Annotated in this window: 53 protein-coding genes and 2 tRNA genes (2 of these 55 only partly in view); 32 read left to right on the forward strand and 23 right to left on the reverse strand. The window is 65.3% G+C overall.

Going from position 1 to position 56,054, the window contains the following annotated elements; translation table 11 throughout:
• The 4 genes from E4K64_RS15710 to radA form a co-directional block, all read right to left on the reverse strand.
• A protein-coding gene (locus tag E4K64_RS15710; protein WP_135164334.1) for an SDR family NAD(P)-dependent oxidoreductase crosses the window boundary here: on the reverse strand, nt 1-460 show its 5' portion. The gene continues 281 nt to the left of window position 1, outside the view; the window shows 460 of its 741 coding nt (coding positions 1-460); its start codon is at nt 458-460; its stop codon lies off the left edge, out of view.
• A gap of 141 nt (nt 461-601) precedes the next feature.
• Nucleotides 602-2,125 (reverse strand): amidophosphoribosyltransferase, encoded by a 1,524-nt coding sequence (purF, locus tag E4K64_RS15715; protein ID WP_135164335.1) that lies wholly within the window; start codon nt 2,123-2,125, stop codon nt 602-604.
• A 27-nt stretch (nt 2,126-2,152) separates the two neighbouring features.
• Complete coding sequence (locus tag E4K64_RS15720) at nt 2,153-2,782, reverse strand: CvpA family protein (protein WP_135164336.1); 630 nt, start codon at nt 2,780-2,782, stop codon at nt 2,153-2,155.
• A 167-nt stretch (nt 2,783-2,949) separates the two neighbouring features.
• Nucleotides 2,950-4,395 carry a DNA repair protein RadA gene (gene radA / locus E4K64_RS15725; protein WP_135164337.1) on the reverse strand — a complete coding sequence of 482 codons (1,446 nt, stop codon included), beginning with the start codon at nt 4,393-4,395 and terminating at the stop codon, nt 2,950-2,952.
• Nucleotides 4,396-4,583: 188 nt separating this feature from the next.
• Between radA and E4K64_RS15730 the strand changes: the two genes are divergently transcribed.
• Entirely contained in the window at nt 4,584-5,732 is a 1,149-nt protein-coding gene (locus tag E4K64_RS15730) for an ABC transporter substrate-binding protein (RefSeq protein ID WP_135164338.1), read from the forward strand.
• Complete coding sequence (locus tag E4K64_RS15735) at nt 5,732-7,798, forward strand: putative bifunctional diguanylate cyclase/phosphodiesterase (protein WP_135164339.1); 2,067 nt, start codon at nt 5,732-5,734, stop codon at nt 7,796-7,798. Before E4K64_RS15730 ends, E4K64_RS15735 begins: the two co-directional genes overlap by 1 nt.
• 10 nt (nt 7,799-7,808) lie before the next feature.
• Here E4K64_RS15735 and E4K64_RS15740 read toward each other — a convergent pair whose 3' ends face one another.
• On the reverse strand, nt 7,809-8,534 hold the full coding sequence (locus E4K64_RS15740) for a sulfite exporter TauE/SafE family protein (RefSeq protein WP_135164340.1): 726 nt from the start codon (nt 8,532-8,534) through the stop codon (nt 7,809-7,811).
• 424 nt (nt 8,535-8,958) lie between these two features.
• Here E4K64_RS15740 and E4K64_RS15750 point away from each other — a divergent pair, with 424 nt between their 5' ends.
• Nucleotides 8,959-9,327: a GFA family protein gene (locus E4K64_RS15750; protein WP_135164342.1), complete on the forward strand. Its 369-nt coding sequence runs from the start codon at nt 8,959-8,961 to the stop codon at nt 9,325-9,327.
• 3 nt (nt 9,328-9,330) lie between these two features.
• Here E4K64_RS15750 and E4K64_RS15755 read toward each other — a convergent pair whose 3' ends face one another.
• Complete coding sequence (locus E4K64_RS15755) at nt 9,331-10,101, reverse strand: exodeoxyribonuclease III (protein WP_135164343.1); 771 nt, start codon at nt 10,099-10,101, stop codon at nt 9,331-9,333.
• Nucleotides 10,102-10,141: 40 nt separating this feature from the next.
• On the opposite strand from E4K64_RS15755, the gene E4K64_RS15760 reads away from it, so the two are divergent.
• A complete protein-coding gene (locus E4K64_RS15760; RefSeq protein ID WP_135164344.1) occupies nt 10,142-10,357 on the forward strand; it encodes a hypothetical protein in 216 nt (71 codons plus the stop codon).
• Nucleotides 10,358-10,492: 135 nt separating this feature from the next.
• On the opposite strand, the gene alr is transcribed toward E4K64_RS15760, so the two are convergent.
• On the reverse strand, nt 10,493-11,776 hold the full coding sequence (alr, locus tag E4K64_RS15770) for an alanine racemase (RefSeq protein WP_135164345.1): 1,284 nt from the start codon (nt 11,774-11,776) through the stop codon (nt 10,493-10,495).
• A 45-nt stretch (nt 11,777-11,821) separates the two neighbouring features.
• Nucleotides 11,822-13,327, reverse strand: a complete 1,506-nt coding sequence (locus E4K64_RS15775) for a replicative DNA helicase (protein WP_135164346.1) — start codon at nt 13,325-13,327, stop codon at nt 11,822-11,824.
• Nucleotides 13,328-14,003: 676 nt separating this feature from the next.
• On the opposite strand from E4K64_RS15775, the gene E4K64_RS41625 reads away from it, so the two are divergent.
• A complete protein-coding gene (locus tag E4K64_RS41625; protein ID WP_283812328.1) occupies nt 14,004-14,132 on the forward strand; it encodes a hypothetical protein in 129 nt (42 codons plus the stop codon).
• 111 nt (nt 14,133-14,243) lie between these two features.
• Here the strand turns inward: E4K64_RS41625 and E4K64_RS15785 are convergent, their stop codons facing one another.
• Entirely contained in the window at nt 14,244-15,494 is a 1,251-nt protein-coding gene (locus E4K64_RS15785; protein ID WP_167772030.1) for a cyclopropane fatty acid synthase, read from the reverse strand.
• A 282-nt stretch (nt 15,495-15,776) separates the two neighbouring features.
• Between E4K64_RS15785 and E4K64_RS15790 the strand changes: the two genes are divergently transcribed.
• The 3 genes from E4K64_RS15790 (at nt 15,777) to E4K64_RS15800 (ending at nt 17,871) form a co-directional block, all read left to right on the forward strand.
• Nucleotides 15,777-16,688 (forward strand): hypothetical protein, encoded by a 912-nt coding sequence (locus E4K64_RS15790; RefSeq protein ID WP_167772031.1) that lies wholly within the window; start codon nt 15,777-15,779, stop codon nt 16,686-16,688.
• Nucleotides 16,689-16,795: 107 nt separating this feature from the next.
• Nucleotides 16,796-17,392 (forward strand): TetR/AcrR family transcriptional regulator, encoded by a 597-nt coding sequence (locus E4K64_RS15795; protein WP_135164348.1) that lies wholly within the window; start codon nt 16,796-16,798, stop codon nt 17,390-17,392.
• A gap of 11 nt (nt 17,393-17,403) precedes the next feature.
• The gene (locus E4K64_RS15800) at nt 17,404-17,871 is read left to right on the forward strand and encodes a PaaI family thioesterase (RefSeq protein WP_126258268.1); all 468 of its coding nucleotides are present in this window, start codon (nt 17,404-17,406) and stop codon (nt 17,869-17,871) included.
• Between the two features lie 37 nt (nt 17,872-17,908).
• On the opposite strand, the gene rplI is transcribed toward E4K64_RS15800, so the two are convergent.
• The 4 genes from rplI to rpsF all read right to left on the reverse strand — a co-directional run bounded on the left by rplI (nt 17,909) and on the right by rpsF (nt 20,415).
• Nucleotides 17,909-18,508 (reverse strand): 50S ribosomal protein L9, encoded by a 600-nt coding sequence (gene rplI / locus E4K64_RS15805; protein WP_135164349.1) that lies wholly within the window; start codon nt 18,506-18,508, stop codon nt 17,909-17,911.
• A gap of 52 nt (nt 18,509-18,560) precedes the next feature.
• Nucleotides 18,561-19,538: a YybS family protein gene (locus E4K64_RS15810; RefSeq protein ID WP_135164350.1), complete on the reverse strand. Its 978-nt coding sequence runs from the start codon at nt 19,536-19,538 to the stop codon at nt 18,561-18,563.
• 131 nt (nt 19,539-19,669) lie between these two features.
• The gene (gene rpsR, locus E4K64_RS15815; protein WP_007592020.1) at nt 19,670-19,909 is read right to left on the reverse strand and encodes a 30S ribosomal protein S18; all 240 of its coding nucleotides are present in this window, start codon (nt 19,907-19,909) and stop codon (nt 19,670-19,672) included.
• A gap of 5 nt (nt 19,910-19,914) precedes the next feature.
• Nucleotides 19,915-20,415 (reverse strand): 30S ribosomal protein S6, encoded by a 501-nt coding sequence (gene rpsF, locus E4K64_RS15820; protein WP_126258271.1) that lies wholly within the window; start codon nt 20,413-20,415, stop codon nt 19,915-19,917.
• Nucleotides 20,416-20,752: 337 nt separating this feature from the next.
• On the opposite strand from rpsF, the gene E4K64_RS15825 reads away from it, so the two are divergent.
• From E4K64_RS15825 to gmk, 9 genes are all read left to right on the forward strand, one after another.
• Nucleotides 20,753-21,457, forward strand: a complete 705-nt coding sequence (locus E4K64_RS15825) for a TetR/AcrR family transcriptional regulator C-terminal domain-containing protein (protein WP_135164351.1) — start codon at nt 20,753-20,755, stop codon at nt 21,455-21,457.
• Nucleotides 21,458-21,460: 3 nt separating this feature from the next.
• Nucleotides 21,461-22,486, forward strand: coding sequence for a fatty acid desaturase family protein (locus E4K64_RS15830; RefSeq protein ID WP_135164352.1), 1,026 nt, complete (start codon nt 21,461-21,463; stop codon nt 22,484-22,486).
• 189 nt (nt 22,487-22,675) lie between these two features.
• A complete protein-coding gene (gene fabD / locus E4K64_RS15835) occupies nt 22,676-23,647 on the forward strand; it encodes an ACP S-malonyltransferase (protein ID WP_135164353.1) in 972 nt (323 codons plus the stop codon).
• A 10-nt stretch (nt 23,648-23,657) separates the two neighbouring features.
• Nucleotides 23,658-24,395, forward strand: a complete 738-nt coding sequence (gene fabG, locus E4K64_RS15840; protein WP_126258275.1) for a 3-oxoacyl-[acyl-carrier-protein] reductase — start codon at nt 23,658-23,660, stop codon at nt 24,393-24,395.
• 314 nt (nt 24,396-24,709) lie between these two features.
• A complete protein-coding gene (locus tag E4K64_RS15845; RefSeq protein ID WP_008551805.1) occupies nt 24,710-24,949 on the forward strand; it encodes an acyl carrier protein in 240 nt (79 codons plus the stop codon).
• A 108-nt stretch (nt 24,950-25,057) separates the two neighbouring features.
• Complete coding sequence (fabF, locus tag E4K64_RS15850; protein WP_135164354.1) at nt 25,058-26,323, forward strand: beta-ketoacyl-ACP synthase II; 1,266 nt, start codon at nt 25,058-25,060, stop codon at nt 26,321-26,323.
• A 123-nt stretch (nt 26,324-26,446) separates the two neighbouring features.
• Complete coding sequence (mltG, locus tag E4K64_RS15855) at nt 26,447-27,721, forward strand: endolytic transglycosylase MltG (RefSeq protein WP_135164355.1); 1,275 nt, start codon at nt 26,447-26,449, stop codon at nt 27,719-27,721.
• A 113-nt stretch (nt 27,722-27,834) separates the two neighbouring features.
• Complete coding sequence (locus E4K64_RS15860) at nt 27,835-28,722, forward strand: YicC/YloC family endoribonuclease (RefSeq protein ID WP_135164356.1); 888 nt, start codon at nt 27,835-27,837, stop codon at nt 28,720-28,722.
• A 3-nt stretch (nt 28,723-28,725) separates the two neighbouring features.
• Nucleotides 28,726-29,385 (forward strand): guanylate kinase, encoded by a 660-nt coding sequence (gmk, locus tag E4K64_RS15865; protein ID WP_028136839.1) that lies wholly within the window; start codon nt 28,726-28,728, stop codon nt 29,383-29,385.
• Here gmk and E4K64_RS15870 read toward each other — a convergent pair.
• The 3 genes from E4K64_RS15870 to E4K64_RS15880 all read right to left on the reverse strand — a co-directional run bounded on the left by E4K64_RS15870 (nt 29,318) and on the right by E4K64_RS15880 (nt 32,516).
• On the reverse strand, nt 29,318-30,532 hold the full coding sequence (locus E4K64_RS15870) for a hypothetical protein (RefSeq protein WP_135164357.1): 1,215 nt from the start codon (nt 30,530-30,532) through the stop codon (nt 29,318-29,320). The genes gmk and E4K64_RS15870 overlap by 68 nt on opposite strands.
• 120 nt (nt 30,533-30,652) lie before the next feature.
• Complete coding sequence (locus E4K64_RS15875; protein WP_135164358.1) at nt 30,653-31,147, reverse strand: hypothetical protein; 495 nt, start codon at nt 31,145-31,147, stop codon at nt 30,653-30,655.
• 28 nt (nt 31,148-31,175) lie between these two features.
• A complete protein-coding gene (locus E4K64_RS15880) occupies nt 31,176-32,516 on the reverse strand; it encodes a caspase family protein (protein ID WP_135164493.1) in 1,341 nt (446 codons plus the stop codon).
• A gap of 1,096 nt (nt 32,517-33,612) precedes the next feature.
• Between E4K64_RS15880 and E4K64_RS15890 the strand changes: the two genes are divergently transcribed.
• A complete protein-coding gene (locus tag E4K64_RS15890; protein ID WP_026202304.1) occupies nt 33,613-33,849 on the forward strand; it encodes a hypothetical protein in 237 nt (78 codons plus the stop codon).
• Between the two features lie 23 nt (nt 33,850-33,872).
• Here the strand turns inward: E4K64_RS15890 and E4K64_RS40340 are convergent, their stop codons facing one another.
• A complete protein-coding gene (locus tag E4K64_RS40340) occupies nt 33,873-34,046 on the reverse strand; it encodes a hypothetical protein (RefSeq protein ID WP_167772032.1) in 174 nt (57 codons plus the stop codon).
• A 345-nt stretch (nt 34,047-34,391) separates the two neighbouring features.
• Here E4K64_RS40340 and E4K64_RS15895 point away from each other — a divergent pair, with 345 nt between their 5' ends.
• Nucleotides 34,392-34,931 (forward strand): TRAP transporter small permease subunit, encoded by a 540-nt coding sequence (locus E4K64_RS15895; RefSeq protein ID WP_135164359.1) that lies wholly within the window; start codon nt 34,392-34,394, stop codon nt 34,929-34,931.
• Entirely contained in the window at nt 34,928-36,532 is a 1,605-nt protein-coding gene (locus tag E4K64_RS15900; RefSeq protein WP_135164360.1) for a TRAP transporter large permease, read from the forward strand. The genes E4K64_RS15895 and E4K64_RS15900 overlap by 4 nt, the downstream gene beginning before the upstream one ends.
• A gap of 345 nt (nt 36,533-36,877) precedes the next feature.
• On the opposite strand, the gene E4K64_RS15905 is transcribed toward E4K64_RS15900, so the two are convergent.
• Nucleotides 36,878-37,855: a GlxA family transcriptional regulator gene (locus E4K64_RS15905; protein ID WP_135164361.1), complete on the reverse strand. Its 978-nt coding sequence runs from the start codon at nt 37,853-37,855 to the stop codon at nt 36,878-36,880.
• A gap of 152 nt (nt 37,856-38,007) precedes the next feature.
• Here E4K64_RS15905 and E4K64_RS15910 point away from each other — a divergent pair, with 152 nt between their 5' ends.
• Together E4K64_RS15910 and E4K64_RS15915 are read left to right on the forward strand one after the other, a co-directional pair.
• A complete protein-coding gene (locus E4K64_RS15910; RefSeq protein WP_135164362.1) occupies nt 38,008-38,271 on the forward strand; it encodes a tautomerase family protein in 264 nt (87 codons plus the stop codon).
• 229 nt (nt 38,272-38,500) lie between these two features.
• Nucleotides 38,501-39,562: an asparaginase gene (locus E4K64_RS15915; protein ID WP_235884682.1), complete on the forward strand. Its 1,062-nt coding sequence runs from the start codon at nt 38,501-38,503 to the stop codon at nt 39,560-39,562.
• A 78-nt stretch (nt 39,563-39,640) separates the two neighbouring features.
• Here E4K64_RS15915 and glnA read toward each other — a convergent pair whose 3' ends face one another.
• Entirely contained in the window at nt 39,641-41,050 is a 1,410-nt protein-coding gene (glnA, locus tag E4K64_RS15920; RefSeq protein ID WP_100179304.1) for a type I glutamate--ammonia ligase, read from the reverse strand.
• 151 nt (nt 41,051-41,201) lie between these two features.
• Nucleotides 41,202-41,540 carry a P-II family nitrogen regulator gene (locus tag E4K64_RS15925; RefSeq protein WP_007603495.1) on the reverse strand — a complete coding sequence of 113 codons (339 nt, stop codon included), beginning with the start codon at nt 41,538-41,540 and terminating at the stop codon, nt 41,202-41,204.
• 381 nt (nt 41,541-41,921) lie between these two features.
• Between E4K64_RS15925 and E4K64_RS15930 the strand changes: the two genes are divergently transcribed.
• Nucleotides 41,922-43,421, forward strand: coding sequence for an NAD(P)H-hydrate dehydratase (locus tag E4K64_RS15930; protein WP_135164364.1), 1,500 nt, complete (start codon nt 41,922-41,924; stop codon nt 43,419-43,421).
• 49 nt (nt 43,422-43,470) lie between these two features.
• The gene (locus tag E4K64_RS15935) at nt 43,471-43,758 is read left to right on the forward strand and encodes an addiction module antidote protein (RefSeq protein WP_135164365.1); all 288 of its coding nucleotides are present in this window, start codon (nt 43,471-43,473) and stop codon (nt 43,756-43,758) included.
• An 8-nt stretch (nt 43,759-43,766) separates the two neighbouring features.
• Here E4K64_RS15935 and E4K64_RS15940 read toward each other — a convergent pair whose 3' ends face one another.
• On the reverse strand, nt 43,767-45,071 hold the full coding sequence (locus E4K64_RS15940) for a multicopper oxidase family protein (protein ID WP_135164366.1): 1,305 nt from the start codon (nt 45,069-45,071) through the stop codon (nt 43,767-43,769).
• Between the two features lie 154 nt (nt 45,072-45,225).
• Here E4K64_RS15940 and E4K64_RS15945 point away from each other — a divergent pair.
• The 7 genes from E4K64_RS15945 (at nt 45,226) to E4K64_RS15975 (ending at nt 52,855) form a co-directional block, all read left to right on the forward strand.
• Nucleotides 45,226-45,310, forward strand: a tRNA-Leu gene (locus E4K64_RS15945).
• Nucleotides 45,311-45,484: 174 nt separating this feature from the next.
• Nucleotides 45,485-46,846, forward strand: a complete 1,362-nt coding sequence (tig, locus tag E4K64_RS15950; RefSeq protein WP_135164367.1) for a trigger factor — start codon at nt 45,485-45,487, stop codon at nt 46,844-46,846.
• Between the two features lie 283 nt (nt 46,847-47,129).
• Nucleotides 47,130-47,765 (forward strand): ATP-dependent Clp protease proteolytic subunit, encoded by a 636-nt coding sequence (locus tag E4K64_RS15955; RefSeq protein WP_126257310.1) that lies wholly within the window; start codon nt 47,130-47,132, stop codon nt 47,763-47,765.
• A gap of 459 nt (nt 47,766-48,224) precedes the next feature.
• Nucleotides 48,225-49,496, forward strand: coding sequence for an ATP-dependent Clp protease ATP-binding subunit ClpX (clpX, locus tag E4K64_RS15960; RefSeq protein WP_018320118.1), 1,272 nt, complete (start codon nt 48,225-48,227; stop codon nt 49,494-49,496).
• Nucleotides 49,497-49,820: 324 nt separating this feature from the next.
• A complete protein-coding gene (gene lon, locus E4K64_RS15965; protein WP_135164368.1) occupies nt 49,821-52,244 on the forward strand; it encodes an endopeptidase La in 2,424 nt (807 codons plus the stop codon).
• Nucleotides 52,245-52,313: 69 nt separating this feature from the next.
• Nucleotides 52,314-52,718 (forward strand): GFA family protein, encoded by a 405-nt coding sequence (locus E4K64_RS15970; protein ID WP_135164369.1) that lies wholly within the window; start codon nt 52,314-52,316, stop codon nt 52,716-52,718.
• A 60-nt stretch (nt 52,719-52,778) separates the two neighbouring features.
• Nucleotides 52,779-52,855: transfer RNA gene (locus E4K64_RS15975), tRNA-Val, on the forward strand.
• Between the two features lie 41 nt (nt 52,856-52,896).
• Here E4K64_RS15975 and E4K64_RS40345 read toward each other — a convergent pair.
• Nucleotides 52,897-54,216: an acyltransferase family protein gene (locus E4K64_RS40345; protein ID WP_167772033.1), complete on the reverse strand. Its 1,320-nt coding sequence runs from the start codon at nt 54,214-54,216 to the stop codon at nt 52,897-52,899.
• On the opposite strand from E4K64_RS40345, the gene E4K64_RS40350 reads away from it, so the two are divergent.
• Entirely contained in the window at nt 54,199-55,056 is an 858-nt protein-coding gene (locus tag E4K64_RS40350) for a class I SAM-dependent methyltransferase (protein ID WP_167772034.1), read from the forward strand. The two genes, E4K64_RS40345 and E4K64_RS40350, sit on opposite strands and share 18 nt — an antisense overlap.
• Nucleotides 55,057-55,268: 212 nt before the next feature.
• Here E4K64_RS40350 and E4K64_RS15985 read toward each other — a convergent pair whose 3' ends face one another.
• Nucleotides 55,269-56,054 carry the 3' portion of a cation diffusion facilitator family transporter gene (locus E4K64_RS15985; RefSeq protein ID WP_135164371.1) on the reverse strand. The gene runs 192 nt beyond the window's last position, so only the last 786 of its 978 coding nucleotides appear in the window; its start codon lies off the right edge, out of view; its stop codon occupies nt 55,269-55,271.

Raw genomic sequence — 56,054 nt, forward strand, 5'->3', positions numbered from 1 at the left:
CATAGGCGGTTGCCTTGTTGGCGGCGCCCGAGGTGATGAACACGGCGCGGCCGGCATCGGACTGCCTCAGCAGCGGCTCCATGCAGCGGATCAGCTGGAAATTGGCGGAGACGTTGACGGCCATCACGTCGTTGAAGGTCTTCAGCTCGATATGGCCGATCGGCGAGGAGGGGCCGAGCACGCCGGCATTGCCGACGAGGATGTCGAGCTTGCCGTAGCGCTCGTGCAGGCCTGCGCCGAGGCGCGCGATGCCGTCGGAATCGGTGAGGTTGAGCGGCACCAGGGTGGCGCTGCCGCCGAGTTTGCGGATCTCGTCGTCGAGTTCTTCCAGCCCGCCTTGCGTGCGCGCGGTGGCGACAATATGCGCGCCGGCCTTCGCCAGAGCGAGGGCCGTGGCATAGCCGATGCCGCGCGAGGCGCCGGTGACGAGAGCGATGCGGTTGGCGAGGGGCTGTGTCATCGTCGAATACTTCCGTCATGCCCGGGCTTGTCCCGGCCATCCACGTTCTTTGCGGCGGGTATTACAGACGTGGATGGCCGGGACAAGCCCGGCCATGACGAAAAAGGCAGCCTCTGACGAGCTCCCGGGGACGCCCCTTCGTCAGCTCGCCTCGGCCAGCAGCGACAGCTGCCGCGGCTGCTGCTCGGTCTGGGTCTGGTCGGTGAGGTGGGTCGGATAGGCGCCGGTAAAACAATGATCCGAGAATTTCGGATTGGCGGGGTCGCGGCCGGGCTCGCCCATGGCGCGGTACATGCCGTCGATCGAAAGGAAGGCGAGCGAGTCGGCGCCGATGATCTCGCGCATCTCCTCCAGCGAATGCGTCGCCGCCAGAAGACCGCCGCGGTCGGGCAGGTCGATGCCGTAATAATCGGGATACAGGATCGGGGGCGAGGCGAGGCGGAAGTGCACTTCCTTGGCGCCGGCATCGCGCATCATGCGCACGATCTTCTTCGAGGTGGTACCGCGCACCAGCGAGTCGTCGATCAGGATGATGCGCTTGCCCTCGATCGCGGCGCGGTTGGCCGAATGCTTCATGCGCACGCCGGATTCGCGGATCGCCTGGGTCGGCTGGATGAAGGTGCGGCCGACATAATGGTTGCGGATGATGCCGAGCTCGAACGGCACGCCGGAATGCTGGCTGTAGCCGACCGCGGCGGGCACGCCGGAATCCGGCACCGGCACGACGACGTCGATCGGCACGTGGCTCTCGCGCGCGAGCTGGGCACCGAAGGCCTTGCGGACCTCGTAGACCGAGCGGCCGTGCACGATCGAATCCGGACGGGAGAAGTAGATGTATTCGAAGATGCAGGGACGCGGCGCCATCGGCGGGAACGGCTTGTGGATGTCCTGGCCGTTCTCGTCGAACACGATGACCTCACCCGGCTCGATGTCGCGAATGAAGCGCGCGCCGATGATGTCGAGTGCGCAGGTCTCCGAGGTCAGGATCGGGCAGCCGTCGAGCTCGCCGAGCACCAGCGGGCGGATGCCGCGCGGATCGCGCGCGCCGACCAGCTTCTTGTTGGTGAGCGAGACCAGCGCATAGGCGCCCTCGATCTCGCGTAGCGCGTCGATATAGCGCTCGATGAAGCGGCTGCGCCTGGAGCGCGCGACCAGGTGCAGGATCACCTCGGTGTCGGTGGTCGACTGCATCATGGCGCCGCTTCGGACGAGCTCTCGGCGCAGCGTCAGGCCGTTGGTGAGGTTGCCGTTGTGGGCGACCGCAAGGCCGCCGGCATTGAGCTCGGCGAACAGCGGCTGCACGTTGCGCAGGATGGTGGCGCCGGTGGTGGAATAGCGGACATGGCCGACCGCCATGTTGCCGGGTAGGCGGTCGATCACCTCGCGGCGGGAGAAGGTGTCGCCGACGAGGCCGAGCCGGCGTTCACTGTGAAACCGGCTGCCGTCGTAGGAGACGATGCCGGCGGCCTCCTGACCGCGGTGTTGAAGCGCATGCAGGCCGAGCGCGGTGATGGCGGCGGCGTCGGGGTGGCCGTAGATGCCGAAGACGCCGCATTCCTCGCGCAGCGTATCTCCCTCCAGATCGTCCTGAACCTCTAGCGCGGCCGGACCGGGGCCGGCGTGTGGATCGAGATCGAATTGGGCGTCCTGGTCAGGGTGTCGCATCTCGTCCGCGCCTCTCTTTAAGGGCAATCAACGCGCCGCAGGTTTCTCGATCAGTTTCTTCAAACTGTCACGAGCAGGTTTACTGTATCCGTCGCCACTGCCCGAAGGCGGCTGCTCGGCATCAGCTTGATCATCATCTGGTTTGTTTTTCTTGAATCTCTTCAAGATGGTGTTCTCGGGGTCGTCGGGCAAGAGGGCCATCAGCCAATCCCCGGTTCCCTGCAGCACCACGCGGGATTTCGCCCCAGTGACCCAGTCCGGGCGCTGCTTGTCCGGCACCAGCCAGGTGAAGAACAGGAACGCGACCACGACGATCAAAAGTCCGCGAGCCAGGCCGAACAGGAAGCCGAGGGTGCGGTCCAGCGCGCCGATGCGCGAATCCAGGATCATGTCGGAGATCCGGACCGTGATCACGGAGACCACGACCAGGGTGCCGACGAATACGCCCGCGACCACGACGACGCTCGCCACCGTGTCGTTGTTGAAATAGGTCTTGGCGGTCGGCAGCAGCTTCGAGAACGAGTAGAGCGTCACGATCGCCGCCGCGCCCCAGGCCGCGATCGACAGGATTTCGCGCATGAAGCCGCGGACCATGGCGAGCAGGCCCGAGATCAGCATCACACCGAGCAGGATCAGGTCGAGGATGGTAACTGGCATCGGCTGGTCTGGTCCGCTCGTACTTCAAAGGTGCTCTAGCGAATCGGTGTTTGGCCGCTGCCTTAAAAGAGGGGCAGACGGCGTTCCCGGCAAGGCCGCAACCACGCAATCCCATGCTGCTTTTGTGACGGCTGTATAGCGGCGGGCGCCTCCGGCGTCACCTCCACCTAACCCTCTCCACGGCGGAATCTTGCCGGTGTGGCATTTTTCTCGGCCGGCGCGTTCGATTCGCCCCGGCGAGAGCCGCGGGCGGCGATCTCGGCCACCAATGTCGTCAGGCTGTTGACCGCGTTCAGCGACAATCCGGCATCGCCGCCGCTCTCGCCGCGTGCCGATTCGGGCAGCACGGCGCGCTGGAAGCCGAGTTTTGCCGCCTCCTTCAGCCGGGCCGGGGTCTGCGCCACGGGACGCACCACGCCGGACAGCGAGATCTCGCCGAAATAAACGGCATCGGCGGGCAATTGCGCATTAACCAGGGACGACACCAGCGCCGCGGCGGCGGCGAGGTCGGCCGCGGGCTCGTGGATGCGCAGGCCGCCGGCGACGTTCAGATAGACGTCGTGGCCAGACAGCTTGACCCCGCAATGCGCCTCCAGCACCGCCAGCACCATCGAGAGCCGGCTCGGATCCCAGCCGACCACCGCGCGCCGCGGCGTGCCGAGCGAGGTCGGCGCCACCAGCGCTTGTAATTCGACCAGAACGGGCCGCGTGCCCTCAATACCCGCGAAGACTGCGGTGCCGGGCGTGCCGAGATCGCGCTCGGACAGGAACAGCTCCGAGGGGTTGGTGACCTCGCGCAGGCCGAGGCCCGTCATCTCGAACACCCCGATCTCGTCGGTCGGGCCGAAGCGGTTCTTCACGGCGCGCAGGATGCGGAATTGCTGCGAGCCTTCGCCCTCGAATGACATTACGGCATCGACCATGTGCTCGACCACGCGGGGACCGGCGATCTGGCCGTCCTTGGTGACATGGCCGACCAGGATGATGGCGGCGCCCGTTTTCTTGGCAAAACGGATCAGCGCCTGCGCCGAGGCCCGCACCTGGGTCACGGTGCCGGGCGCCGATTCCACCGTGTCGGTCCACATGGTCTGGATCGAGTCGATCACGATCAGCCGGGGCACCGCGCCCTCCGACAGCGTCGAGACGATGTCCTCGACCGAGGTCTCGGCGGCGAGCTGCACCGGAGCGTCCGACAGCCCGAGCCGTTCGGCGCGCAGGCGCACCTGCGCGACCGCCTCTTCGCCGGAGATGTAGACGACGCGATGGCCGGCGCGTGCCAGCAGGCTGGTCGCCTGCGTCAGCAGCGTCGATTTGCCGATGCCGGGATCGCCGCCGACCAGCAGCACCGAGCCGCGGACGAAGCCGCCGCCGGTGACGCGGTCGAGCTCGGTCATCCCTGAGGACAGGCGCGGCGCGTCCGGGCTCTTGCCGGAAAGGCTCTCCAGCGCGAACGTCCGGCCCTTGCGCCTGGAGCGGATCGAGACCGGCACGCTGCCGCTGGTGTCCTCCTCGGCGAGCGTATTCCATTCGCCGCAGGACTCGCACTTGCCCTGCCAGCGGTTATAGGCCGCGCCGCAGTTCTGGCAGACGAAGGAGAGCGTGTTCTTGGCCATGGGACGGGTGAGTCGAGGTTTCGGCTTGCTGATAGCACGGAATGGCGGGGCAATCGCCGCGCTTCGATGAGAGCTCGTACGCCAGATATACCTTTCATTAGCCCTGTACCGCCGTGGCCGGGTGGATTTTGCGAAGTGTTAGCGGACGCGGGTCCACGCTCGGAACCATCGGGGGGCGGCGACGAGACATGATGAGATTCCTGCGAATATTGCTCGCTGTGGGCATGGCCTGCGGCGTTTTCGCGTCCGCCGGCCCCAGCTTTGCCAAACCCCTCGAGATCGTCTTCGTCAATCCCGGCAAGACCGGCGAGGTCTTCTGGGACATGGTGGCGCAGAGCATGCAGGCCGCCGGTCGTAAGCTCGACGCGCAGGTCGAGGTGCTGACCAGCGAACGCAATTATCGCACCATGCAGGAGCTCGGCCTCGGCGTGCTGGCACGTCAGGACAAGCCCGATTTCCTCATCCTGTCGAACGAGGAATCCGCCGCCGTTCCGATCATGGAGGCGGCCGAGGCTGCGGGCGTCAAGACGCTGCTGCTCTCGAACACGCTGATCGGCGAGGATGCGGCGCGCCTTGGACCGCCGCGGCAGAAGCTCAAGACCTGGCTCGGCGACATCACGACCGATCTTCAGACCGCGGGCGCGCGGATGGCCAACGCCCTGATCGCGGCAGCGCGTGCCGAGAAATGGCAGAGCCCGGACGGCAGGATCCATATTCTCGGCATCGGCGGCGACGAGATCACGCCCGCCTCGATCGCGCGCAACGCCGGTCTCAAGCTGGCGGTGGATGCCGCCCCTGACGTCGTGGTGGACCGGCTGCTGTTCGCCAACTGGACGCAGTCGGAGGCCGAGCGCGTCACCACGAACTATCTGGGCTGGGCGTCGCGCAAGGAGATCCGCCCCGCCGGCATCTGGGCCGGAAACGATCCGATGGCGCTCGGCGCGCTGCGCGCGGTGGTCGCCGCCGGCCTCGTGCCCGGCCGCGACATCCAGCTGGTCGGCCTCAACTGGTCGGAGGATGCGCTGCGCGAGATCAGGGCAGGCCGCCTGCTGCTGACCGACGGCGGGCATTTCCTGCTCGGTGGCTGGTCGATCGTCCTGCTGCGCGATTATGCCGATGGCTGCGATTTCGCGGCGGTCTCGCCCCGGGTCGAGGTCAAGACCTCCGCGATCACCCGGCAGAATCTCGGCTCGGTCGGTGACCTCATCAAGACGCGTGCGTTCGACCGGATCGACTTCGCGCGGTTCCGGGCGAAGGCGGGACGCTGCGGTCATTACGACTTCTCCCTCGATGCGCTGATTTCGTCCCTGCCGCTTCCCGAAGGCGCCGCCGACTGATGCGCAACGATGAGGCGATGACCGGTCCCGACCACAACGACCAGGCCGCGCCGCCGCGCTTGCGGTCGGTCGTTCGCGCCATGATCTGGGCCACTGTGCCCGTTCTGCTGCTGGTGCAATTGCTCGCTTCCGCCGGCGTCGAGGCTTCGAGCTTCTGGTCGCAGATCAGGCAGCTCGACGCCCGCATGGCCCGCGTCGCCGAGAGCCGGGCCGAGCTGATCGCCGAGCCGCTCTGGAAGATGCGCTACGATCAGGTCACTGGCGTGCTCAACGAGATCATGCACGACGAGACCATCGCGGCGGCGGCCGTCTATGACGATACGGGCGCGGCGATTGCCCGCGTGGCGGCGCGCCCCGAAGGCCGGGCGGTCGCGGAGGTCTCGCGTCCGATCCACTACAGCAACGGCAACATGGCCGTTGAGGCCGGTCGCATCGCGATCGCCTATTCCAACGCGGCGCTCTACGCGGACGCAGGCAGCCGCTTGGTGCTGCTGCTGGTCGTCGGCTTGCTCGCGACCTTTGCGACGCTGATCGCCATGCGGATCTCCGCCAACATCTTCATCGGCAGGCCGCTGGCCGCCATGATGTCGGCGATCCAGCGCAGCAAGCAGGATGGCCGGGCCTATCCGGCGGACGTGACATGCTCGAACGAATTCGGCCAGCTCGCGCGCGCCTTCAACGCCATGCAGCATACCACGTCAGGCGCGCTCGACCGGCTTGGACACATGGCTGCGCACGATCCGCTCACCGGGCTGCCCAACCGGCGCTCCCTGACCGAGCGCCTGGCTGTCGCGAGCCGCCATTGCGGCAGAGCGGACGCGCTGGTCGCGTTCTGCTTCATCGATCTCGACGACTTCAAGGGCATCAACGACACCTTCGGCCACGAGGCCGGTGACGAGCTCCTGGTTCAGATTTCCCAGCGTCTTCGGAGCGCGGTCGAAGCGGAGGATTGGGTTGCCCGCCTCGGCGGCGACGAATTCGTCGTCATCCGCCCCGAGGTGAGCAACGAGGCATCGGCGCACGCCTTCGCACAGCAGGTGCTGGCCGCCATTTCCGAGCCGATCCGGCTCCACGACAAGCAGGTGGTGCCGCGCGCCAGCATCGGCCTTGCCGTGCGCCGCGCCGACGATCCGGAGCTGTCGCATCTGCCGACGCTGGCCGACATCGCGCTCTATCATGCCAAGAGCAAGGCGCCGGGCACGGTCGCCGTGCTGGATGAAGCGCTTCAGCGCGACTACCGCCGCCGCAGGGATCTCGAGCTCGCCATTCCCGCCGGCTTTGACGAGGGGCAGTTCGAGGTCTGGTACCAGAGCCAGGTCGACCTCGAAAGCCACGAGGTCGTCGGCCTGGAAGCCCTGATCCGCTGGCGTCATCCCGACCATGGCGTGATCGGTCCGGCCGAATTCCTGCCGCTGATCGAGCGCAGCGGCAATAATGGGCGGCTGACCCGCTACGTGTTGACCGACGCCTGCTGGGCGTTGCAACGCCTGGCCGCCGCCGGCCGGCCGCAGATCCGGATCGCGATCAATCTGCCGCCGTCAGAGCTAGCCGACCATTCGCTCGCCGCCGCGCTGCGCGCGACCTGCGCACGCTTCGATGTTGCCGCCTCGCTGCTGGAGCTCGAGATCACCGAGGGCTCGCTGATCAACAACATCGCCAGCGCCGCCGAGACGCTGCATCGGCTGCGCCGCTTGGGTGCCACGATCGCGCTCGACGATTTCGGCACCGGCTACAGCTCGCTTGCGCATCTCAGGCGCTTCCCACTCGACAAGGTCAAGATCGACAAGGCCTTCATCAGCGAGATTCCCGATAGCGCCGAAGACAAGGCCATCGTCGGCGTGATCGCATCGCTCGCCGGCACCCTGGGACTCACGCTGGTCGCCGAGGGCATCGAGCGCGCCGAACAGGCTGAGGCCATGCGCGAGATGGGGGTGAGGTTCGGGCAGGGCTATCTCTATCAGCGGCCGCAACCGCTCGACGCCGTGCTGCGATGGCTAAAGACGCAGCCGGCGGCCGAGAGCCGCGTCCTCGCCGACAGCCCGTCGATCGCGCCCGAATTCGCCTGAGCGCGGGTCGCTACGTCTGCGTCGCGTTCCACAGCATGGAGAGCCCGGCCGCGATCATGATCGCATCCATCAGCAGGCGGAACATGTCCGGCTTCAGGTGCAGCACGAAGCGCTTGGCGATGAAGGCGCCGGACATCAGCGAGGCGCCCGCGATCAGGCCCTTCATGAAGACCTCGCCGGTCAGCGCGCCGAAACGTTCGAAGGTCACCGACTTCGCGAAATAGAGACCGAGCGAGGAGGCGGCTTCGGTGGCGAGGAAGGCGCCTTTGGACAGGCCGTAGAACAGGAACAGCGGCACGCTGAGCGGGCCGGTCGAGACCACGATGCCGGTGAGATAGCCGATGACCGCGCCGCCGATCGCCAGATGCCAGAGATTGGCCTTCAAATCGTGCCGCGCCAGGAAGTGCCGGACCGGCACCATCGCGATCAGGAAGACGCCGATGGCAAGGTCCACGGCATGCGCGGGCAGCGCCAGCAAGGTTCGCGCGCCGAGCACGGCGGCCGGAACGCCCGTGACCGAATAGGCCGCGCAAGCCCGCCAATCGACCTCGCGCCACCAGGCCAGGATGCGCGAGAAGTTTGCCATCACGGACGCCACCGCCATGATCGGCACCGCCTCCTTCGGCCCATAGGCATAGACCAGCACCGGCATCAGCATGATCGACGAGCCGGTGCCGACGATGCCTGAGATGGTGCCAGCGACGAGCCCGACGGTGAGGACGAAGAGAAAGGCCAAGGGAGAGCGCTCCGATTGGTGTCGATCAGCCCCAGCCGGCGGCTTCCGTCGGCGACGGGCGGCAAGGCGAAGTTCACGACGTCGTAATGAGCGTTGTAGACCAGAAGCATCGTCGCGTCCGAGCGGTGGCGCTTGATCCCGGTCTCCTGGCGGATCCGTCGAGCAGCGTGGTTCCCCGGCACAACCGGCTGCCGATGCCGGAATTGGTCGCAGGCGAATGCCTATGGCGGGGCGGGCCGGCGGACGAACAAGCGCTCCCGCCGGGCGATGGTCCGACTCGGGCGGGCATAAGTTATTGAATCAACTGGGGCCGGCTACTGTGCATGGGGTTGTTTTCGTCTTTCTTGTTCAGGCGTCTCGCTGCTGACAGCATGTTGGCAGCAGGAGCCGGCTACGACCACCTCCTGACAAACGGGAGCGGGTCATGCCGATCGAGGCAAGCTGTCATTGCGGTGAGACGGTGTTCGAGGTGACGGAGGCGCCCGCGAACGTCACGCGCTGCACGTGTTCGCTCTGCGCCAAGCGCGGCGCGTTGTGGGCCTATTACACCCCGGCGCAATTTCGCCTGCTGTCACCGCCGGACAATGTCGCGACCTATCTCTGGGGCAGCCGCACGGTCAAACACCATTTCTGCGCGAATTGCGGCTGCGGCACCTATTCGGAGTCGCCGGACTGGTCGAGCGGCAAGCCCGATTTCGACAATCCCAAGGTCGCCGTGAATGCGCGCCTGTTCGACGATTTCGATCTGGAGGCCGTGCCGGTGAACGTGATCGACGGCAAGAAGCTGTGGTGAATGTCACCGCAGCACCACCCATGCCGGCGCGTGGTCGCTGGCACCTTCCTCGCCGCGGATATTCTTGTCGACACCAGCCTTCGCCAACCGCGGGGCGAGGGTAGGGCTGAGCAGGAGATGATCGAGCCGCAGGCCCGCATCGCGCGGCCAGCGGTTCCGCTTGTAGTCCCAGAACGTGTAGATGCGTCGGTCCGGATGTAATTCGCGGATCGCATCGCACCAGCCCTGCGACACCAGCGAGGCATAGGCCGCGCGGCTCTTGGGCTGGACCAGCGCATCCTTGTCCCATGAGCGCGTCGGATAGATGTCGATCTCGGTTGGCGCGACGTTGTAGTCGCCGGCGAGCACGACGGGCAGATCCTGCTTGATGAATGTGTTGGCGTGACGCTTGAGGCGCGCGAACCAGTCGAGCTTATAGTCGAATTTCGGTCCCGGCTGCGGATTGCCGTTGGGCAGATAGATGCTGGTGACGATGATGCCGCGCACGGCGGCCTCGATGTAGCGGGCTTCGTCATCGCCTGGTCTTCCGGGCAGGCGGTCGCGGGTCAGGATGGGCGCGGCCTTGCGGGCGAGGATGGCGACCCCGTTCCAGGTCTTTTGTCCGCGCCACACCGCGCCGTAACCGGCTTTTTCGATCGCGGCCGCCGGAAATTCGCCATCACTTGCCTTCAATTCCTGAAGCGCGACGACATCGGGCTTTGCCGCGCGCAGCCATGCCAACAGGTTGGGCAGGCGGCGGTTGACGTTGTTGATGTTGAATGTCGCGATCTTCATGTAGAGCTACCGGCTCCTGCCTTCCGTACCCGGAGACACAATGTCCAAGTTGAGCTTTGCCGCCATCGCCTTCGTCGTCGCGTTCTCCGGGGCCGCGGCACAGTCAGCCGAAACGCGCGGCGCGTGCAAGGCGGACTACGACAAATTCTGCGCCGGCATCGCGCCGGGCAGCGGCATCGTCGCCTGTCTCAACGCCAAGCGCGATCAGCTCAGCGCGACCTGCAAAGAGGCGCTGGACAGCAGAAAGAAGAAATAATCCTCGTGTCCCGGACGCGCGGAGCGCGAGCCTGGACCCTGAAGGCGATACGGTACACTGTGGAGAGATGGGCCCCGGCTCTGCAGCGCATCGCTGAAGGAGCGCTGCACTGCGTCCGGGGCACGAAAGCGTCGCCTAGCCCGGCAGCGGCGGCGGAGCCGCGGGCTGCTCGATCGGCGGCGGGGTAGGCGGCTGCCCGGCGTTCGACGCGGGCTCCGGCTTGGCCAGCGGCTCCTCGACATTGCCGCCCTTGTAGATGCGGGCATAGCGGTGGCCGAGGCTGGTCAGCGCCTCATAGCCGATGGTGCCGAAATGATGCGCGAGCTCGTCGACGGTGATGCCATCGCCGAGCAGCGTCACCATATGGCCCCGCCGCGCCGCGTTCGGCGGCAGATCGGTGATGTCGATCGCGATGAGGTCCATGGAGATGCGTCCCGCGACCGGGCAGCGCTTGCCGGCGACGATGACCTCGGCGCCGCGGGTGCCGTCATTGGAGCTGGCGGCTCGGAAATAGCCGTCGGCATAGCCGACTGCGATGATCGCGAGCTTGGTCGGCCGCCGGGCGGTCCAGGTGCCGCCATAGCCGACGCTCTCGCCGCGCTCGATGGTGCGGGTCTGCACGATGCGCGCCTTGAGGTCGACCACCTGCTGCATCGGATTGTCGGCCTCCGGGGTCGGGTTGACGCCGTAGAGCGCAGCCCCCGGCCGCACCAGGTCGAACTGGAAGGGCGCGCCCAGGAAGATGCCGGAGGAATTGGCGAGCGCGGCCGGCACGCCGGCGAATTCGCTGGCGATGCTGCGGAAGGCGGCGAGCTGCCGGGCGTTCACCGGGCTGTTGAGCTGCTCGGCCGAGACCAGATGGCTCATCACCAGCGTGATGCCGTGATCGCCGGCGTTGATGCGGGGGATGATGGCCTGCGCTTCGGACAGCGTCAGGCCGAGGCGGTTCATGCCGGTGTCGATGTGGATTGCAGCCCCTCCGTTCCAGCCGGTGCGGCGGCAGAACACGTCCCATTCGGCGAGCTCGTTGAGATCGCCGATCACCGGGCGGCAATTGATCCTGGCGTAGTGCTCGCCGGTGTTCTGGAAATAGCCGCCGAGCACGTAGATGGTGGGCTCGGGAACGGCCGCGCGCACCTTGCGCGCTTCCTCGATGGTGGCGACGAAGAAGGTCTTGCAGCCGGCCTTGTTCAGCGCACGCGCGACCTGCTCGGCGCCGCAGCCATAGGCGTCGGCCTTGATCACCGCCGAGCACTCGGCCGGCACCGCCGTCTTCTCGAGCTTGCGCCAGTTGGCAATGACGGCGTCGAGATCGACGGTCAAGACGCCGCCATAGGCGGCGAGCGCGGCAGCCTGGTTGGCCTCGGCAGAGAGAAGGCCGGATTGCGGATGGGTTTTCGGGTCGGACGCCATTGTCATGGCGCCGTTTTACGCAAGAGACCCGCGCGGTTCAACCCAAGGAACCTAGTAGTCGCTGCTGCGGTCCGGCAATTGACCGTCATGCGCGAGGTCGCCGAAGCGGGTGACCGAGGCGTCGAAGTGCAGCTCGACCGTGCCGGTCGGACCGTGACGCTGCTTGCCGATGATGACTTCAGCGCGGCCGACCGTGCGCTCCATGTCCGCCTGCCATTTGGCGTGTTCCTCGGTGCCGGGGCGGGGCTCCTTCATGGCGAGGTAATATTCCTCGCGGAACACGAACAGCACGACGTCGGCGTCCTGCTCGATCGAGCCGGATTCACGCAGGTCCGACAGCTGCGGCCGCTTGTCGTCGCGCGATTCGACCTGACGCGAGAGCTGCGACAGCGCGATAACGGGGACGTTGAGCTCCTTGGCCAACGCCTTCAGGCTGGTCGTGATCTCCGTGATTTCCTGCACGCGATTATCGCTTCGCTTGCCCGAACCCGAGAGCAGCTGGATGTAGTCGATCACGAGGAGGTCGAGGCCCTTCTGGCGCTTCAGCCGGCGCGCGCGCGCCATCAGCTGTGCGATCGAGAGGCCGCCGGTGGCGTCGACGTAGAAGGGCAGCGATTGCAACTCGATCGAGACCTGGCGGATCTTCTCGAAATCGGCTTCCGTGATGCCGCCGCGGCGGATGTGGGAAGAGGGGATGCCGGTGCGCTCGGCCACGATACGCGTGGCAAGCTGGTCGGCCGACATTTCGCACGAGAAGAAGCCGATCACGCCGCCGTTGGCGGCCTTCATGGTGCCGTCGGCCTGAAGCTCCGGCACATAGGCCTTGGCGACGTTGTAGGCGATGTTGGTGGCCAGCGACGTCTTGCCCATGCCGGGACGCCCCGCCACGATGATGAGGTCGGAGTGCTGCAGGCCGCCCATCTTGGTGTCGAGGTCGCGCAGGCCCGTGGAGATGCCCGACAGCTTGCCGTCGCGCTGGAATGCCTTGGCCGCGAGATCGACCGCGACCGTCAGCGCCTGCGAGAATTTCTGGAAGCCGCCGTCATAGCGGCCGGATTCGGCGAGCTCGTAAAGCTTGCGCTCGGCGTCCTCGATCTGCGCCCGCGGCTGGAAGTCGACCGGCGCGTCATAGGCGACGTTGACCATGTCTTCGCCGATGCCGATCAGGTCGCGCCGGAGCGACAGGTCGTAGACGGTGCGGCCGTAATCCTGGGCGTTGATGATGGTGGTCGCTTCGGCGGCAAGCCGCGCAAGATATTGCCCGATGGTCATGCCGCCGACATCGGTGTCGGCGGGCAGAAACGTCTTCAGCGTGACGGGCGTCGCGATCTTGCCCATCCGGATCAGGCTGCCGGCTGTCTCGAAGATGGTCTGGTGCAGCGGCTCGAAGAAATGCTTCGCCTCCAGGAAGTCGGAGACGCGGTAGAAGGCATCGTTGTTGACCAGGATCGCGCCCAGAAGGCTCTGTTCCGCCTCGATATTATGCGGCGCGCTCCGATACGCGGGAGTTCCGGAATCGGGCGCGAGTTTGAGAACGTTCGAATCAGTCAGGGCCATGGTCGGACGTGCTTAGCAATTTTCTTGGGCGGATGCGGGGCCGGGATAAAGCGCCGCCGCGGTGCAAAGCGGAAGCGAAAGCTGGCCGCTATCAACCGCTCAGTGAAAGTGGTGGATGATTAGCAGCCGCAGCACGCGCCGCGCTTGACGGATTTTTGCGGAACCGGCTCCGCCTGAAGCGGCCGCGACCGCGCCACGGAAAAATCCTGAAACCATGAACTTTATGGATTGGCGCGCAGACGTAACCAAGAGGTGCGCGGAACGGCGCATGCCGACGCGCTGTCGGCTCAGCTTCAGACCAGCAGGAGGTAGACCAGCGCAACCAGAGCCGCCCCGACGCCGGTCGCGATCAGGGCGTAATCGGTGCGGAGGTCGTCCTGCACGTCAAGCGAGGTTTGGGTCTCTTTGCTCATGGCGACGGTCTAGGCCAGGCCCGACCAGACTTATGTGAAGTGGATCACATCTCCCCGGATTCTTTCGGGGGTAGGACCGGAACAGGCGGACGGGACGGGAATTGTCTCCCGCGGTCCGTCAACAGGGAACGAGGCAAGCGATGCGGCCAGAACGGCAGCCCAAGACTCGGCAGCGCAAGACTTGGCAGTCCCGGACTTGGCAGTCCCAGACTTGGCGGAGCGAGGCGGGCAGCCGGCTTTGGCTGTCGGGGCTGATTGCGGCCATGGACCACGCTGAGCGGCCCGACGTGCGTCGCCAGCCGGTCGCCCCCGAAATCCTGCTGGACCTGCGGGCGCAACTGGCGTTAACGGCCCTGGCCCGGTTCGCCCCAATTTCGACCCTGCGTCACTAACCACTAAAACGCGATGCGATTAGGATGAATCGTCATCGCGCTTTAGGTTGTTGTTTAAGCATGATCTTTTCGGAAAACCGCTGCGCACTTTTCCGGATCATGCTTTAGGATCTATTCGCCAGCCAATTTGAGCCTCGGCCCGGCCACGCCTTCGCGCGCCCGCAGCCGGGCTTCTTCGCGCGGCAAGTAGTCGCGGGTCATCGGCACCACGCCCTGGCGGCGCGTGAGCTGGATCTGGAAATTCATCATGGCTTGCTTGCGGAACGTCATCTCGCAGGCCGCCAGATAGAATTCCCACATCAGCGCGAAGCGCTCGTCGTAGAGCTGCACAGCCTCCTCCCGCCGCGCCATGAAACGTTCCCGCCAGGCTTTCAGCGTTTCCGCGTAGTGCAGACGCAGGATCTCGATATCGCAGACCAGGAGGCCGGCGCGCTCGATCGCCGGCAGCACTTCCGACAAGGCCGGGATGTAGCCGCCGGGGAAGATGTACTTGGCGATCCAGGGGTTGGTCGAGTCCGGGCCCTGCGAGCGGCCGATCGAATGCAGCAGCATGATGCCGTTCTCGCTGAGCAGCTCGGCGCAGCGCTGGAAATAGGTGTCGTAGAAGCCGGCGCCGACATGCTCGAACATGCCGACCGAGACGATGCGGTCGAACGGGCCTTCGGCGTCGCGATAGTCCTGGAGCAGAAATCTGGCCGAGCCGGACAGGCCCTTTTCGGCCGCGCGCGCATTGGCGATCTGCAATTGCTCGGTCGACAGCGTCACGCCGGTGACATCGGCGCCGGTGGTCTCGGCGAGATAAAGCCCGAGCCCGCCCCAGCCGGAGCCGATGTCGAGCACACGCTGGCCGGGCCTGACGAGCAGCTTGGCGGCAATGTGCCGCTTCTTGGCGAGCTGCGCGTCGTCGAGCGTCGCCTCCGGCGTCTCGAAGTAGGCACAGCTGTATTGCTTGTCGCCGTCCAGGAAGAGCGAATACAGCCGGGAGTCGAGATCGTAGTGATGCGCGACGTTCCGGCGGGCGCGCGAGGGCGGATTGAACTGCTTCAGGTGCCGCGTCAGGTAGCGTAGATGCCACCAGGGTCTTGCCCAGCGCGGCAATAGGTCGGGTTGATCGAGCAGGATCGCCAGCGCATCAGCTATGGTGCCGCGTTCGACGACGAACTCGCCGTCCATATAGGCCTCGCCAAGCCCGAGCTCGGGATTGATGAGGATCTTCCGCTCCGCCTCGGCAGTGACGAAGCGCACCGCCACCGGCTCGCCGGTGCCGTCGCCGACGGTGAATTTCGATCCACTGGAGCCGGTCACCGTCATCGACCCGCGGCGGATGAATTGAGACAGGAATCTACGCAACAATCGGTCCATCGCCACCTTCCTCTCGAGCGAACCCCAAGAGACGCGACTAACCCGGCCTTCATATCGGACGCTCAGGTCCCGCTCTGGTTCCTATGCGTTTGCATCCAAATCTAGGGAGGGCGGGCCGGCTGCGCTATTGCGCTGTATTCACAGCCGATATTCCAAAAGGGCTTAATCACATCCTTGCGCGCCGAGGCTGCTTCCATTCGCGGCTCAATCGGATAAAAGGTGACCCCGCCGCCGCGCCGGAGGCCGGCTGCACCTCTCGGAAATTCAATGGAGATGATGGGAATGTCGAGCCGAGCGCTCAGCCTCGCGACGGTACTGCTTCTGATCGGCTTCGGCGCGACCGATGCCGTCTTTGCGCAGGCGACGAACCTCGAGGCCGGCAAAACCCCGTCCCAGCTTTTCGCCCAGACCTGCAATGCCTGCCACAAGAGCCCACGCGGGCTTCTGAAGTCCGTCGCGCCGGGTTCGCTGCCGGGCTTCCTGCGCCAGCACTACACCACGAGCTCGGACATGGCGGCCATTCTCGCCTCCTATCTCGTCTCCAACGGCGCCACCGACACCCGCTACCAAGCCAAGGACGGCAAGAAGGACGGCGCCAAGGAGAAGGACGCGAGCACCAATCCGGAGCATCAGGGGCGTCGCCCGCGCGCCCAGGACGCCGCCAGGCCGGACGGCGAGGCTGCCGCGCCCGCGGCCGAGGGCGCCCGCCAGAAGCGTGCGGCGCGGCCGGCCGAGGACGGCTCGAAGCCCGAGGAACAGGCTGCGCCCGAGGGACGCAAGGGCAAGCGCCGCGGCAAGCCCGGTACCGAGGCGACGCCGAAGGTCGATGCCGCCGCGCCAGCCACTGAAGAGAAGAAGAGCGAGCCGGAGACCAAGCCGGAGCCAAAGCCGGAGACCAAGCCCGACGCGGCCAAGCCTGACAGCGCCAAGGTCGAACCCCGCGGTAGCGAGGCCCCGGCGCTGCGGCCCGATCCGGTCCCGCCGGTAACGCCCGCAGCACCGGCGGCCGCGAAGCCCGCCGAGCCGGCTGCGTCCAAGCCGGCGGAAGAGGCAGCTCCCAAGCCTGCCGCGCCGGCTGCGAGCTCTGAACCGGCGGCTAAGCCGCAGGAGCCGGCCCCGCCCGCGACCGCCGCAGCTCCGCCTGCCGCGCCAGCCGAGTCGTCCGGCCCACCAGCGCCACCGATCTCGCGGTAAGCCCAGCCCGCTTTCGCTCCACATGCCGAGGCCGCGTTCGTCGCGGCCTTTGCCTCGTATTGACCCGATTAGAGCGATACTCTAGAGTAGTACTCCAGGAGGCGTCGATGACGGCGAGCGTGCGAGACGACCTGTTGGCAGCCGGGCTGGCCGTGTTCGACCGCGTCGGCTTCGAAGCTGCGACCGTGGCCGCGATCCGCGCCCGGGCGCGCGCCTCCAACGGCAGCTTCTTTCACGCCTTCGGCTCGAAGAAGGAGCTTGCCGGTGCGCTGTTCCTCGAGGTCTTGCGGCACTATCACGCCGCGGTGCTGGCCGCGCTCGATCCTGTGCCCGATGCGGAGCAGGGCATCGATCGGCTGATCCGGGCACATCTTGACTGGGTCGTGACCAGCCGGCGCGAGGCGCGCTACCTGTTTGAGATTTCGCGCAGCGAGTGGGGCGAGGACGTCCGCGACGCCCAGCGCGCGCAGAATGCGCGCCTTGGCGACGGCATCGAGCGCTGGCGCGCGCCGCTGGTTGCCAACGGCGAGCTCTTGCCGATGACGCCGGCGATGTTCGTCAGCCAGCTCATCGGTCCGGCGCAGATTTTCTGCCGCGCCTTCCTGTCGGGACGCGACCGCGCCGATCCGCGCGTCGAGGCCGACACGCTGATCGCCTGCGCCATCCGTGCGCTACGGCCGCTCGATCGCATCACCAAGCAATAAGGAGAGACTGCATGCGCGCCGAAGCAGATCCGGAGTTCGCTCCAATTGCCGAGCACATCCATGCCAATGTCGGCCGGCAGGGCTTCATGAACCTGGTCGGCGCCGAGCTGTCGGAATTGACGCGCGGCACCTGCACGATTGCCGTGGATCGCCGGCCGGAGCTGCTGCAGCAGCACGGCTTCTTCCATGGCGGCGTCACCGCCTTCCTGGTCGACAACGCCACGACGATCGCAGCCGCCACCTCGCGCGGCCAGCCGGCGCTGACCGCGGAATACAAGCTCAACCTGTTGTCGCCCGCGGTCGGCGAGAAGCTGATCTGCCGTGCCCGGGTGATCAAGCCGGGCCGTCAGGTGTCGGTGGTTGCCGCCGACGTGTTCTGCGTCAGCGACGGCGTCGAGAAGCACACGGCAACGGCGCTGGCCTCGATCGCGATGTTGAGCGAGGACGTTGCTGCCAAAACGAAAAGCCCGGCCGCCTGAGGCAGCCGGGCTTCGCGGTCTCGCGCGAATGCGAGGCTTACTTCTCTTCCGCGGCCGTCGCCGGCTCGACCTCGTCGTGCTCGGCTTCCGGATCGAAGAACTCGCCGGCGGCGGCGATCGCCTCGGCGGCCGCGTCGCGGTCCTCGTTGCGGGTCGAGATGTCCTCGCCGCGGTTGATGCGCTCGGCCTCGTCCTGGCTGCGCGCAACCGTGACGGTGATGTCGACCTCGACCTCGGGGTGAACGGCAACGATGACCGTGTGCTTGCCGATGGTCTTGATCGGCGCGTCGAGCTGCACCTGCGGACGGTCGAGGTGGACGCCGTCGGCCTCGAACGCCATGACGATGTCGCGCACCGTGACCGAGCCGAACAGCTGGCCGGCTTCAGAAGCCTGGCGGATCACGATGATGTTCTTGTCCTTGATCTTCTCGGCGACCTTGGAGGCTTCGCCCTTGGCCTGGAGGTTGCGGGCCTCGAGCTCGGCCTTCATGCCGTCATACTTGGCACGGTTGTCGGCGGTGGCACGCAGCGCCTTGCCGCGCTTGAGCAGGAAATTGCGGGCGTAGCCGTCGCGAACCTTCACGACTTCGCCCATCTGGCCGAGCTTGTTGACGCGTTCCAGCAAAATGACTTCCATATTCGTTCTCCTTTTGAAGTGCTCTCTTGGGTTTCGGTTTTCGGGGTTGAACTCAAGGGGTCGGCAGCGGCGGCGGCTGCCGGTTGCGCAGGAAGCGTTCGCGGAAGCCGAACACGGCATCCGCAAGGCCGAGGATCACCATTGCGATCACGGGCCATCCGAACACGACCACGACGGCGTAGGTCGAGCCGAGCCAGAACGTGCGGCTCTTCAGCGCCAGCGTGAGGGTGTGCAGCACGGCGAAGCCGGTCAGCGCATAGCCCATCATCAGCGCCGCCGCGGTGATCTGGGCGACGATCGCGAGCAGTCCGCCGGTGAAGCAGAAGGCGAGCGCGACGCAGAGCGCCACCAGCGTCATCGGCGGCAGCTCCGCCGTCTTGATGTCCGGCCACGGGCGTCGCAGCCGGCCCGACGTCGCGGTGATCTTGGCGCTGAGCCAGAGGTTGAGGGTCAGCGTCATCATCGCGATGATGGTGGCCCCGGCCGGTGCGATGCGCACCAGCGCGTCGACGAACTGACCGGCTTCGCCGGAGCTTTGCGGGTCGGTGGCGCGGAGGAGGCGCATCAGGCCGCGCCGCAGCGTGCCGAGGATGGTGTCGGCATCGGTCCCGAGCGTGAGCAGGGCAGCCATCGTGGTCAGCGTGGCGAAACCGGCGAGCCACAGCAGGATGCGGCCGACCGGATACCATTCGAGCTCAGGCCCGGCGGCTGGTTCGGCGGCAGCGTTCGGCGCGACAGGTCCCACGGGACGGCTGAGCAGGACGAGATGGCCGAGCCACCAGGCCGGCAGCGCGACGGTGACGGCGAATGCGATGCAATAGGGCAGGCCGAACAGGGCACCGAGGCCGATCGCAGCAGCGATACCGCCGAGGCTGGCGCAAAGCGGTCCCCAGCCGATCGCGGCGACCATCAAAGGCAGCGGTGCGAGATAGAACAGGACGAGCGAGATCAGCGCGCCCGAAATGATCGAGGCGAACATCAGGGCCGACGCAGCGCCGGCGATCAGGGCTATCAGCACAAATGCCATCATCAGCTGTCCCGCTCCCTTCGAGCGGTTAGAGGCAGTTCGCCCCAACCATCGGCGACCGGACGACCCGGAAGCCTTATGAGATCGAAAAAGTTGCGACCGGCGGCTCAGGGCCGCCGGCCGAATTGGTCGTCTTAGCGAATGACGTAGGGCAGTAGGCCCAGGAACCGCGCGCGCTTGATGGCGCGGGCGAGCTCACGCTGCTTCTTCGCGGACACCGCCGTGATGCGGCTCGGCACGATCTTGCCGCGCTCGGAGACGTAACGCATCAGGAGCTTGGAGTCCTTGTAGTCGATCTTCGGAGCATTGGCGCCCGTGAACGGGCAGCTCTTGCGACGACGGAAAAACGGACGGCGTGCACCAGCTTCAGCCATTGTTCTTACTCCCCATCCGTCGTGGTTTCAGCTTCTTCGCGCGGCCGGCGCGGGCCGCGGTCGCCGCGGAAGCCACCACCGTCGCGATCGCCACCACGGAAACCGCCCTCGCGGTCGCCACGGAAGCCGCCTTCACGCTCGCCGCGGAAGCCGCCGCCACGGTCGTCACGCTCGCGGTCGCGATCGGCCTTGCGCATCATCGCGGACGGGCCTTCCTCGAGTTCCTCGACGCGGACGCTGAGATAGCGGATCACGTCTTCGCTGATGCGCTCCTGGCGCTCGATCTCGGCGATCGCCGCGGACGGCGCGTCGATGTTGAGCAGCACGAAGTGCGCCTTGCGGTTCTTGTTCATGCGGTAGGTGAGGGAGCGCACGCCCCAATTCTCGGTCTTGGTGACCTTGCCGCCGAGACCCTCGACGATGCCGGTCATCTGCGCAGTCAGCTCTTCGACCTGCTGCGTGCTCGCGTCCTGACGCGCGAGAAAAACATGCTCATAAAGAGCCATGGTGGTCCTTTCCTCATGTTGGCGCATCGCCCGGCGTCAAGCCCTTAAGAGGCCTTCGGAAAGGACTCTGGGATTAAGCTCAGAAGGCGGAAACACGGGACGACGGGCCGACTGGCCCTGCCACACCAAAATCACGAATGATTTGCTGAGACCGTCCGTTCAGCTCCCGGCCGGGGTCTGCGGATGCGCGCCTTATACGGATTTTGGCCGACTTGGCAAGGTTTGAGCGTCTCGCTTTCGGCCGAAGCGACGGTGGGCAGGGCGGCCAACCCACCCTCCCATACCGGCTTGACGTATTTGTTTGTATATCATACAAATAATGGGTCGGGAGGAATTGATGGGGGGTGAATCGATTCAGGCTCCGTTCGAGGCGTCGGCGGGCGATCCGAAGCACACCGCGCGCGCCACACGGTCGGCCGGCCGCAAGATGCGCTCGCTGCTGCTGGACGCGGCCAGTCCGCTGTTCCGGGAGCGCGGGCTGTCGGGCACGGCGATCACCGACATCGCGGCCGCAGCGGACGCATTCCCGAGCCAGATCACCTATTACTTCCGCACCAAGGAGGCGCTGTTCGTCGAATGCGCCTGCCGCGAGCTGCTGTATCTGGCGCGTGCGACCGAGCAAGCGGCGCTGAAGGCGCGGACGCCGCGGGACTACACGCATGCGCTGGCGCAGACCGTGACGGCGAGCGATTCAGTCGCTTTCTTCGCCGAGGCGCTGACATTGACGCGGCGCCGCCAGGATCTTGCGCCGCTCGTGGAGCGCACCATCGAGCGCCTGCACGGCGAAGGCGCGCGCGCCTATGCGAGCCAGGTGGCACGGCACGGCTGGCGCTCGCTGCGGGCGCCCGACGAAAGCTCGCGGCGTTTCTGGGCCGTCGCCATCGGCGTCATTCTCGAAGGCTATGCGATGGGCCGCTCGCCCGAGGAGCTCTGCGCCGAGATGCTGCGGGTGCTCGGCGAGCAGGCGAAATCCACCGACACGGCGCGCCTGCGCCTTGTCGAGGCGCGTGACGCAACGACCACGCCGGACGAGGAGGGTTAGGCCATGACCGCGCTTCGCATGCGTGCCCGCGATTTCCTGACCGACGACCAACTTGCCGACGTGCGCCGGCGTGTGACCTGGAAAGGCGTTGCGCTGATCGCGCACGCCTGGGCGCTGATCGTTGGCGCGATTGCCTTGGTCGCATGGTGGCCCAATCCGGTCACCTATGTCCTCGCCGTCGCGATCATCGGCTCGCGCCAGCTGGGCCTCGCGATTCTGATGCACGACGGCGCGCATGGCTGCCTGTCCGCCGACGAGAAGACCAATCTGACCCTGAGCCAGTGGTTGTGTGCTTATCCGCTGTTTGCGGAGACGCGCAGCTACCGGCGTTACCACCTCCAGCACCATGCGCGCACGCAGCAGGAGGACGATCCCGATCTCGTGCTGTCGGCGCCGTTTCCGATCACGAAGCTGAGCTATCGCCGCAAGTTCATGCGCGACATCACCGGACAGACCGGCTACCAGCAGCGCAAGGCGCAACTGCTCAACGCGCTCGGTGCGAAGGACTGGCCGTGGCGTCAGCGCCTGGCGCATTTCTGGGACAAGCTCGGTCCGCAATGCATCGTCAATGCAGTGATGTTTGCCGCGTGCGCGGCGGCCGGCGTGTGGTGGGCCTATCCACTGTTATGGCTGGTGCCGCTGCTGACCTGGATGATGGTCATCACCCGCATCCGCAACATCGCCGAGCACGCCGTCGTCCCCGACAGCAGCGATCCGTTGCGCAACACCCGCACCACGCATGCCAATTTTCTCGAGCGGCTGTTCATCGCGCCGTACTACGTGAACTATCACCTCGAGCATCATCTGCTGTTCTACGTGCCCTGCTACAATCTGCCGAAGGTGCATCGGCTGCTGAGCGCGAGCCGCTATGCCGGCCGCATGGAGGTGCAGCCGGGCTATGCCGCGGTGCTGCGGCTCGCGACGGCGAAGCCCGATCGGGATGACCGCCGGGGCGAACTGGTGAACAGCGCGCGCCGTGCGCGGGCGGGCGCGAAGGTCGATGCCAACCAGACCGCCGGCGGGTTTTGAGCCTGCGTATCCCCAGTTGAATGCCCGCCCGGGTTCCCATCGCGGCTTGACAGTCCGGCCCCGGACAGTGTCTACGGCCCCCTTTGGAGCGTGATCCGGAACCATGGCCCAAGGAACCACCACCCAAGGCCGCGCGTAATCGGCTGCCGGTTCTCAAGCGGGATCGTGTCCGACAAGCAGGGAGCGCCGATGACGGCAGCATTCACATTTCCGGGGCAGGGGTCCCAGGCGGTCGGCATGGGCAAGGCCCTGGCCGACGCGTTTCCGGCGGCGCGCGCCGTGTTCGACGAGGTCGATGCCGCGCTTTCCGAGAAGCTGACGGCCATCATCTGGGATGGTCCGGCCGAGACCCTCCAGCTCACCGAAAACGCCCAGCCGGCGCTGATGGCGGTGTCCATCGCCACCCTGCGCGTGCTGGAGGCCGAGGCCGGATTTTCCGTGGGACGAGACGCGGCCTTCGTCGCCGGCCATTCGCTCGGTGAATATTCGGCGCTCGCTGCGGCCGGCAGCCTGACGGTGTCGGATACCGCCCGCCTGCTGCGCACCCGCGGTCTCGCAATGCAAAAGGCCGTCCCGGTCGGTGCCGGCGCAATGGCCGCGCTACTCGGGCTCGACTACGAGGCCGCGATGGAGGTGGCCAACGAAGCGGCGCAGGGGCAGGTCTGCCAGGCCGCCAACGACAATGGCGGCGGGCAGGTGGTCGTCTCAGGCGACAAGGCCGCGGTCGATCGCGCCGTCGAGATCGCCAAGACCAAGGGTGCCAAGCGCGCGATGCTGCTGCCGGTGTCCGCCCCGTTCCATTGCAAGCTGATGCAGCCCGCCGCCGATGCCATGGCGGAGGCGCTGTCGAAAGTCACGATCAAGGCGCCGGCCGCGCCGCTGGTGGCGAACGTGCTGGCAAGCGCCATCACCGACCCCGACGAGATCCGCCGCCGCCTGGTCGAGCAGGTCACCGGAACGGTGCGCTGGCGCGAGTCGGTCGCCTATATGGCAGGGCAGGGCGTCACCCGATTCTTCGAGATCGGCGCCGGCAAGGTGCTGACCGGTCTCGTCAAGCGCATCGCGGACGGTGCCGTCGGCGTTGCGGTCGGCGGTCCCAATGACATTGCCGCCGCCAAGGATGCCTTAAAGGATGCCTTGGCCGCCGCCAAGCAGGGTTGAGGAGTTATCGATGTTCGATCTGACTGGCAAAAAGGCGCTCGTCACCGGCGCCACCGGCGGCATCGGCGGCGCGATCGCGCAGGCGCTGCATGCTCAGGGCGCGACCGTCGCGATCTCAGGGACGCGCAAGGAAGTGCTGGATGAGCTTGCCGGCAAGCTCGGCGAGCGCGTCTTTGTATTGCCTTGCAATCTCTCCAAGGCCGACGAGGTCGAGGCGCTGGTGCCCGCTGCGGAAGCCGCGATGGGCCAGGTCGACATCCTCATCGCCAATGCCGGCATCACCCGAGACAATCTCTTCGTGCAACTGCGTGACGAGGATTGGGAGGAGGTCATCAACGTCAATCTGACCGCGACCTTCCGCCTCGCGCGTGCCGCGACCAAGCTGATGATGCGCAAGCGCTTCGGCCGCATCATCGCCATCACCTCGGTGGTCGGCGTCACTGGCAATCCCGGACAGGGCAACTACACCGCCTCGAAGGCGGGCCTGATCGGCATGATCAAGACGCTGGGCGCTGAATACGCCAAGCGCGGCGTGACCGCGAACTGCATCGCGCCGGGCTTCATCAAGACGCCGATGACCGATGCGCTCAACGACAAGCAGCGCGAAACGATTCTGACCAAGGTTCCGGCTGCCCGTCTGGGGACGCCCGAGGACATCGCGGCGGCCGCCGTGTACCTGAGCTCGAACGAAGCAGCCTACGTCACCGGCCAGACCATCCACGTCAACGGCGGCATGGCCATGATCTGAGGCCGTCGTTCCGCACTGCCCATATCGGCGGCGCGGGATGCGGCATACGGCCGTTTCCGGAGCGAAATGAGGCTTGTAGTCAAGGCAATTGAAGTGTGATAACCGGACCTTCAACGGATGGGCAAAGAACGCCATTGCAGGTTTTTGAAACCCTGTATATTGGCGATGCGGAGCCTTGGCCGTCGTTCGCCGGGCCCTGTATCGGTTAGGATGGGGCCAAATCAAAGTTCGTAAGCGAAGGCAAGTAACACGACCACGACGGCTCGTATCGTCCCGGGGGGTCGGGTCTACAGGGAACAACACGAGGTTAAGCAATGAGTGACATTGGCGAGCGGGTTAAGAAGATCGTGGTCGAACACCTTGGTGTTGAACCCGAGAAGGTTGTCGACAACGCGAGCTTCATCGACGACCTCGGCGCCGACAGTCTGGACACCGTCGAGCTGGTGATGGCGTTCGAAGAGGAATTCGGTTGCGAGATTCCGGACGACGCCGCGGAAACGATTCTCACCGTCGGCGATGCCACGAAGTTTCTCGAGAAGAACGCGAAGAGCTAACGCTCTTCATTTTCGCGGGGACAACATTGAAACCGGACGGGCCGCTTCGCAGCGGTCAGCCGGTTTCTTGTTATTGGCCGTGAATCTTTCGATGCGGAGTTTTCGGACATGAGGCGGGTTGTCGTCACTGGTCTCGGCATGGTGTCGCCGCTCGGCTGCGGCGTCGAACCGACCTGGAAACGCATCCTCAACGGCGAAAGCGGCGCGCGCCTGATCGAGAGCTTCGACGTCTCCGATCTCCAGACAAAATACGCCTGCACCGTCGTACGCGGCGACGGCACCAACGGCACCTTCAACCCCGACAAGTGGATGGAGCCGAAGGACCAGCGCAAGGTCGACGACTTCATCATCTTCGGCATGGCCGCAGCCGGCCAGGCGCTCGACGACGCCAACTGGCACCCCGAGTCGGAAGAGGACAAGTGCGCGACCGGAACCATGATCGGATCCGGCATCGGCGGCCTCAACGGCATCGCCGAAACTGCGATTCTCCTGAAGGAGCGCGGACCGCGTCGGGTGTCGCCGTTCTTCATTCCGGGCCGCCTGATCAATCTCGCCTCCGGCTACGTCTCGATCGCACACGGGCTGAAGGGGCCGAACCATTCGGTGGTCACGGCCTGCTCGACCGGCGCGCACGCGGTCGGCGATGCCGCCCGCCTGATCGCGCTGGGCGATGCCGACGTGATGGTCGCAGGCGGCGCCGAGTCGCCGATCAGCCGCATCGGTATCGCCGGCTTCAACGCCGCGCGCGCGCTTTCGACCGGCTTCAATGAGACACCCGAGAAGGCCTCGCGTCCCTACGACAAGGACCGCGACGGCTTCGTGATGGGCGAGGGCGCCGGCGTCCTGGTGCTGGAAGAGCTCGAGCACGCGAGGCGCCGCGGCGCGAAGATCTATGCCGAGGTGATCGGCTACGGTCTGTCGGGGGATGCCTATCACATTACCTCGCCGTCGCCCGACGGCGATGGCGGTTTCCGCAGCATGGCGGCGGCGCTCAAGCGCGCCGGCCTGACCGCATCCGATCTCGACTACATCAACGCGCACGGCACCTCGACGCCGCTCGGCGACGAGATCGAGCTCGGTGCCGTCGAGCGTCTGCTCGGCAATGCCGCCTCCAAGGTCGCGATGTCCTCGACCAAATCGTCGACCGGTCATCTGCTCGGCGCGGCCGGCGCGATCGAAGCGATCTTCGCCATTCTCGCGATTCGCGATAATGTCGTGCCGCCGACGATCAACCTCGACAATCCGTCGGTGGAGACCGCGATCGACCTCGTGCCGCACATTGCGAAGAAGCGGGAGGTCAATGTCGCCTTGTCGAACTCGTTTGGTTTTGGCGGTACCAATGCGTCGGTGATCGTCCGACGTTTGGCCGATTAGTTTGCGTTTGAGACGAATCCACCGTTTTGCCGTAATCGGCGATAGTCATGGAAGTGGGCGTGCATTTGGCCCGGCAAGCGATTGTCGGGCCGCTATTGAACCGGCAGGATTCAGGTTGCTTCTATGAGTGAAAGGCCGCCCATTTCGCCCCGGAGTCCGCGGGCCGCACTCGAGCCCGAGCAGCTCCCGCCGCCGCCGAAGCGATCGGAACGCGCCCGCAATCCCTTCGTGGTGGTCGGCAACGCCATCATCACCCTTCTGCTGATCGCCATGCTCGGCGCCGGCGGCGTCTATTATTACGGCCGGCAGGTGCTCGAGGCGCCCGGGCCGCTGAAGGACGACAAGATCGTCAACATCCCGCAGCGCGCCGGCAAGCGCGACATCGCCGAGACGCTGAACCGCGAAGGCGTGACCGACGTCAATCCCTGGGTGTTCATCGCCAGCGTTGCCGCGTTGAAGGCGAGCTCGGACCTCAAGCCGGGTGAATATTCGTTCCAGAAGAACGCTTCGCTCCGCGATGTCATCGCCACCATCGTCGAGGGTAAGGTGGTGCAGCATGCCGTCACGATTCCGGAGGGGCTGACCTCCGAGCAGATCGTGGCGCGCCTGTCCGACAACGACATCTTTACCGGCAGCGTGCGCGAGCTGCCGCGCGAAGGCACGCTGCTGCCGGAGACCTACAAGTTCCCGCGCGGCACGCCGCGCGAGCAGGTGGTCCAGCGCATGCAGCAGGCGCACAAGCGCGTGCTCGCCGAGATCTGGGAGCGTCGCAATCAGGACATTCCGGTCAAGACGCCGGAGCAGCTGGTGACGCTGGCTTCGATCGTGGAGAAGGAGACCGGCAAGCCCGACGAGCGCAGCCGCGTCGCCGCGGTGTTCGTCAACCGCCTGAAGCAGCGGATCAAGCTGCAGTCCGATCCGACCATCATCTATGGCCTGGTCGGCGGCAAGGGCACGCTGGGCCGCCCGATCAAGCGCAGCGAGATCACGCAGCCCTCGCCCTACAACACCTATGTGATCGAGGGCCTGCCGCCGGGCCCGATCTCCAACCCCGGCCGCGCCTCGCTGGAGGCCGCCGCCAATCCGGCCCGCACCCGCGACCTCTATTTCGTCGCCGACGGCACCGGCGGGCACGCCTTTACCGAGACCTACGACGCGCACCAGAAGAACGTGGCCAAGCTGCGTGCGATGGAAAAGCAGATCCAGAACGACACGGTCGAGCCGGCCGAGGATGCATCGCCGCCCGCCGCCGCTGCGCCCGGGGCCGGCGATACGCCGACGGCGACCACGCCGGCGCGGCCCAATCAGCAGAAGAAGCCGCCGGCGGCACGCCCGGCAGCTCCGGCACCGGCGCGGCAGGGCGCGGTGCAGCCGTCGCCGCCGGTGGTCCAGCGCTAGGTCCGTCGCACAGCTGCTGCGGACTTTGCGGATTCCACATTCCTGCGAAATAGTCTTAAGATTCGCGTGGCCTGATGCCTTGCGAATCCCATGTTTCTGGAGAATTTGACCTGATGGCGCTGTCGTCCATGACCGGCTTTGCGAGATGCCACGGCGCAAGCGGGCCGTACACGTTCGAGTGGGAATTGAGGTCCGTCAACGCCAAGGGCTTTGACCTCAGGGTGCGGCTGCCGCAGGGCTTTGACGAGCTCGAGGCCCACGCCAAGAAGCGCGCCGGCGAGCTTTTGTCGCGCGGCACCGTCTACGCCAATCTCAACGTCAAGCGCGCCAACGCCGCCGCCTCGGTCCGCGTCAACGAGGACGTGCTCAACGCCGTCCTGAAGGCGGCCGCCATGATCGCCGGCAAGGTCGACGCGGTGGCGCCGAGCATCGACGGCCTGCTCGCCATCAAGGGCGTCGTCGAGGTTGCCGAGCCCGAGGGCGACGAGGAGGAGGACAAGGCCGCGCGTGCCGCTGCCGCCGAGGCCTTCGACAAGGCACTCGACGAGCTCGTCGCGATGCGCAAGCGCGAGGGCACGTCGCTCGGGCAGATCCTGGCGCAGCGCGTGGACGAGATCGAGCAATTGTCGAAGAAGGCGGAAGCTTCGCCCGGTCGCAAGCCGGAGGCGATCAAGGCGAGGCTCGCCGAACAGATCGCTGCGCTGCTCGACACCTCCGACCGGTTCGATTCCGACCGCCTGATGCAGGAGGCGATCCTGATCGCCACCAAGGCCGACATTCGCGAGGAGCTCGACCGCATCGCATCCCACATCGCGCAGGCGCGCGAGCTGATCGGCAAGGGTGGCCCGATCGGCCGCAAGCTCGACTTCCTGGCGCAGGAGTTTCACCGCGAGGTCAACACCTGCTGCTCGAAGTCGAACGACATCGAGCTGACCAATACGGGACTGGCCATGAAGAACGTGGTCGAGCAGTTCCGCGAGCAGGTCCAGAATCTGGAGTGATCGATGACGACGGGCGATCACGGAACTGACGGTGTCGAGCGGCGCGGCTTGATGTTCGTGCTGTCCTCGCCCTCGGGCGCGGGCAAGACCACGCTGTCGCGCCTTTTGATCGAGCGCATGCCCGGTCTGAAAATGTCGGTCTCGGCGACCACACGGCCGAAGCGGCCGGGCGAGGTCGACGGCAAGGACTATCTGTTCGTCGACAAGCCCCGCTTCGAAGCCATGGTGAAGGGCGACGAGCTGCTGGAATGGGCCACCGTGTTCGACAACAGCTACGGCACGCCGCGTGCGCCGGTCGAAGCCGCGCTGTCGTCCGGGCAGGACGTGCTGTTCGACATCGACTGGCAGGGCACGCAGCAATTGCGCGAGAAGGCCCGCGCCGACGTCGTCAGCGTCTTCATCCTGCCGCCCTCGGCGGCCGATCTCGAAAAGCGCCTGCATTCGCGCGCGCAGGATTCCGACGAGGTGATCCGCAAGCGCATGAGCCGCGCCAGCCACGAGATGAGCCACTGGGCCGAGTACGACTACATCGTCATCAACCACGATGTCGATGAGGCCTTCGCCGAGGTGCAGTCGATCCTGAAGGCCGAGCGCCTCAAGCGCGAGCGGCGGATTGGCCTCGTTGGTTTCGTGCGAGGTTTGCAAGGGCAGCTTCAGGGCTAGGCTCCCGCAACCGCGGCCCTTGCTTCGCCAGCCGTTCCAGCATCGCGGTGATCACGTCGACGTCGACGGCATCCTCGGTCTGCACGTCTTCTTTGCGATCGATCTCGTCGCGGCCAGCGGGCTTCTTGTCGTCGGTCTCCTTGGCCGCGAGCCGCGGGGGCGATGACTCGATCGCGAACGTTCCGTTGAAGATGTCGGCCTTGTCGAGCTCTGCGGCCTTGCTGCGGACGGAGGCGGATTGGGCGGCGATCACGGAGATCTCCCTGGTGAATGCTGCGAGCTGCGCGGTCTGCGGTCGTGCTTCGTCGAAGTCGACCGGGCTCGGCTGCGTGCGCGGCGCGACGGCCGGCGTCGCACCGAGCCATGGCGCGCGGCTTCCGTCATGGTTCTGCGGCGTCCAATCGTCCCAACGCCCGCGGCGGTCGGCGGCCTGGACGCGTCTGCGTCCGCCGGCGAAGCGGTAAACGAGGCTGGCGAGGATCCCTGCGAGCGTCAGCGCGCCGCCGATCACGAGCAGCAGCGTCTGCACCGAGCCGGCCGGCTTGTCGGTCGTGCCGTCCGTTGCGGCGGTCGGGAGCGGAGCCGGGGATTTTGACGGCTTTGCGCTCGGCTGCGCGGCTGCCGCGACCGCGGTCGGCGCGGGCTGCGGCGCTAGAGCGGTGGACGCCGCTGGGACATCGGGCCACGCCGTGGCGGCGGGAGCTTGCTGTGCGCTGCCATCAACCTGGTCCGCAGGTTGTTGTGCCGCCGTGATTGCGGCCGGTGCCTTGGCGGCCGCACCACTCCGCGGACCTACATACTCGGCACGCGCGTTCTGCATGGTCTGTTGCGGCGCTGTTGAATCCGGTGGCGTGTCCGCGGTGGCCTGCGCGGTCTGCACGGTCTTCGCGCTGTCCTTGTCGCCGGCGGCGCGCAAATACCAGCATTGCCGCTTGGTCGTGCGGTCGAGGCGATAGTACCAGTGCTGTCCCTGCGGCGCGGTGCCCTTCGGCGAGGCGAGGCAGTCGGCGGCCGCATTGGCGGTGCTCGATGCGTTCGGCGCGTTCTGCGACACGGCGGCCAGTGGCAGGCCGGCAATAATGCTGCCGACCAGCGCGGATACGAATTTTGCGGTGCGGTTGCCCATCCTGGTCTCCCGGTTACGCATGACGCAACTCTTAACCAGCCCTTTGTCATCAAAGACTTGGGTGGCAATGAGCCGCAAATCCGGAGAGGATGTGGCTTGAATCGGGCCTGCGGGGCGTTTGTTCCGCCGGAAAATCGAGCGTTACTGCTTCGCCGAACTCCAGGTTCCGCCGCAGCCGTCGGAGCGGCGCCAGCTTCCGGAACCGCTGCGCGCGCCGAGGCGTCCGGAGCTGGTGAAGGTCACGCCGTCGCCTTGACCGACCGTGCTCACCGCGCCGCTCGGGCTGACGGTGCCCGTAACGCCCTGGCCGATGATCTTGCCCGAGGAGACCACGACCGCGCCGGACGTGGTGCCGCCGCAGCCGATGCTGGTCACCACCCAGGCGCCGTCAAAGCCGCCGCCACCTCCGCCGCCGCTGCGCCGCGACGACGAGCGCGGCTCCTCGGCCGCCGGCTTGCTTCGCCGCGCCGAGGGCGCGGGCTCCGCCGAGCGCTCCGAACGCGAGCCGGACAGCGACTTCTCGTCATTGCCGATCGATCCCCCGGCGCTGCCGGATTGCGCGAAGGCGGCAGGCGAGGCGAGGGCCGCGGTGACGAGGACGACAAGGGCGGTCGGATGAGAGATGGCATCGAGCATGAGCAAAAAATCCAAAATGAAAAAGGGATCAGCGGCCGGAGCCGTCCGCACAGACGGATCCGATAATGCGGCAAGCTCTGCCAGCCTTGCCGCATTCGTCAAGCGCGGCGTCCCGAGCTCGCTGCACGCCCTCGCGCTGGACCAGCGACCAGGACTTGTCGGAGATCGCAAACGCGCCGCAGCTTCTGCCGTAGAACGAAAGCTCGATCGGGCATTTGGCACCGGCGCAATTGCCGCGGGCGTCCGCTACCGCCGCGCGCCGCGAGGCGTGGTTCCACGAGATGCCCCATTTGCTGCTGTCGGGCCCGTAGACGATCGAGCCCCAGGGCTTGAGATCCTCGATCTTGCGCAGTCGCAGCAGCAGGCCCTCGGTGGCTTCGCCTGTCGGCGCCATGGCGATGCGCTGTTGCAGCTTCGTGATGGCGCGCGTCAGGCCGTCGGGCGTGTCAGGATCGAAATTGAGCTCGTAGAGCCGCTCGCTGAGCTCACTGAGCAGCGCCGCATCGCGCAAGGGGACGCGGTCGGGATCGGCGCGCAAACGTCCGGCAGGCGAGGGATCGGGTTGTATCGCCGCGACCGGCGGCGGCGCAGCTTGCGTGGGCGGCACGAAGTAGAATGTGCCGTCGATCGGCGAGGACGACACCCAGGGCTGCTGCGCGCCCGCGGTGGCGCGCTTCACTGCGAGGCCGACCTGGTTGAAGGTCTGGAATACGTCGAGGCCCGCGACGCGGATCGTGGTCGCCAGCGCCTTCGTATAGGGGCTGTGACCGTCGCTGCCGTCCTGCGCGACGTTGCCGGGCTGGGTCGCATAGGAGATCAGCGTGCCCTCGGGCGCACGCATCTGCGCAAGTCCGCCATCCGATGATCGCAAGCCGCGTGAGCCGAACGGATTGTTGCGGCAGGCGTCCAGGATCACGAGGTTGAGGCGGGTGCCGGAGCCCTGCATCTGGCGCAGCACGAGATTGACGTCGGTCATCTGGAAATCGACGTCGGCCTCGCGCGTCGGATTGGCGCCGACCGGCACGAGATAGTTGGAGCCGGCCACCTGCACGCCATGGCCGGCATAATAGAACAGCGCGACGTCGGCGCCCTGGACCTGCCGGCCAAAATTCTGCACCGCGATGTCCATCGCGCCCTTGTCGAGATCGAGCTGGGCGCTTCCGCCGACCAGCGTGAAGCCGAGCGCACCAAGCGTCTCCGCCATCAGGCTCGCATCCTTGGACGGGTTGTCGAGCGGCGTGATATTCCTGTAGGCGGAGTTGCCGACCACCAGCGCGATGCGCTTCTCGGCCGATGCCGGCTCCGCCGCGACAGCGAGCAGCGCCAGCGCGGCCAGACCCAGAACGCGATTGAAAATCCTCGCGCGCATCAAAATTCCCCAAAATAATGGTGACAGTCTAGCAGCTGGGTGCACCGGCGAAAAGCGGTGCGAACGGAGGAGGGCGCAGCTCATCCTCGTGTCCCGGACGCGCTGCAGCATTCTGACGCTGCTGCGCAGAGCCGGGACGCAGCGCTCTGGACTCCGGTGCGGCATGGGCCCCGGCTCTGCAGCGCACCGCCAAGAGGCGTTGCGCTGCGTCCGGGGCAAGCGAGGAGGCTTCGGCGGACACGTCGCTGCGCTCGCAATGACGGAGCAAGATGCATCGTCGGCATCCGCCAATTCTCGGCTCGATAGCAGACAGGCCCTCGCATTCCCGCGGCGCGTTTCGCCCGAGGCTTGCTGTCGCTCGGCGCCCCAGGAAGACCAAAGGGCGCAGGGAAGGCCGGGCGCCGACGGCACCCGCAAGTCCGTGCGCTGTGAAAATGCACACGGGGTGGACCACAGGTGATGCCGGTCGCCCGGCCTTCCCTGCGCGGCTGGTTTTAACGGTGTCCTTCGTGCTCTCCCCGGGGAGCGATGCACTATTGCCCCCGTCGCCTTGCGGATGATCGATGCGCGCACCCGGTCGGCCGCCGCATCACCGCATGACTTGACGCACAGACCCCGGGCGTCAGGACCACACGACTTCTCCGTCCGCGGACGGCCCCGCCGAATACCTGAAGGCTCGCGTGTGCTCGCCCGCAGGCATCAACGAGACCGCTGTGACCGCGCCGGGTCGTATCGCGCCGCCTGAGGACTCACGGTTGCCCGCCCTGCCATCAGGCATGTCGCGCCGGCGCTACCGCGTCCACCGCCACCCGGCCCGCATCTCGTGACGATCGCGAAGCGCCCCTTTGGCAAGGGCCGGGATGAGCGGGTGTATGCCATAAATCCGAAATTCGGGATAGTGGAATATTTTTGAACCCGGGGCTTGACCAGGGTGTTTTGCCCGACGCCTCGCCAGGGGAAATCCTGCCTTGGCAATCCGTGCGGATCGGGCCCGATTGCGCTAGCCCAATGCCGGGAACGGCTTTATCGGAGAGACTTGTTTGATGGGCTTGGTCGCTACAACTAAAGTTCTACACCGAGACGGAGGATGACCTTCATGAGCAGACCTGTGAAGACTGAAAGCGAACTCATCGCCATGGCGAAGGCCGAGTTGAAGGTCCACGCCGACTGTCCCGATGGAATGACAATTTCCATCCTCCGCGACGGCAATTCCTGGGAGTTTCGAGCCAGCGCGGATCGGGCTACCTCGGATCGGCCGGGCTACCCCGAGTGCGTTGCCATGCTTGTCCAGATCGGCGATCACCTCTGCAAGCAGTACGACGTCGAGGGATAGGCCTTCGAGCGCGCACGCAGGTCTCAGAACAGGTGCTCGATCACCACGGTCAGACCGGCTGCGAACGACATGATGATCACCAGTGGAATTCCCGTCTCAAAGAACGGCAGCGCCATCCACCGATGCGGTTGCCCGTTGCGAGGCAGGAACAGCCAGAAAAGGGCAATTGACAAAACGACCAGGAGCGCGCCGATCACGAAATCCCCCTCTGCAGCAGCGATATCCCTGTTAACGGCGGCCCGTTCGAGCGCGCTGCCGACAACACCCTTCAGGTCAACGCGTTAAGCACAGCGACCTGGTTTTAGACGTTCGTGCGGCAGATTGTCTATTTTGTTGTTGACCAGGAATTTGCTGGCGGTAAATGTGCCTTGCTTCACGCGGCGGGTGGGACCGGAACAGGTCTTGCCGAAAACCGACAACAAGAACGGGCGGAAGCATCAGGAGGGTGGATTAGCTCCCGCGCAGAAGTGGACGGCTGCCGATGTGCCGCCACGGTCATGCTCGCTTGGAGATAGCACTCAGCGAGCGGGGAAAAGACATCGATGCGCCCATTGTTGGCGGTAAGCACAGCTATCGACTGGCTGAACGAAAAGGTCGGGAACGTCTGCAACGTTCTGGTGCTCGCGGCCTGCCTGGTCAGCGCTGCAAATGCCATGATCCGGTATGCCTTCAGCTACAGCTCCAACAGCTGGCTCGAGACGCAGTGGTATATGTTCGCCGTCATCGTGATGTTCGGCTCGTCCTACACGTTCAAGCGCAACGAGCATGTGCGGGTCGAAATCATGTACCTCATGCTTTCCGAACGCGGCCAGCTATGGCTCGACCTGATCGGCACATTGGTCTTTCTCGTCCCGGCGTGCCTTCTGCTCAGCTACCTGTCCTGGGCGATGTTCTACAACTCGATCATCATCGGCGAGATGTCCAACAATGCCGGCGGTCTGCTCCGGTGGCCGATCAAGTTCGTGCTGACGTCGGGATTTTTCATGGTGGCTCTGCAAGGCGTCTCGGAAGCCATCAAACGCATTGCGGCCTTGCGTGGTGAAGTCACCATCGAGGCGAAATACGAGCGGCCGACCCAATGATTACACTTGAGATGATGCCGCCGCTGATGTTCGGCGGGCTGGTCCTGGCCATGCTGATCGGATATCCGGTCGCCTTCACGCTGGCCGCGCTCGGGCTTTCGTTTGGATTTCTCGCGATCCACGAAGGGTTTTTCGGGTTCAGCTTCCTCCAGGCGATTCCGGAACGCATCTACGGCAGCGTTCTGGCGAACGAGCTGCTGCTCGCAATTCCATTCTTCACGTTCATGGGCTCGATCCTCGAACGATGCGGCCTCGCGGAGGACATGCTGGATTCGATGGGGCAGTTGTTCGGGCCCATTCGCGGCGGTCTCGGCTATTCCGTGATCATCGTCGGCTTCATCCTCGGCGCCATCACGGGCACCGTGGCGGCGCAGGTGATCGCGATGGCGCTGATCTCGATGCCGGTGATGATCCGATACGGCTACAACATGCGCTACATCACCGGCGTGCTTGCGGCCTCCGGCACCATTACCCAGCTGGTGCCGCCCTCGCTGGTCCTGATCGTGCTCGCGGATCAGCTTGGGAAGTCGGTTGGCGATATGTATCTGGGCGCCTGGGGCCCATCGATCCTCCAGATCGCCCTGTTCGCCGGTTACACTTTTGTTCTGAGCCTGGTCAAGCCGGGCCACGTTCCGGCAGTGCCGAAGGAGGCAAGGACGCTCACGGGTTGGGCGCTCTGGCGCAAATGCCTGTTGGGCATCATTCCGTCCGCCGTCCTGATCTTCGTGGTGCTCGGCACGATGATGCTCGGTCTCGCCACCCCGACCGAAGCAGGCGCGATGGGCGCGGTCGGCGCGATCGTTCTCGCCGTCATCCATCACAAGGATTTCAGCTCGGCCGGACACAAGATATTGCTCATCGGCGTTGCGGCGGCGGGCGTCGGCACCATCATCGGCATCTACTTCACGCAGAATCTGGCGTTCAAGATCGCCTTCGCGATCGCCTATCTCGCGGTCGCCTGGGTCTGCATCGAGGCGGTCAGGATTCCGGACCTGCGCAGCCTGGTCAAGCAGGGCTACGAGACCACCATGCGCATCACCTGCATGGTGACGTTCATCCTGATCGGATCGACCTGCTTCTCGATCGTCTTTCTCGGTTGCAACGGTGGTGTCTGGCTGGAGCACATGCTGACGTCGCTGCCGGGAGGCGTGTGGGGCTTCCTGATCTTCATGAACCTGTTCATCTTCTTCATCGCGTTCTTCCTCGACTTCTTCGAGATCGCCTTCATCATCATTCCGATGATCGCGCCGATCGCGCAGAAGCTGCTGACGCCGGTCGTCGGCGCGGATGCCGCCTTGATCTGGTTCGGTGTCATGCTCTGCGTCAACATGCAGACCTCCTTCCTGCATCCTCCCTTCGGCTTTGCCTTGTTCTACCTGCGGGGCGTGGCGCCGAAGGAGGTCAAGAGCTCGGACATCTATTGGGGCGCGATGCCCTGGATCGGCCTGCAGGCGATCATGGTTGCGGTCGTCATTGCATTCCCGATCACGGTCACCGGGCTGCTGGATGCTCCCAGGAAGGTGGACCTGGACAAGATCAAGATCGAAATTCCGGACATCGAGATGCCCCCTGCGCTCGATTTCGGCCAGCCGAAGAATTGAGGAGATAACTCCGCGGGGCGTGACAGGCGCGCCCAGGTCGCTGTCCGGTGACGGCGTGAAGGCGGCATTTGAAGTGCTGGTGAAGTCGGCGCCAGTGGTGACCGAGATCGGCATCCACGTCCGGACAAGCGACGCCACGCTTACGTGATCCTTGCGCCGCACTTGCGTAGGAAGGCCGGCGCCGACCGCGCCATACACCCAATCGGCATTCCAAATCCCGGACGAGGTAAACCATTCGGTAGGGATTGGTCCGGCCTGATTTTTGCGGCTCTGATTTGTTCTTTGAGAACGAAGTGGAGTCAGATGCAGAACGAAAGCTGACGGATCTGACCCGCAAGTTCTATCCTACGCCGTCCGCTCCATCCGTCGCGCGCGATAGGCCTGCGGTGACATCAGGGTCAGCTTGCGGAACGCCTTGCGAAAGCTGCTTTCGTCCTCATAGCCGGCGGTGCGTGCGATGGCCTTGACCGGCTGCGTCGTCGTCTCCAGCAGCGTGCGCGCATGCTCGACGCGACGACGCATGATGAAGGCCTGCGGCGGCTCGTGCGTGAGCTCCTGAAACTTCCGGTTCAGCGTGCGCTCGCTGAGACCGAGCGCGCCAGCAAGGCGCTTGACCGTCATCGGAGCCTTGCCGGTGCGGCGAACCAGAAGGTCGGCCCTGGTCAGCAGCGGATCCTGCGAGAGCAGATAGCCGACCGGCATGAAGATCGATTGGGTGCGCTGCGCCGTGTCGATGACGACGTAGTCCGCGCATAGTTTTGCGATCGCCTTGCCTTCGACCATCTCGATCAGCCTGAGCAGGAGATCCACCCACGACATTGGGCCTGCCGCGCAGACGATACGGTCCGCCACGGTGATGACGGCGTCGGCGGCGAGGTCGATCGTGGGATGACGCTGCCGCAACTCGCCTTGCAGCCACCAGGTGATGGTGGCACGGCGGTTGTCGAGCAGGCCGGCGCCGGCCAGCAGGAACACGCCGCTGCAGAATGCGCCGATCAGCCGGCCATTCGCATGCTGCTGCCGGAGCCAGGCCCCGGCCCGGGCATATTGCGGCCGCAGTCGCTCCGCCGTGACGTGATCGACGAGATTGCCGGGGACGAGGATCGCGTCGAAGCGCGTGCGTTGCCCGATCGCGCCATCGACCGCAATCAACTGGCCGCCGCCGGCACGCACGGGCTTGCCGTCGAGCGAGAGCGTCTGCCAGCTGAAGCGGGGTTTTGCGCCGCTCTGCCGCATGACGTGATCGGCCAGCGACAGGATGTCGGCGACGCCGGCGATGGCCGAGTGCATGCAGCCTTCCACGGCCAGAATTGCAAGCTTCATGACACCTCCAGGCGGGACGCGGCGATCCTATCCGATCGGGTGCGCGTGCGCATGGCGGAAATTGCCCGATCTCTGTCTTATCCGCCACTGCCGCGCCGGTCACGTTCGGGTCAATCTGCCGCCGTCGTCACATGACATGATTGGAGAGAGACATGCCTTACGTCACCATTTCCACCGTCCGCGGCATCCTGGACGCCGCGCAGAAGAAGCTGTTGCTTGAACGCGTCACCGATGTGCTGGTCGAGGTCGAAGGGCAGGGCAATGCGGATTTCCGCCGCAACGTTTGGGTCAGGATCGAGGAGCAGGACCCCTCGCACTGGTCGCTCGGCGGCATGCAGCCGACGGCTGAGATCATCGCCGGCACGTTCGGCGCGATCGGGGCGGACGGGCTGCGGCTCGCGCGGCCGAAGCCGTAACGGTGGGGCGGGTAGGGCGATGCGGGGCGCATCCCGATACGGCCGGCGAGATGATGTCTTGCCAGGACTCTACCCGCCCTGCGTGTGCCGCCCATCTTCGGCCCCATTGCGCGGCTTCGAATTGTCTGCCCGGGACAGCAGGAGACATTCGATGACCAGCGGCGCCCTCACATCAGCACTTCACCGGCCAGGCCGACGATCGGCCCTTGCCATTCCTCTGATGGCTTTCATGCTCTGGTCTGGCTGCATCGGCGCGGCGGCGCAGGCTGCGGAGCCGGGCAAGGATGCCTCGGCTGGCGGCCTGCCGCGCATACTCGTTCTTGCGACGGGCGGCACCATCGCGGGCCAGGCCGACGCGCGTGCGACGGGCGCGTACAAATCGGGCCAGATCACGGGCGAGCAGCTGATGCAGTCCGTCCCGGGCCTGGACAAGCTGGCCAAGCTGAATGCCGAGCAGATCTCGTCGATCGGGTCCCAGGACATGAACGACAAGGTCTGGTTTGCGCTGGCCCGTCGCATCCAGGACGTTTTCGACAAGAACGAAGCGGACGGCGTCGTCATCACCCATGGCACCGACACGCTGGAGGAGACCGCGTTCTTTCTCGACAATGTGGTGCGCGGCGACAAGCCGGTGGTGATCGTCGGCTCGATGCGGCCGGCCACGGCGGTGAGCGCCGACGGCCCCGGCAATCTCTATGAAGCCGTGCAGGTCGCCGCCGATCCGCGCTCGCGCGGGCGCGGCGTTTTGGCCGTGTTGAACGACAAGATTCAGGGCGCGCGCTCGGTCACCAAGACCAACACCACCAGCGTCGAGACGTTCGGCTCGCCCAATGACGGACCGGTCGGCTATGTCGACACCGCCGGCGGCATTCGGTTCATGACCCAGACCGCGAGCTTCAGGCGCGCGACCTATCCGCTGCCGACGGGCGAGCAATTGCCGCGCGTCGAGATCGTCTACTCGCACGCCAACATGGACGCCCTCCCGATCGAGGACGCCATCAAGCGTGGCGCCAAGGGCATCGTGCTGGCCGGGGTGGGCGACGGCAACACCTCGAAGCCGGCGCTCGATGCGCTCGAAGCCGCGGCCAGGAAGGGCATCATGGTCGTGCGCTCCACGCGCGTCCGCTCCGGCTTCGTCACGAGGAACGTCGAGGTCGACGACGACAAGAACGGCTTTGTCGTTTCCGAGGACCTCAATCCGCAGAAGGCGCGCGTTCTCGCCCAGCTGCTGATCGCGAGCGCCGTGACGGTGCCGGCCGAACTGCAGAAGGCGTTCACGGCGACGTGGTGATGTCCATCCTACGAGTCCCCAAACGAAAAGGCGCCCCTTTCGGGGCGCCTTTTGCCGGTCGCAGACAGTTCAGGCCGCTTAGCCCGAATAGTACATCTCGAACTCGACCGGGTGCGGGGTCATCTCGAAGCGGGCGACCTCGGTCATCTTCAGCTCGATGTAGGCGTCGATGAAGTCGTCGTCGAACACGCCGCCGGCCTTGAGGAAGCCGCGGTCCTTGTCGAGGTTCTCGAGCGCCTCGCGCAGGCTGCCGCACACCGTCGGGATCTGCTTCAGCTCTTCCTTCGGCAGGTCGTAGAGGTCCTTGTCCATCGCCGGACCCGGATCGATCTTGTTCTTGATGCCGTCGAGGCCGGCCATCAGCATCGCGGCGAAGCCGAGATAGGGATTGGCCATCGGATCGGGGAAGCGCACCTCGACGCGCTTGGCCTTGGGCGAAGCGGTGTAGGGGATGCGGCAGGAGGCCGAGCGGTTGCGCGCGGAATAGGCGAGCAGCACGGGAGCCTCATAGCCCGGGACCAGACGCTTGTAGGAGTTGGTCGAGGGGTTAGTGAAGGCGTTGATCGCCTTGGCGTGCTTGATGATGCCGCCGATGTAGTGCAGGCAGGTCTCCGACAGGTCGGCGTACTTGTTGCCGGCGAACACCGGCTTGCCGTCCTTCCAGATCGACTGGTGCACGTGCATGCCCGAGCCGTTGTCGCCGAAGATCGGCTTCGGCATGAAGGTGGCGGTCTTGCCGTAGATGTGCGCGACCTGATGGATGCAGTACTTGTAGATCTGCATGTGGTCGGCCATCAGCGTCAGCGTGTCGAACTTCATGCCGAGCTCGTGCTGGGCGGAGGCGACCTCGTGGTGATGCTTCTCGACCTTGACGCCCATCTTGGCCATGGCCCCGAGCATCTCGGAGCGCATGTCCTGCACCGAATCCTGCGGGGGAACGGGGAAGTAGCCGCCCTTGGTGCGGATGCGGTGGCCGAGATTGCCGCCTTCATATTCGGTGTCGGAATTGGTCGGAAGCTCCGAGGAGTCGAGCCGGAAACCGGTCTTGTAGGGCTCGGCCGAATAGCGCACGTCGTCGAACACGAAGAACTCGGCTTCGGGACCGACGAACACGCTGTCGCCGACGCCCATCGACTTCACCATGGCCTCGGCCTTCTTGGCGATGCCGCGGGGGTCGCGGTTGTAGGGCTCGCCGGTGGTCGGCTCGAGCACGTCGCAGGTGATGACCATGGTGGTCTCGGCGAAGAACGGGTCGATCGTCGCGGTGACCGGATCGGGCATCAGGCACATGTCGGACTCGTTGATCGCCTTCCAGCCTGCGATCGAGGAGCCGTCGAACATCGTCCCTTCGGCGAAGATGTCTTCATCGATCATGCTGACGTCGAACGTCACATGCTGCCACTTGCCGCGCGGATCGGTGAAGCGCAGGTCGACGTACTTGACGTCGTTGTCCTTGATCGATTTCAGGACGTCTTTGGCGGTCTTCATGCATACCCCTTTTGGCTCTGCGGGTCGGTTTCCAGATGAGCAAAATTATTCTCGCTCAGGCGAGTTTTGCGCGACCGCACAAACGAAATCAGGCCGCCGAGGCAGCCTTCATTCTAGTCGGAGTGTCGCAAAATGCGGGATAGCACCCGGCTCAGATAGCGTCCAGCCCGGATTCGCCGGTTCGGATGCGGATCGCCTCTTCGATGTTGGAGACGAAGATCTTACCGTCGCCGATGCGCCCGGTTTGCGCGGCGCGGCGGATCGCGTCGATGGCGCGCTCGACCAGATCGTCGCCGATCACGATCTCGATCTTCACCTTGGGCAGGAAGTCGACGATGTATTCTGCGCCGCGGTAGAGCTCGGCGTGCCCCTTCTGCCGGCCAAAGCCCTTGGCCTCGGTCACGGTGATGCCCTGAAGGCCGACTTCCTGAAGCGCTTCCTTCACCTCGTCGAGCTTGAATGGCTTGATGATGGCTTCGATTTTCTTCACTGCGCGCCTCCCGGCCTTTCGATCAAATAGCAACGTCTTCGTCAGGATGCGCTTCTCTAACGCACGATCTTGTCTTCGCTATGCCGGAAGCCCTGACCTGTCCGGCACCAACGGCCGGCGACACCCTGAGAAATGCCAGTGAGCACGACGAACCGAAGCGGCTTCCTCGAAAGCAGGGTCTATGCCAAGTTGCAAATGCCCTGATTATTGGAGCGTTATCAGCCTTTTAACGAGCATCTCTGAGTGGTGGCGCCAACCTGCACAAAATACCGAAGACTACGGAATAGGCAAACGGTTCAATATGTGTGCAGTTCGTTGTTCCCCGCGTCGGATCGGCGCCGAAGATGCCTGTTGAAAAGGCGATTGTACTAGGGAAGTGGCATGGAAGTTCTGACCAACGCCGAAATGCAGCGCGCCGACCAGCTCACCATCGCGGCCGGCACGCCCGGCTTCAAGCTGATGCTGAGCGCGGGCCAGGCGGTCGCCGAGGCCGCCCAGGCGCTGGTCGAGGAGGGGCCGATCCTGATCGTGGCCGGGCCCGGCAACAATGGCGGTGACGGCTTTGTCGCAGCCGCCGAGCTCGCCGCCCAGGGGCGGGAGGTCTCGGTGATCCCGATGTGCGAGCGCGACCAGCTCCAGGGCGATGCGGCCTCCGCCGCGCGCGGCTGGAAGCACCCGGTGCTCCCGTTCAATCCGCAGGCGATCGGAAGACCTGCGCTGATCATCGATGCGCTGTTCGGTGCGGGTCTCAGCCGCCCCGTCGATGGCGAGGCGCGTGCGATGATCGAGGCGATCAACGCCAACGGTGCCCCGGTGCTCGCGGTCGATCTGCCGAGCGGCATCAACGGCACCAGCGCGGCATTGATGGGCGCTGCGGTGAACGCCACCGAGACCGTCACCTTCTTCCGCAAGAAGCCGGCGCATTTGCTGCTGCCGGGCCGGATGCATTGCGGCCGGGTGCGCGTCGCCGACATCGGCATCGATGCGCAGGTGCTGGACGAGATCGCGCCGCAGACCTTCGAGAACGATCCGGATCTTTGGGGCGCCGCCTTTCCGGTGCCGCGCATCGACGGCCACAAATACGCGCGCGGGCATGTGCTGGCGGTCTCCGGCGATGCGGCAGCGACCGGGGCCGCGCGGCTCGCCGCGCGCGGCGCGCTGCGGGCAGGGGCGGGCCTGGTGACGCTGGCGAGCCCGCGCGATGCGCTCGCGATCAACGCGGCTGCGCTGACGGCGGTGATGGTGCGCCCCGTCGACACCGTCGTCGAGTTCGGCGAGCTGCTCGGCGACAAGCGCTACACGACCTGCATCATCGGTCCCGGCGCGGGCATCGGTGAGCGCACCTGCGATCTCGTCCACACCGCGCTGAGCGCGCAGCGTCGTCTGGTGCTCGATGCCGATGCGCTGACCAGCTTTGCCGCAACCCCCGAGCGCCTGTTCGAATCGATCAAGTCCTCACAGGACAATGCGGTGGTGCTGACGCCGCACGAAGGCGAGTTTCCGCGCCTGTTCTCGGATCTCAGCAACAAGTTCCCGGGCCGTTCCAAGCTGGAGCGCGTGCGCGCCGCCGCCGAGCGCTCCGGCGCCGTCGTGCTGCTGAAGGGGCCGGACACCACGATCGCCGCCCCCGACGGCCGCGCCACCATTGCCGCCAACGCGCCGCCCTGGCTCGCCACCGCCGGCGCCGGTGACGTGCTGTCCGGCATCATCGCAGGCCTCCTGGCGCAGGGCGTGCCGGCGTTCGAAGCCGCCAGCATCGGCGTCTGGATGCATGGCGAGGCGGCAAGCGAAGCCGGGCCGGGACTGATCGCGGAGGATCTCACCGAGACGCTGCCGGCGGTGCACCGGCGGATCTATTCCGCGCTGGGGGTGGAGTACTAGTGCTCAGACAAGGCGGCGAAGCGCCTTGCCGAGATGTGGAGCGATTGAGATGGGCGAGAAGCTGACGACTTACGATCCGGCCGAGGACCTTCAATCCGACGAGGCTATTGCCGCCTTTATGGAAGAGGCGTTTAAGACGGAGGACGTCGCCTATATCGCCCACGCGCTCGGGGTCGTCGCCCGAGCCAAAGGCATGACGCAGATTGCCAAGGAGACGGGTCTTTCTCGCGAGCAGCTCTATCGCTCGTTTAGCGCTAACGGCAATCCGACGTTGAAAACCACTATCGCGGTGATGAAGGCGCTTGGAATCGAACTCGCCGCCAAGCCGCACGCCTAGTCGCACCCTCACTCCACCGCGTACCAGCGCACCAGCCGCGGCGCGGCCCAGTCGGTGGCGACGGATTCGAGCAGCCAGCGGCCGGGCGCGGTCGCCGCGAAGGCGACGCGCTGGGTCTGGCCCGGCTCGATTGCGAGCGTGTCGAGCCAGTAGGGCTTCCAGCCGTCGTCGAGCTTGTCGAGCAGGCGGAAGGGGTGGCCGTGCAGGTGGAGTACGGTGGTGACCGAGCCAGGGTTCGTCAGGGCTAGCACGACGGTGCGGCCGGTCCTGGCCCGGAAGGCGGGTGCGGAGGCCGTGGAGAAGTTCACCGGCCGGGCCCAGCCGGCGTCGGGAGCGCCGAGCGCGACATCGAACCGCAGGGCGCCTCTCAGATCGAGCTTCTCGGGAAGGTCGTTCGGAGGGAGCGGCTGCGGCGGCGCCAGCGCAACGCGCCGCGCCAGCTGGTCTGAGACCTTGAGGCTGCCGACCTGGTGCGCCGCCGTGCCGTCATGCAGCAGGAACTGGGCGGATACGGCCGCATCCACGAAGGCGTCGGCCCGTGCGCCGGGCGCCAGCACCAGGGCGCCGTTGCGCGCCGAGAACGGCTCCGAGGGCTGTCCGTCCAAGGCCAGCACGCGGACGTCGTGGCTTTCCAGTTTGATAGCCAGCACAGTACGTTGCGAGCCGTTGATAAAGCGCAGCCGCAGCCGTTGATGGCCCAGGGCTGAGAGTTCGAATGAAGTCTGACCGTTGATCGTATAGACCGCCGTCGCGTCCTTTGGATCCTGGCCCGGCGGGACAGCGGTGCCATCGGGGCGCAGGCGCCATTCCTCAATCAACAGCACCTCGTCACGGTCAACGACGGGCGGGCTGGTCTCGGCCGCCAGGATCGGAAGCGGGCGCGCGGGCTGCTTCAGGCTGCCCTCGAACAGGCGGAAGTCGGCCAGCAAGGTTCCGGCATGAGGTATTGAAATAATTGATGTTTCGACCGCATTCGATGGCGCGGGCGCGCGCCCCCGCAGCGGGTCGGCCGTAGCGGGGCCATTGAGGCCGTACCAGACTGGGGCAAGCGGCACAGGCAGGTCGTTTCGAAACACCACCTCGCAACGGTCGCCGCGCTTGAGCCGGACGTCCTGGAGATGGCTGACGGCGGCCAGCTCCCAGATTGGTGTCGCCGGCTGCCCCGGTCTGAAAGCCAGGGTCGACGCCCTTGCCTGAAGGGCAAGCTGGGCGGTCACAGGCGGGGTTGCTCCGCCCGCCATGACCCCGGCCGCGGCAGCGCCAAGCCCGGCCAGAACCTCGCGCCGATTGGGGTCAAAGATCCGCGGTTTCATGGGGCAATCCGGACCACGCCGCGCTGGATAAGTCCAGCCATCGTGCCTACTTGAAGCCTGCCGCCATCAGACCATTTTTTTGCTGCGAACAGTCAGGCACATGCTATAAGCCCGGCCGCCCGCGGCATCGCGGCCGGTCTTGATGCAACTTCACGCGGGCGTGGCGGAACTGGTAGACGCGCTGGATTTAGGTTCCAGTGACGAAAGTTGTGGGGGTTCGAGTCCCTCCGCCCGCACCAAGCGCTTATCGCGTTTGCACGGATTACGAGGACCTGCTTTCGCGCGGATGTCTGTCCGCTGGGAGCCGGTCCGATGCAGCACCGGCGTTGAGGCGTTTGCCTTGCGCCGGATCGATTAATGACAGCGTCCCGACGCATGCGCGCCGGGACCGAACGAGAAGAAGATTGGACGCCATGCAGGTCACAGAGACCCTCTCGGAAGGTTTGAAGCACGAGTTCAAGATCAGCGTTCCCGCGTCTGATCTCGACGCCAAGGCCGGCGCCAAGCTCGTTGACCTCAAGGACAAGGTCCGCATCAACGGCTTCCGTCCCGGCAAGGTGCCGGTCTCGCACCTGAAGAAGGTCTACGGCCGCTCGGTGATGGCCGAGACCATCGACCAGACCATCCGCGACACCAACACACAGCTGTTCTCCGAGCGCGGCTTCCGCCTTGCGACCGAGCCGAAGATCACCATGCCGAGCGAGCAGGCCGAGGTCGAGGAGCTCCTGAGCGGCAAGACCGACCTGACCTACACGGTCGCGATCGAGGTGGTGCCGGCGATCGCGCTCGCCGACTTCAAGACCTTCCAGGTCGAGAAGCCCGTCGCCGAAGTCACCGACGCCGACGTCGACGAAGCGATCAAGCGCATCGCCGACAGCAACCGAACCTATGCCGCGAAGGCCGAGGGCGCCAAGGCCGAATCCGGCGACCGCGTCACCATCAACTTCAAGGGCTCCATCAACGGCGAAGTCTTCGAGGGCGGCACCGGCGAGGGCATCCAGGTCGCGATCGGCTCCAACACCTTCATTCCGGGCTTCGAGGAGCAGCTGATCGGCATCGGCGCCGGCGAGACCCGCACGCTGAAGGTGTCGTTCCCGAAGAACTACATGAACGACAAGCTCGCCGGCCAGCCGGCCGAGTTCGAGACCACCGCGATCTCGATCGAGGCGCCGCAGGACGTTGCGATCGACGACGAGTTCGCCAAGACGCTTGGCCTGGAATCGCTGGACAAGCTGAAGGAAGCCGCGCGCGAGCGTCTGGTTGCCGAGTTCGCGACCGCGACGCGCCAGCGCGTCAAGCGCGCCTTGCTCGACCGCCTCGACGAAGCGCATCGCTTCGAGGCGCCGCCCTCGCTGGTCGATGAAGAGTTCAATCTGATGTGGAACTCGGTCAAGGCCGAGATGACTTCCGCCGGCAAGACCTTTGCCGACGAGGACACCACCGAGGACAAGGCTAAGGAAGAGTACCGCAAGATCGCCGACCGCCGCGTGCGGCTTGGCCTCGTGCTCTCCGAGATCGGCGAGAAGAACAAGATCACCGTGACGGACGACGAGGTCGGCCGCGCCGTGATCGAGCGTGCGCGCTCGATGCCGGGCCGCGAGAAAGAGGTCTGGGACTATTACCGCAGCAACGCCCAGGCGTTGGCCCAGCTTCGTGCACCGATCTATGAGGACAAGGTCGTCGACTTCATCCTCGAGCTCGCCAACGTGACCGAGAAGAAGGTCTCGCGCGAGGACCTCTACAAGGACGACGAGGCGGAAAAGACCGCCGCCTGAGGGCTTTCAGAGAGCCATCTGTTAAGGATGATCAGCGAAGAGGCCCAGCTAGCCAGATGGCCGGCTGGGCCTCTTTGTGCGAATCAGCTTCAACTGCCCGACGGATTAAGCCTTAATGCGCGCCGCACTTGTCAGGAGCGAATTGGGCTATATCTGTCGATACGCCTTCTACCTCTTACCCAAGTTCCTGCATCACAGGACGTCCATTCGCCCGTCCGGCAGTTCCAGCCAAGCTGGCAAGCCTCGCCCGGCGATGGCCGTCTCCGAAAACCCTAGGTGACTCATGCGCGATCCGGTTGAAACCTACATGAACCTCGTGCCCATGGTGGTCGAGCAGACCAACCGTGGCGAGCGCGCCTACGACATCTTCTCGCGCCTCCTGAAGGAGCGCATCATCTTCGTGACCGGCCCGGTCGAGGACGGCATGTCGACGCTGATCGTCGCACAGCTCTTGTTCCTTGAAGCGGAAAATCCGAAGAAGGAAATCTCGATGTACATCAACTCGCCGGGTGGCGTGGTGACGTCGGGCCTTGCGATCTACGACACCATGCAGTTCATCCGTCCGCCGGTCTCGACGCTCTGCACCGGCCAGGCTGCGTCGATGGGCTCGCTGCTGCTCTGCGCCGGCGAGAAGGACATGCGCTTCTCGCTGCCGAATTCACGCATCATGGTGCACCAGCCCTCCGGCGGCTTCCAGGGCCAGGCCACCGACATCATGCTGCACGCCCAGGAAATCCTGAACCTGAAAAAGCGGCTCAACGAAATCTACGTGAAGCACACCGGCCAGACCTACAAGACGATCGAGGACGCGCTGGAACGCGACAAGTTCCTCACCGCCAACGACGCGAGGGACTTCGGCCTGGTCGACAAGGTCATCGAAAAGCGCGCCGAGGAGCCGGCGCCGGCGAAGACCCAGTAACACTACTGTGGTGGACGGCGATCCCTCGGCAACCCCTTGGGAAGATCGCCTGTCACCATCAGGTGACGTTCACGCTATGGTCGCGTGTGCGCGTTGCAAAACGCAGTTTTCCGACCTGCGACAGGCAGAAAGTTCCGCTTTCGTGCTTGTTTTTCGTGGCAATCCAGCAACGGCGCGGTGATTTCGGTCACTTCGCCCGTGCCAAGACCGGAAATCACGGTATTGTCACGGGTAGCCAGCGACCCCCGATTAGCGAATTCTTGATAGTCGGGTGACAGCATGGTTGGCTACGATCGATCGGCTATGATCGCGGAGAATCGAGCGACCGTGATTCGCACGGGATGTAATGCGTAGGGTCTTTTTTGGTACGGAATTTGCTCTACTTAAGCTACAGGCCGACCGTCGTGTCGGAATGGAGCGATCGAGCGGAACGGGATCGAACCGCGGACGGAGACATGAATGAGTAAGGTCGGCACGAGCGACTCCAAGAACACGCTATATTGCTCGTTCTGCGGCAAGAGCCAGCACGAAGTCCGCAAACTGATCGCGGGTCCCACGGTCTTCATCTGCGACGAGTGCGTCGAGCTCTGCATGGACATCATCCGTGAGGAGAACAAGTCCTCGCTGGTCAAGTCGCGCGACGGGATTCCGACGCCGAAGGAAATCTGCAAGGTCCTGGACGACTACGTGATCGGCCAGAGCCATGCCAAGAAGGTCCTGTCGGTCGCGGTGCACAATCACTACAAGCGCCTCAACCACCAGACCAAGCACAACGACGTCGAGCTCGCGAAGTCGAACATCCTGCTGATCGGTCCGACCGGTTCGGGCAAGACGCTGCTTGCGCAGACGCTCGCCCGCATTCTGGACGTGCCGTTCACCATGGCGGATGCGACGACGCTGACCGAGGCCGGCTATGTCGGTGAGGACGTCGAGAACATCATCCTGAAGCTGCTCCAGGCCGCCGACTACAATGTCGAGCGGGCTCAGCGCGGCATCGTCTACATCGACGAAATCGACAAGATCAGCCGCAAGTCCGACAATCCCTCGATCACGCGCGACGTGTCGGGTGAGGGCGTGCAGCAGGCCCTGCTCAAGATCATGGAAGGCACGGTGGCGTCGGTTCCGCCGCAGGGCGGCCGCAAGCATCCGCAGCAGGAGTTCCTGCAGGTGGATACCACCAACATCCTGTTCATCTGCGGCGGCGCGTTCGCCGGCCTCGAGAAGATCATCTCCGCGCGCGGACGGTCGACCTCGATCGGTTTCGCCGCCCAGGTGATGGCGCCGGAAGACCGCCGGACCGGCGAGATCTTCCGTCACGTCGAGCCTGAGGACCTCCTGAAGTACGGCCTCATCCCCGAGTTCGTCGGCCGTCTGCCGGTCGTGGCGACGCTCGAGGACCTCGACGAGACCTCGCTGAAGAAGATCCTCACCGAGCCGAAGAACGCGCTGGTGAAACAGTACCAGCGGCTGTTCGAGATGGAGAACATCGAGCTGACCTTCGCCGACGAGGCGCTTGGCGCGGTCGCCCGCAAGGCGATCGAGCGCAAGACCGGCGCGCGGGGCCTGCGTTCGATCCTCGAAGCGATCCTGCTCGAGACCATGTTCGACCTGCCGGGCCTGGAAGGTGTGGAAGAAGTTGTGATTTCCCGTGAAGTCGTGGAAGGCACGGCGCGTCCGCTCTACATCTACGCCGATCGGTCCGATCGCGCCGTCGAGAACGCCAGCGCCTGATCTGGCGGCGCTGGAACGCTCCAATCATACCTTCGAGTCGGGCTGCGGAAGAATATCTCCGCAGCCGATGTTGCGTCGCTTACCGCGTTGCGTAAGCGCCTGATGGCGCGCGTTTTTCAATGACTTGACACCCCCCGGGTCGATAGCCACCTAATGTCGGCGGCGAGCGAGAATTCTCTTCCAGATTCGCCTCAGTTCCGATCCGGCGAGCCGGTCCAACTCGTAGAGGACCGACCGGCCTTGCGGATCACCTCGGCACCTTGTGGCGGTTGCGCATGAGCATGGCGGGCTGCGTGCAAGGGGGCAAAGCAAAAGGAAAAGGCCATGACTAATCCAAAAACCCGGCCAACCATCGTCCATGGCGAAACGCACGCCTATCCTGTGCTGCCGCTGCGCGACATCGTCGTCTTCCCGCACATGATCGTTCCGCTCTTCGTCGGTCGCGAGAAGTCGATCCGCGCGCTCGAGGAGGTGATGAAGAACGATGCGCTGATCATGCTCGCGACGCAGAAGAACGCGTCCGACGATGATCCGGCGCCCGATGCCATTTACGAGACCGGGACGCTCGCCAGCGTGCTGCAGCTCTTGAAGCTTCCCGACGGCACCGTGAAGGTGCTGGTCGAAGGGCTCGAGCGCGCGCGCGTGTCGAAATACACCGATCGCGCCGATTATTACGAGGCGACGGCCGTCGCGCTCGCCGACACCGATGCCAAGTCGGTCGAGGCGGAGGCGCTGGCACGCTCGGTCGTGTCCGACTTCGAGAGCTATGTGAAGCTTAACAAAAAGATCTCGGCCGAGGTCGTCGGCGTCGTGCAGGCGATCACCGATTTCGCCAAGCTCGCCGACACCGTTGCCTCGCATCTCGCGGTCAAGATCGCGGATCGCCAAGGTATCCTGGAGACGCTGTCGGTCACCACGCGCCTGGAGAAGGTGCTGGGCCTGATGGAGAGCGAGATCTCGGTGCTGCAGGTCGAGAAGCGGATTCGTTCTCGTGTCAAACGACAAATGGAGAAGACCCAGCGCGAGTACTATCTCAACGAGCAGATGAAGGCGATCCAGAAGGAACTCGGCGACGACGACGGTCGCGACGAGCTCGCCGACCTCGAAGAGAAGATCTCCAAGACCAAGCTCTCCAAGGAAGCGCGCGAGAAGGCGCAGCATGAATTGAAGAAGCTGCGCCAGATGTCGCCGATGTCCGCGGAAGCGACCGTCGTGCGCAACTATCTGGATTGGCTGCTGTCGATTCCGTGGAACAAGAAGTCCAAGGTGAAGAAGGATCTGGAGGCTGCGCAGGCCATCCTGGATTCGGATCACTATGGGCTCGAGAAGGTCAAGGAACGCATCGTCGAGTATCTCGCGGTGCAGTCGCGCGCCAACAAGCTGACGGGCCCGATCCTGTGCCTCGTCGGACCTCCCGGCGTCGGCAAGACCTCGCTTGGCAAGTCGATCGCGAAGGCGACGGGGCGCGAATTCGTGCGCGTCTCGCTCGGCGGCGTGCGCGACGAGGCCGAGATCCGCGGTCACCGCCGCACCTATATCGGCTCGATGCCCGGCAAGATCATCCAGTCGATGCGGAAGGCGAAGTCGTCCAACCCGCTGTTCCTGCTGGATGAGATCGACAAGATGGGCGCCGATTTCCGCGGCGATCCGTCCTCCGCCTTGCTCGAGGTGCTCGACCCCGAGCAGAACGGGACGTTCAACGACCACTATCTCGAGGTCGACTACGATCTGTCCAACGTGATGTTCATCACCACCGCGAATACGCTCAATATTCCGGGGCCGCTGATGGACCGCATGGAGATCATCCGCATCGCGGGCTACACCGAGAACGAGAAGGTCGAGATCGCGCGCAAGCATCTGATCCCGAACGCGGTGTCCAAGCATGGCCTGGACTCCAAGGAGTTCTCGATCGACGACGACGCGCTGCTGCTGTTGATCCGCCGCTACACCCGCGAAGCGGGCGTGCGTAATCTGGAGCGTGAGCTCTCCACACTCGCCCGCAAGGCGGTGAAGGAGCTGATGATCTCCAAGAAGAAGTCGGTCAAGGTCACCGAGAAGACTCTGGAAGAGCTGCTCGGCGTGCCGAAGTACCGCTTCGGCGAGATCGAGAGCGAGGCGCAGGTCGGCATCGTCACCGGCCTTGCCTGGACCGACGTCGGCGGCGAGCTCTTGACGATCGAAGGCGTCATGATGCCCGGCAAGGGCAAGATGACGGTCACCGGCAATCTGCGTGATGTGATGAAGGAGTCGATCTCGGCGGCGGCGTCCTATGTCCGCTCGCGCGCGATCAACTACGGCATCGAGCCGCCGCTGTTCGACCGGCGCGACATCCACGTGCACGTGCCGGAGGGCGCGACGCCGAAGGACGGTCCGTCCGCAGGTGTCGCCATGGCCACCGCGATCATCTCGGTCATGACCGGCATCCCGGTCCGCCACGATGTCGCGATGACCGGCGAGATCACGCTGCGCGGCCGCGTGCTGCCGATCGGCGGCCTGAAGGAGAAGCTGCTGGCTGCGGCCCGCGGCGGTATCAAGACGGTGCTGATCCCCGAGGACAACGCCAAGGATCTCACGGAGATTTCCGATGCGATCAAGGGCGGCATGGAGATCATCCCGGTCTCCCGCCTCGACGACGTCGTCGCCAAGGCCTTGGTGAAGAAGCCGACGCCGATCGTCTGGGAAGAGGACACCAAGGTGCCGGTGAAGCCCGACGGCGACGAGGCCGCCGGCGGCCTGACCGCTCACTAGGCCGAAGCGAAAGATGATAAAACGGCGCCTTCGGGCGCCGTTTTTGTTTGGGGCGGAGGGGAGAGGGCGATGCAGATCGACGGCCAATGCCATTGCGGCGAGATCACCTATCAAGCCGAGATCGACCTCGAGGCCGTGTCGGTTTGCCACTGCACCGATTGCCAGACCCTGACCGGCTCGCCGTTCCGCGTGACGGCCATCTGTTCGGGGGCCGACATCCGCCTGACCGCCGGCACGCCAAAAATCTACGGCAAGCGCGGCGACAACGGCCGGATGCGCTTCCAGCACTTCTGCGCCGATTGCGGGTCCCCGCTGTTCACCAGCGGCGAGGGCGACCAGGCCGACGATTGGGGCATCCGCTGGGGCTCTATCCGCCAGCGCGACAAGCTGCGCCCCGTCCGGCAGATCTGGTGCCGGTCGGCCGCGGTGTGGATCGACGCGGTGCCGCTGCTGCCGGGGCGGCCGCAGGATTGAGGCCGGGACTGAAGTTCCGCGCTTGCCCGTCCGGGGCCTGTGAGGCTAAAGAGGCGGCGAGGGCGGTTAGCTCAGCTGGTTAGAGCATCTCGTTTACACCGAGAGGGTCCGCGGTTCGAATCCGTGACCGCCCACCAATCTGCCGGTCGGTGCATTTGCGATTCAGCGCGGATCGGATCTACCCGACCGGCTCCTCGCGCGCGACGTCTGCGCTGGCCGTGGCGGCGGCTTGATACCGGGTTTCCGCCGCTGACGGCTGCCATTGCCGAACCCAAGTGAGCGGGTTGGCCAGCAATGCTGTCAGCGGCTTGATCGCGGGTTTCTCGACAAGTGCAAAGATCAGCCAAGCCATGGCAGCGAGGAAACCCGGCAGCACGACGGCTCGAACGAGCAGGGCCGAATTATGGTCGCGGCCAATGTGAGCCCAGTGCAGGATCATATTCCCGATGTCCTGATGAAGCAGGTAGAGCGGATAGCTGATGACGCCGATGAAGGCCAAGGGGACGGCCACGGCGCGAAGCGATCGAAGCAGGACATGGTCATACCGCGCGGCAAGATAGACGGCCGCTGTGCCGGACCATAGCAGTAGCGACCGGTACATCTCGATTGCGACCGACGGCTGCTTGACGTTGAAATTCAGATGATAGAGTTCGACCGAGAACGCCACGGCGATTCCAATGATCGCCTCCCTGCTGCGCCCCCTGACGAGAGCTGCGACGCTCATGCCGGCAATGAAGAACGGAAAGAAATCATTTGAGGTGTAGAAGTCCGCGCTGGTGGTCAGGGTCCGGAATATGGTCACCACGCAGAGCAACGCCAAGAGCCGTTGCTTGAGGCCCAGCGCCATCATCACGAAGCAGAAGAGGTAGAACTGAAATTCAATCTGCAATGACCAATAGGCGCCGTCGGGCAAATGATGATCGACGTGGAGGACGTTGAGAGTCGGAAGAGATATCAGCGTATAGACGTAGTCGAACCAAGTCACTCCACGGCCTTGCTCGACCAGATCGGGCATCACATTCTTGAACAGCGTCGTCAGGAAGCCGCAGACGATCAGCGCGGGAAGCAGGCGGCCGAGCCGCTTGGCATAGAAGTGCCAGGCTGTTTGCGACGTCTCGGCACTGAATGCGATGCAATAGCCGCTGATGATGAAAAACAGCAGGACGCCAAACGTACCGCGATTGAAGACCTGAAGCGGCACAAAATGATAGAGCAGCACCCAGATGATCGCGATGGCGCGCAGGCAATCGATGCCGACTGATCGTTCGGATTTCAAAGGGTTTCCCCATGTTTCCCGAGTTAGAACAGTGGGTCTCGATTGTGTCAACTCTGGACCGGTCGCACACGTCGCTCCCGTACCTTTCCGCTCGCGACTGTAGCTGCCGTCAGATAGCTCGCCGGAATCGGTCTTGCGTCCGGGAACTGCATGCGGATAAGCCTCTTTCGGCGGGGCGGGCGGCCCAGCCCGAAGGAGAATGCGATGCAACAGCCTGGCCACGAGCAGAATGCCGACCAGATCGCCTATTGGAACGGCCCGAGCGGGCAGCGCTGGGCCGATCGCCACGCGGCCCAGGAGAACCTGCTCGGACCCATTGCCGACGCGCTGATCGACCGCGCCCGGCCGAAGCCGGGTGAGCGCGTCCTCGACGTCGGCTGCGGCTCCGGCGCGACGACGTTCGCGTTCGCCAAGGCTGTCGCGCCTGACGGGTTTGCACTCGGCCTCGATGTCTCCGAGCCGATGCTGGCGCAGGCGCGCGCGTTTGCGCCGAAGGGCCTGCCGCTCGATTTCGTGCTGGCGGATGCGACCGTCCATCCGTTCGAGCCGGCGAGCTTCGATCTGCTGGCCTCCCGCTTCGGCGTGATGTTCTTCGCCGACCCAATCGTATCCTTCACCAACCTCCGCCGCGCGCTGAAGCCGTCCGGCCGGCTCGCCTTCGCCTGCTGGCGCGAGCCGAAGGAGAATCCGTGGATGATGGCGCCGCTGATGGCGGTCTACAAACATGTGCCCAAGATGCCGCCGGTCGGGCCGGAGGAGCCTGGCCCGTTCGCCTTCGCTTCGGAGGAGCGCGTGATGCGAATCCTCAAAGGGGCGGGCTTCGCGGACGTGGCAATGGAGCGGCAAGATCTGCCGATGGATGTCGCGATCGGCGGCGGCCTCGATGCGGCGGTCGACGGCGCGCTCCAGATCGGCCCCGCCAGCCGCGCCCTGCAGGGCCATCCGCCGGAAACCTATGCGGCCGCGAAGGCGTCGATCCGTGAGATGCTCGCGCCATTCCTGAAGGGGCAGAGCGTTCAGTTGCAAGGTGCGATCTGGATCGTGACGGCGAAGGCCGGGTGAGGCGCGCGCTGCTTCGCGATGTTGTGGCGTACGCCGTTGCCACACACTCGGCGTCGTCCCCGCGCACGCGGGGACCCATAACCACAGGGAGAACTTTGGCGTGAAGCTGGTAACTCCCAATCTTCGTCAAACGACTCCCTGGGTTATGGGTCCCGGATCTGCGCTTCGCTTGTCCGGGACGACGGCGGGGATTGGAGCGGCTGCGCAACCCCTCACACCACATCATCCGGCGCCAGCGCGCAGCCGTTATCGGGATGGGTCTCGACCTGGAGCGTGGTGTGGCCGATGCGGAAGGATGTCTTCAAGAGCTGCGCCGTCTGCATCAGGAATGCGTCGTCCGTGCCCGCGGGCATGACGAGGTGGCAGGTCAGCGCCGTCTCGGTGGTCGAGATCGGCCAGACATGGAGATCGTGGATCCCTGAGACGCCGGGACGCGCCAGAAGGAACGCCCGGATCGCAGCAAGGTCGGTGCCCTTGGGCACTGCGGCCATCGACATGTCGACGGAGCCGCGCAACAGGCTGGTGGTGCTCCAGAGAATCGTGGCGCAGATGACGAGGCTGGTGACGGGATCGAGCCAGAGCCAGCCGGTCCAGATGATCAGCGCCGCCGAGATCACGACGCCGAGTGAGACCGCGGCGTCCGCCGCCATGTGCAGGTACGCGCCCTCGATGTTGATGTCGTCGCTGCGTCCGCGCGCGAACAGCAGCGCGGTGAAGCCGTTGATGAGGATGCCGATGCCGGCGACCACCATCACGGTGACGCCCGCGACCGGCTCCGGCGCGCGCAGGCGCAGGATCGCCTCCCAGCCGATCGCGCCGGTCGCGACCAGCAGAAACACCGCATTGGCCAGCGCCGCCAGGATGGTGGAGGCACGAAAGCCGTAGGTGAAGCGGCCGCTCGGCGCGCGGCGCGCCGCGATCGAGGCGCCCCAGGCGATGACGAGGCCGAGCACGTCCGACAGGTTATGGCCGGCGTCGGCGAGCAGGGCGGTGGAGTT

The organism is Bradyrhizobium frederickii, from assembly GCF_004570865.1.
In the GTDB taxonomy this organism is placed as follows: domain Bacteria; phylum Pseudomonadota; class Alphaproteobacteria; order Rhizobiales; family Xanthobacteraceae; genus Bradyrhizobium; species Bradyrhizobium frederickii.

Excerpts from the sequence above, each read along its gene's own strand:
- purF (WP_135164335.1), bottom strand. The coding sequence starts at position 2,125 with ATGCGACACCCTGACCAGGACGCCCAATTCGATCTCGATCCACACGCC.
- E4K64_RS15720 (WP_135164336.1), bottom strand. The coding sequence starts at position 2,782 with ATGCCAGTTACCATCCTCGACCTGATCCTGCTCGGTGTGATGCTGATC.
- radA (WP_135164337.1), bottom strand. The coding sequence starts at position 4,395 with ATGGCCAAGAACACGCTCTCCTTCGTCTGCCAGAACTGCGGCGCGGCC.
- E4K64_RS15730 (WP_135164338.1), top strand. The coding sequence starts at position 4,584 with ATGATGAGATTCCTGCGAATATTGCTCGCTGTGGGCATGGCCTGCGGC.
- E4K64_RS15735 (WP_135164339.1), top strand. The coding sequence starts at position 5,732 with ATGCGCAACGATGAGGCGATGACCGGTCCCGACCACAACGACCAGGCC.
- E4K64_RS15750 (WP_135164342.1), top strand. The coding sequence starts at position 8,959 with ATGCCGATCGAGGCAAGCTGTCATTGCGGTGAGACGGTGTTCGAGGTG.
- E4K64_RS15755 (WP_135164343.1), bottom strand. The coding sequence starts at position 10,101 with ATGAAGATCGCGACATTCAACATCAACAACGTCAACCGCCGCCTGCCC.
- E4K64_RS15760 (WP_135164344.1), top strand. The coding sequence starts at position 10,142 with ATGTCCAAGTTGAGCTTTGCCGCCATCGCCTTCGTCGTCGCGTTCTCC.
- alr (WP_135164345.1), bottom strand. The coding sequence starts at position 11,776 with ATGACAATGGCGTCCGACCCGAAAACCCATCCGCAATCCGGCCTTCTC.
- E4K64_RS15775 (WP_135164346.1), bottom strand. The coding sequence starts at position 13,327 with ATGGCCCTGACTGATTCGAACGTTCTCAAACTCGCGCCCGATTCCGGA.
- E4K64_RS41625 (WP_283812328.1), top strand. The coding sequence starts at position 14,004 with ATGGACCACGCTGAGCGGCCCGACGTGCGTCGCCAGCCGGTCGCCCCC.
- E4K64_RS15785 (WP_167772030.1), bottom strand. The coding sequence starts at position 15,494 with ATGGACCGATTGTTGCGTAGATTCCTGTCTCAATTCATCCGCCGCGGG.
- E4K64_RS15790 (WP_167772031.1), top strand. The coding sequence starts at position 15,777 with ATGTCGAGCCGAGCGCTCAGCCTCGCGACGGTACTGCTTCTGATCGGC.
- E4K64_RS15795 (WP_135164348.1), top strand. The coding sequence starts at position 16,796 with ATGACGGCGAGCGTGCGAGACGACCTGTTGGCAGCCGGGCTGGCCGTG.
- E4K64_RS15800 (WP_126258268.1), top strand. The coding sequence starts at position 17,404 with ATGCGCGCCGAAGCAGATCCGGAGTTCGCTCCAATTGCCGAGCACATC.
- rplI (WP_135164349.1), bottom strand. The coding sequence starts at position 18,508 with ATGGAAGTCATTTTGCTGGAACGCGTCAACAAGCTCGGCCAGATGGGC.
- E4K64_RS15810 (WP_135164350.1), bottom strand. The coding sequence starts at position 19,538 with ATGATGGCATTTGTGCTGATAGCCCTGATCGCCGGCGCTGCGTCGGCC.
- rpsR (WP_007592020.1), bottom strand. The coding sequence starts at position 19,909 with ATGGCTGAAGCTGGTGCACGCCGTCCGTTTTTCCGTCGTCGCAAGAGC.
- rpsF (WP_126258271.1), bottom strand. The coding sequence starts at position 20,415 with ATGGCTCTTTATGAGCATGTTTTTCTCGCGCGTCAGGACGCGAGCACG.
- E4K64_RS15825 (WP_135164351.1), top strand. The coding sequence starts at position 20,753 with ATGGGGGGTGAATCGATTCAGGCTCCGTTCGAGGCGTCGGCGGGCGAT.
- E4K64_RS15830 (WP_135164352.1), top strand. The coding sequence starts at position 21,461 with ATGACCGCGCTTCGCATGCGTGCCCGCGATTTCCTGACCGACGACCAA.
- fabD (WP_135164353.1), top strand. The coding sequence starts at position 22,676 with ATGACGGCAGCATTCACATTTCCGGGGCAGGGGTCCCAGGCGGTCGGC.
- fabG (WP_126258275.1), top strand. The coding sequence starts at position 23,658 with ATGTTCGATCTGACTGGCAAAAAGGCGCTCGTCACCGGCGCCACCGGC.
- E4K64_RS15845 (WP_008551805.1), top strand. The coding sequence starts at position 24,710 with ATGAGTGACATTGGCGAGCGGGTTAAGAAGATCGTGGTCGAACACCTT.
- fabF (WP_135164354.1), top strand. The coding sequence starts at position 25,058 with ATGAGGCGGGTTGTCGTCACTGGTCTCGGCATGGTGTCGCCGCTCGGC.
- mltG (WP_135164355.1), top strand. The coding sequence starts at position 26,447 with ATGAGTGAAAGGCCGCCCATTTCGCCCCGGAGTCCGCGGGCCGCACTC.
- E4K64_RS15860 (WP_135164356.1), top strand. The coding sequence starts at position 27,835 with ATGGCGCTGTCGTCCATGACCGGCTTTGCGAGATGCCACGGCGCAAGC.
- gmk (WP_028136839.1), top strand. The coding sequence starts at position 28,726 with ATGACGACGGGCGATCACGGAACTGACGGTGTCGAGCGGCGCGGCTTG.
- E4K64_RS15870 (WP_135164357.1), bottom strand. The coding sequence starts at position 30,532 with ATGCGTAACCGGGAGACCAGGATGGGCAACCGCACCGCAAAATTCGTA.
- E4K64_RS15875 (WP_135164358.1), bottom strand. The coding sequence starts at position 31,147 with ATGCTCGATGCCATCTCTCATCCGACCGCCCTTGTCGTCCTCGTCACC.
- E4K64_RS15880 (WP_135164493.1), bottom strand. The coding sequence starts at position 32,516 with ATGCGCGCGAGGATTTTCAATCGCGTTCTGGGTCTGGCCGCGCTGGCG.
- E4K64_RS15890 (WP_026202304.1), top strand. The coding sequence starts at position 33,613 with ATGAGCAGACCTGTGAAGACTGAAAGCGAACTCATCGCCATGGCGAAG.
- E4K64_RS15895 (WP_135164359.1), top strand. The coding sequence starts at position 34,392 with ATGCGCCCATTGTTGGCGGTAAGCACAGCTATCGACTGGCTGAACGAA.
- E4K64_RS15900 (WP_135164360.1), top strand. The coding sequence starts at position 34,928 with ATGATTACACTTGAGATGATGCCGCCGCTGATGTTCGGCGGGCTGGTC.
- E4K64_RS15905 (WP_135164361.1), bottom strand. The coding sequence starts at position 37,855 with ATGAAGCTTGCAATTCTGGCCGTGGAAGGCTGCATGCACTCGGCCATC.
- E4K64_RS15910 (WP_135164362.1), top strand. The coding sequence starts at position 38,008 with ATGCCTTACGTCACCATTTCCACCGTCCGCGGCATCCTGGACGCCGCG.
- E4K64_RS15915 (WP_235884682.1), top strand. The coding sequence starts at position 38,501 with ATGCTCTGGTCTGGCTGCATCGGCGCGGCGGCGCAGGCTGCGGAGCCG.
- glnA (WP_100179304.1), bottom strand. The coding sequence starts at position 41,050 with ATGAAGACCGCCAAAGACGTCCTGAAATCGATCAAGGACAACGACGTC.
- E4K64_RS15930 (WP_135164364.1), top strand. The coding sequence starts at position 41,922 with ATGGAAGTTCTGACCAACGCCGAAATGCAGCGCGCCGACCAGCTCACC.
- E4K64_RS15935 (WP_135164365.1), top strand. The coding sequence starts at position 43,471 with ATGGGCGAGAAGCTGACGACTTACGATCCGGCCGAGGACCTTCAATCC.
- E4K64_RS15940 (WP_135164366.1), bottom strand. The coding sequence starts at position 45,071 with ATGAAACCGCGGATCTTTGACCCCAATCGGCGCGAGGTTCTGGCCGGG.
- tig (WP_135164367.1), top strand. The coding sequence starts at position 45,485 with ATGCAGGTCACAGAGACCCTCTCGGAAGGTTTGAAGCACGAGTTCAAG.
- E4K64_RS15955 (WP_126257310.1), top strand. The coding sequence starts at position 47,130 with ATGCGCGATCCGGTTGAAACCTACATGAACCTCGTGCCCATGGTGGTC.
- clpX (WP_018320118.1), top strand. The coding sequence starts at position 48,225 with ATGAGTAAGGTCGGCACGAGCGACTCCAAGAACACGCTATATTGCTCG.
- lon (WP_135164368.1), top strand. The coding sequence starts at position 49,821 with ATGACTAATCCAAAAACCCGGCCAACCATCGTCCATGGCGAAACGCAC.
- E4K64_RS15970 (WP_135164369.1), top strand. The coding sequence starts at position 52,314 with ATGCAGATCGACGGCCAATGCCATTGCGGCGAGATCACCTATCAAGCC.
- E4K64_RS40350 (WP_167772034.1), top strand. The coding sequence starts at position 54,199 with ATGCAACAGCCTGGCCACGAGCAGAATGCCGACCAGATCGCCTATTGG.